The organism is Bradyrhizobium sp. MV1.5 (assembly GCF_055807615.1).
In genome coordinates this window covers 83512-141182 of record NZ_JBVVPL010000002.1, presented here as the reverse complement: position 1 = coordinate 141182, position 57671 = coordinate 83512, and the positions used below count along the sequence as shown (strand labels likewise).

General features: G+C 64.4%; 48 protein-coding genes (1 of these 48 running past the window's edge). 21 read left to right on the top strand and 27 right to left on the bottom strand.

The features are described 5' to 3' along the window. The 6 genes from rsmA to lptF all read right to left on the bottom strand — a co-directional run. A protein-coding gene (gene rsmA / locus AC0L2J_RS02705; protein ID WP_473387042.1) for a 16S rRNA (adenine(1518)-N(6)/adenine(1519)-N(6))-dimethyltransferase RsmA crosses the window boundary here: on the bottom strand, positions 1-50 show its beginning. It extends 811 nt beyond the left edge of the window; 50 of the gene's 861 nt are visible here — the first part of the coding sequence; its start codon is at positions 48-50; its stop codon lies beyond the left edge, outside the window. Continuing rightward, positions 47-1063 (bottom strand): 4-hydroxythreonine-4-phosphate dehydrogenase PdxA, encoded by a 1017-nt coding sequence (gene pdxA, locus AC0L2J_RS02700; protein ID WP_473250762.1) that lies wholly within the window; start codon positions 1061-1063, stop codon positions 47-49. The genes rsmA and pdxA overlap by 4 nt, the downstream gene beginning before the upstream one ends. Continuing rightward, entirely contained in the window at positions 1063-1989 is a 927-nt protein-coding gene (locus AC0L2J_RS02695; RefSeq protein WP_473387040.1) for a peptidylprolyl isomerase, read from the bottom strand. The genes pdxA and AC0L2J_RS02695 overlap by 1 nt, the downstream gene beginning before the upstream one ends. A gap of 69 nt (positions 1990-2058) precedes the next feature. Then, positions 2059-4548 (bottom strand): LPS-assembly protein LptD, encoded by a 2490-nt coding sequence (locus AC0L2J_RS02690; protein ID WP_473387038.1) that lies wholly within the window; start codon positions 4546-4548, stop codon positions 2059-2061. Beyond that, positions 4548-5645 carry an LPS export ABC transporter permease LptG gene (gene lptG / locus AC0L2J_RS02685; RefSeq protein WP_473387035.1) on the bottom strand — a complete coding sequence of 366 codons (1098 nt, stop codon included), beginning with the start codon at positions 5643-5645 and terminating at the stop codon, positions 4548-4550. Before lptG ends, AC0L2J_RS02690 begins: the two co-directional genes overlap by 1 nt. Continuing rightward, the gene (gene lptF / locus AC0L2J_RS02680; RefSeq protein WP_473387032.1) at positions 5642-6811 is read right to left on the bottom strand and encodes an LPS export ABC transporter permease LptF; all 1170 of its coding nucleotides are present in this window, start codon (positions 6809-6811) and stop codon (positions 5642-5644) included. Before lptF ends, lptG begins: the two co-directional genes overlap by 4 nt. A 339-nt stretch (positions 6812-7150) precedes the next feature. Here lptF and AC0L2J_RS02675 point away from each other — a divergent pair, with 339 nt between their 5' ends. From AC0L2J_RS02675 to AC0L2J_RS02650, 6 genes are all read left to right on the top strand, one after another. After that, positions 7151-8650: a leucyl aminopeptidase gene (locus tag AC0L2J_RS02675; protein WP_473250760.1), complete on the top strand. Its 1500-nt coding sequence runs from the start codon at positions 7151-7153 to the stop codon at positions 8648-8650. Positions 8651-8656: 6 nt separating this feature from the next. Next, a complete protein-coding gene (locus AC0L2J_RS02670; RefSeq protein ID WP_007609353.1) occupies positions 8657-9109 on the top strand; it encodes a DNA polymerase III subunit chi in 453 nt (150 codons plus the stop codon). A 166-nt stretch (positions 9110-9275) separates the two neighbouring features. Continuing rightward, positions 9276-9770 (top strand): hypothetical protein, encoded by a 495-nt coding sequence (locus tag AC0L2J_RS02665; protein WP_473250758.1) that lies wholly within the window; start codon positions 9276-9278, stop codon positions 9768-9770. A 435-nt stretch (positions 9771-10205) separates the two neighbouring features. Beyond that, complete coding sequence (locus AC0L2J_RS02660; protein WP_473387029.1) at positions 10206-13052, top strand: beta strand repeat-containing protein; 2847 nt, start codon at positions 10206-10208, stop codon at positions 13050-13052. A 280-nt stretch (positions 13053-13332) separates the two neighbouring features. Continuing rightward, positions 13333-15465, top strand: coding sequence for a type I secretion system permease/ATPase (locus tag AC0L2J_RS02655; RefSeq protein WP_473387026.1), 2133 nt, complete (start codon positions 13333-13335; stop codon positions 15463-15465). Then, the gene (locus tag AC0L2J_RS02650; protein ID WP_473387022.1) at positions 15452-16906 is read left to right on the top strand and encodes an HlyD family type I secretion periplasmic adaptor subunit; all 1455 of its coding nucleotides are present in this window, start codon (positions 15452-15454) and stop codon (positions 16904-16906) included. The genes AC0L2J_RS02655 and AC0L2J_RS02650 overlap by 14 nt, the downstream gene beginning before the upstream one ends. Positions 16907-17046: 140 nt before the next feature. On the opposite strand, the gene AC0L2J_RS02645 is transcribed toward AC0L2J_RS02650, so the two are convergent. From AC0L2J_RS02645 to AC0L2J_RS02635, 3 genes are all read right to left on the bottom strand, one after another. Continuing rightward, a complete protein-coding gene (locus AC0L2J_RS02645; RefSeq protein ID WP_473387019.1) occupies positions 17047-18909 on the bottom strand; it encodes an ABC-F family ATP-binding cassette domain-containing protein in 1863 nt (620 codons plus the stop codon). 71 nt (positions 18910-18980) lie between these two features. Beyond that, positions 18981-19154 carry a hypothetical protein gene (locus tag AC0L2J_RS02640; protein WP_007609361.1) on the bottom strand — a complete coding sequence of 58 codons (174 nt, stop codon included), beginning with the start codon at positions 19152-19154 and terminating at the stop codon, positions 18981-18983. A 249-nt stretch (positions 19155-19403) separates the two neighbouring features. Continuing rightward, the gene (locus AC0L2J_RS02635; protein ID WP_473387017.1) at positions 19404-19649 is read right to left on the bottom strand and encodes a sulfur globule protein precursor; all 246 of its coding nucleotides are present in this window, start codon (positions 19647-19649) and stop codon (positions 19404-19406) included. 310 nt (positions 19650-19959) lie between these two features. On the opposite strand from AC0L2J_RS02635, the gene ndk reads away from it, so the two are divergent. Beyond that, positions 19960-20382: a nucleoside-diphosphate kinase gene (ndk, locus tag AC0L2J_RS02630; RefSeq protein WP_007591953.1), complete on the top strand. Its 423-nt coding sequence runs from the start codon at positions 19960-19962 to the stop codon at positions 20380-20382. Positions 20383-20426: 44 nt separating this feature from the next. Further along, entirely contained in the window at positions 20427-21287 is an 861-nt protein-coding gene (locus tag AC0L2J_RS02625) for a TerC family protein (RefSeq protein WP_473387014.1), read from the top strand. Between the two features lie 6 nt (positions 21288-21293). Here AC0L2J_RS02625 and AC0L2J_RS02620 read toward each other — a convergent pair whose 3' ends face one another. The 5 genes from AC0L2J_RS02620 to AC0L2J_RS02600 form a co-directional block, all read right to left on the bottom strand. Then, entirely contained in the window at positions 21294-21605 is a 312-nt protein-coding gene (locus AC0L2J_RS02620) for a DUF3240 family protein (protein ID WP_063992684.1), read from the bottom strand. Next, the gene (locus tag AC0L2J_RS02615; RefSeq protein ID WP_473387012.1) at positions 21605-24673 is read right to left on the bottom strand and encodes an efflux RND transporter permease subunit; all 3069 of its coding nucleotides are present in this window, start codon (positions 24671-24673) and stop codon (positions 21605-21607) included. The genes AC0L2J_RS02620 and AC0L2J_RS02615 overlap by 1 nt, the downstream gene beginning before the upstream one ends. Next, entirely contained in the window at positions 24674-25708 is a 1035-nt protein-coding gene (locus tag AC0L2J_RS02610) for an efflux RND transporter periplasmic adaptor subunit (RefSeq protein WP_473387230.1), read from the bottom strand. A gap of 331 nt (positions 25709-26039) precedes the next feature. Continuing rightward, positions 26040-26603, bottom strand: coding sequence for a cytochrome b/b6 domain-containing protein (locus AC0L2J_RS02605; protein WP_473387010.1), 564 nt, complete (start codon positions 26601-26603; stop codon positions 26040-26042). Between the two features lie 11 nt (positions 26604-26614). Next, positions 26615-26890, bottom strand: a complete 276-nt coding sequence (locus AC0L2J_RS02600) for a PepSY domain-containing protein (protein WP_007609377.1) — start codon at positions 26888-26890, stop codon at positions 26615-26617. A 275-nt stretch (positions 26891-27165) separates the two neighbouring features. Between AC0L2J_RS02600 and AC0L2J_RS02595 the strand changes: the two genes are divergently transcribed. Genes AC0L2J_RS02595 through AC0L2J_RS02585 form a run of 3 tightly spaced genes read left to right on the top strand, consistent with a single transcriptional unit; the run spans position 27166 to position 29515 of the window. After that, positions 27166-27453, top strand: coding sequence for a PepSY domain-containing protein (locus tag AC0L2J_RS02595; RefSeq protein ID WP_473387008.1), 288 nt, complete (start codon positions 27166-27168; stop codon positions 27451-27453). Beyond that, the gene (locus tag AC0L2J_RS02590) at positions 27453-28118 is read left to right on the top strand and encodes a response regulator transcription factor (RefSeq protein WP_063992680.1); all 666 of its coding nucleotides are present in this window, start codon (positions 27453-27455) and stop codon (positions 28116-28118) included. Before AC0L2J_RS02595 ends, AC0L2J_RS02590 begins: the two co-directional genes overlap by 1 nt. Beyond that, positions 28115-29515, top strand: a complete 1401-nt coding sequence (locus AC0L2J_RS02585) for a sensor histidine kinase (protein WP_473387006.1) — start codon at positions 28115-28117, stop codon at positions 29513-29515. The genes AC0L2J_RS02590 and AC0L2J_RS02585 overlap by 4 nt, the downstream gene beginning before the upstream one ends. A gap of 121 nt (positions 29516-29636) precedes the next feature. On the opposite strand, the gene ppx is transcribed toward AC0L2J_RS02585, so the two are convergent. From ppx to AC0L2J_RS02565, 4 genes are all read right to left on the bottom strand, one after another. Beyond that, complete coding sequence (gene ppx, locus AC0L2J_RS02580; protein WP_007609385.1) at positions 29637-31139, bottom strand: exopolyphosphatase; 1503 nt, start codon at positions 31137-31139, stop codon at positions 29637-29639. Between the two features lie 15 nt (positions 31140-31154). Then, positions 31155-33347: an RNA degradosome polyphosphate kinase gene (locus tag AC0L2J_RS02575; protein WP_473387228.1), complete on the bottom strand. Its 2193-nt coding sequence runs from the start codon at positions 33345-33347 to the stop codon at positions 31155-31157. A gap of 128 nt (positions 33348-33475) precedes the next feature. Then, a complete protein-coding gene (locus AC0L2J_RS02570) occupies positions 33476-34153 on the bottom strand; it encodes a P-loop NTPase family protein (protein WP_473387004.1) in 678 nt (225 codons plus the stop codon). A 93-nt stretch (positions 34154-34246) separates the two neighbouring features. Then, on the bottom strand, positions 34247-34789 hold the full coding sequence (locus tag AC0L2J_RS02565; protein ID WP_026233129.1) for a CDP-alcohol phosphatidyltransferase family protein: 543 nt from the start codon (positions 34787-34789) through the stop codon (positions 34247-34249). A gap of 155 nt (positions 34790-34944) precedes the next feature. Between AC0L2J_RS02565 and purM the strand changes: the two genes are divergently transcribed. After that, complete coding sequence (gene purM, locus AC0L2J_RS02560; protein WP_473387001.1) at positions 34945-36018, top strand: phosphoribosylformylglycinamidine cyclo-ligase; 1074 nt, start codon at positions 34945-34947, stop codon at positions 36016-36018. A 14-nt stretch (positions 36019-36032) separates the two neighbouring features. Then, a complete protein-coding gene (purN, locus tag AC0L2J_RS02555) occupies positions 36033-36686 on the top strand; it encodes a phosphoribosylglycinamide formyltransferase (RefSeq protein ID WP_473386998.1) in 654 nt (217 codons plus the stop codon). A 96-nt stretch (positions 36687-36782) separates the two neighbouring features. Here purN and AC0L2J_RS02550 read toward each other — a convergent pair whose 3' ends face one another. Continuing rightward, positions 36783-36989 (bottom strand): cold-shock protein, encoded by a 207-nt coding sequence (locus tag AC0L2J_RS02550; RefSeq protein ID WP_007591938.1) that lies wholly within the window; start codon positions 36987-36989, stop codon positions 36783-36785. Between the two features lie 378 nt (positions 36990-37367). On the opposite strand from AC0L2J_RS02550, the gene AC0L2J_RS02545 reads away from it, so the two are divergent. After that, entirely contained in the window at positions 37368-38516 is a 1149-nt protein-coding gene (locus AC0L2J_RS02545; protein WP_473386996.1) for an autotransporter outer membrane beta-barrel domain-containing protein, read from the top strand. 79 nt (positions 38517-38595) lie between these two features. Here the strand turns inward: AC0L2J_RS02545 and AC0L2J_RS02540 are convergent, their stop codons facing one another. Then, positions 38596-39636, bottom strand: a complete 1041-nt coding sequence (locus tag AC0L2J_RS02540; RefSeq protein WP_473386995.1) for a LysR family transcriptional regulator — start codon at positions 39634-39636, stop codon at positions 38596-38598. 71 nt (positions 39637-39707) lie between these two features. Here AC0L2J_RS02540 and AC0L2J_RS02535 point away from each other — a divergent pair, with 71 nt between their 5' ends. From AC0L2J_RS02535 to AC0L2J_RS02515, 5 genes are all read left to right on the top strand, one after another. Next, positions 39708-40325, top strand: a complete 618-nt coding sequence (locus AC0L2J_RS02535) for a hypothetical protein (protein WP_007609400.1) — start codon at positions 39708-39710, stop codon at positions 40323-40325. After that, positions 40312-40932, top strand: coding sequence for a GNAT family N-acetyltransferase (locus tag AC0L2J_RS02530; protein ID WP_007591919.1), 621 nt, complete (start codon positions 40312-40314; stop codon positions 40930-40932). The genes AC0L2J_RS02535 and AC0L2J_RS02530 overlap by 14 nt, the downstream gene beginning before the upstream one ends. 25 nt (positions 40933-40957) lie before the next feature. After that, positions 40958-41521 (top strand): isochorismatase family protein, encoded by a 564-nt coding sequence (locus AC0L2J_RS02525; protein WP_007609401.1) that lies wholly within the window; start codon positions 40958-40960, stop codon positions 41519-41521. 30 nt (positions 41522-41551) lie between these two features. Next, positions 41552-41722 carry a hypothetical protein gene (locus AC0L2J_RS02520; RefSeq protein ID WP_007609402.1) on the top strand — a complete coding sequence of 57 codons (171 nt, stop codon included), beginning with the start codon at positions 41552-41554 and terminating at the stop codon, positions 41720-41722. A gap of 158 nt (positions 41723-41880) precedes the next feature. Continuing rightward, positions 41881-43263: an aspartate aminotransferase family protein gene (locus AC0L2J_RS02515; RefSeq protein ID WP_473386993.1), complete on the top strand. Its 1383-nt coding sequence runs from the start codon at positions 41881-41883 to the stop codon at positions 43261-43263. A 134-nt stretch (positions 43264-43397) separates the two neighbouring features. Here AC0L2J_RS02515 and rnd read toward each other — a convergent pair whose 3' ends face one another. The 6 genes from rnd to AC0L2J_RS02485 form a co-directional block, all read right to left on the bottom strand. Beyond that, a complete protein-coding gene (gene rnd, locus AC0L2J_RS02510; RefSeq protein ID WP_007609405.1) occupies positions 43398-44549 on the bottom strand; it encodes a ribonuclease D in 1152 nt (383 codons plus the stop codon). Positions 44550-44959: 410 nt separating this feature from the next. Next, positions 44960-46291 carry an ABC transporter substrate-binding protein gene (locus tag AC0L2J_RS02505; protein WP_473386992.1) on the bottom strand — a complete coding sequence of 444 codons (1332 nt, stop codon included), beginning with the start codon at positions 46289-46291 and terminating at the stop codon, positions 44960-44962. A gap of 11 nt (positions 46292-46302) precedes the next feature. Next, positions 46303-47172 carry a carbohydrate ABC transporter permease gene (locus AC0L2J_RS02500; protein WP_473386990.1) on the bottom strand — a complete coding sequence of 290 codons (870 nt, stop codon included), beginning with the start codon at positions 47170-47172 and terminating at the stop codon, positions 46303-46305. Beyond that, positions 47169-48119 carry a carbohydrate ABC transporter permease gene (locus AC0L2J_RS02495; RefSeq protein WP_473386988.1) on the bottom strand — a complete coding sequence of 317 codons (951 nt, stop codon included), beginning with the start codon at positions 48117-48119 and terminating at the stop codon, positions 47169-47171. The genes AC0L2J_RS02500 and AC0L2J_RS02495 overlap by 4 nt, the downstream gene beginning before the upstream one ends. A gap of 1 nt (position 48120) precedes the next feature. Beyond that, complete coding sequence (locus tag AC0L2J_RS02490; protein WP_473386987.1) at positions 48121-48972, bottom strand: phosphodiesterase; 852 nt, start codon at positions 48970-48972, stop codon at positions 48121-48123. A gap of 371 nt (positions 48973-49343) precedes the next feature. Next, positions 49344-50819, bottom strand: a complete 1476-nt coding sequence (locus tag AC0L2J_RS02485) for a protein adenylyltransferase SelO (RefSeq protein ID WP_473386985.1) — start codon at positions 50817-50819, stop codon at positions 49344-49346. 195 nt (positions 50820-51014) lie between these two features. Here AC0L2J_RS02485 and aspS point away from each other — a divergent pair, with 195 nt between their 5' ends. Then, positions 51015-52787, top strand: coding sequence for an aspartate--tRNA ligase (gene aspS, locus AC0L2J_RS02480; RefSeq protein ID WP_473386984.1), 1773 nt, complete (start codon positions 51015-51017; stop codon positions 52785-52787). A 128-nt stretch (positions 52788-52915) separates the two neighbouring features. Here the strand turns inward: aspS and AC0L2J_RS02475 are convergent, their stop codons facing one another. Continuing rightward, positions 52916-54892, bottom strand: coding sequence for a hypothetical protein (locus tag AC0L2J_RS02475; protein ID WP_473386982.1), 1977 nt, complete (start codon positions 54890-54892; stop codon positions 52916-52918). A gap of 245 nt (positions 54893-55137) precedes the next feature. Between AC0L2J_RS02475 and AC0L2J_RS02470 the strand changes: the two genes are divergently transcribed. Continuing rightward, positions 55138-57447, top strand: coding sequence for an NADP-dependent malic enzyme (locus AC0L2J_RS02470; RefSeq protein WP_007609425.1), 2310 nt, complete (start codon positions 55138-55140; stop codon positions 57445-57447). Positions 57448-57671 lie beyond the last annotated feature (224 nt).

Genomic DNA, 57671 nt, shown 5'->3' with positions numbered 1-57671 from the left:
TGCTGGCGAATGACCTCGCGAAGCGGCGGGAGGTCGTCGATCGCGCTCATCGGGTTTTCGCAGCCGCCATCCGGCTCGCGAGCCTCAACGCGGCGATCAGGCTTGCCGGATTGGCCTTGCCCGTGCCGGCGATGTCGAAGGCGGTGCCGTGGTCGGGTGAGGTGCGGATGAAGGGCAGGCCGAGCGTGACGTTGACCGCGTCGTCGAAGGCGACCGTCTTGATCGGGATCAGCGCCTGGTCGTGGTACATGCAGACGGCGCAGTCATAGCTGTTTCGCGCGGCTTCGTGGAACATGGTGTCGGCGGGGAGCGGTCCCTTCGCCTCGATGCCGCCGCTGCGCAACGTCTTGATCGCCGGCGTGATCACGGTCTGCTCCTCGTGGCCGAGCGAGCCGTCCTCACCCGCATGCGGATTGAGGCCGGAAATCGCGATGCGCGGATTCGCGATGCCGAAGCGGGATTTGAGTTCGGTCGCGACGATGCGCACGGTCGAGACGATCAGCTCGCTGGTGAGCTGGGCCAGTGCATCGCGCAAGGAGACGTGGATGGTCACGGGCACGACGGCGAGCCGCGGCGACCACAGCATCATCACCGGCTGCGGCGCGCGGCCGTCTTCCGCGGCGAGCTCGGCGAGGAATTCGGTATGACCGGGATGGCGGAAACCGGCGCGATAGAGCACGCTCTTGGCGATCGGATTGGTGACGACGGCGCCGGCGCGGCCCTCGCGGACATCAGTGACCGCCTGGCGGATCGAGGCAAGGGCGGCGGGCGCGCTCGATGCGTCGGGCTTGCCGGGCTCGGCGCTTGCGTGCTCGCCGGTCGCAACCACTGGCAAGGCCTCGGGGAAGGCGGCCTCGGCCTCGCCGGCGCTTACCGAAGCGATCCTGACGTCGGCGCCGAGCGCCTTGGCGCGGCGGGCGATCAGCGCCTCGTCGCCGAGCAGATAAAAGGCGGGCAGGTCCAGTTCGCGGCGCTTGAGCCAGGCTGCGATTGTGATGTCGGGGCCGATGCCGGCAGGTTCTCCCAGCGTCAGGGCGAGAGGCTTGGCAGGCTGCTGGGCCATCAGCGGTTGCGATACTCGATCATCGCCGCCTTGCGGAGCTCCTCGAGATAGGTCTTCTGGGTCTTCTCGTACTTCTCCTGATACATCTTCTCGCGGACCTCGCGCTTCTTCGGCGTGTCGATCATGGTCGGCTTGCGCGAGCACAGCACCACCATCTCGATGCCCGCCTTGGTCATCTCGGGCGCGGTCAGGTGGCCGATCGGCGTGTCGTCGAGGACCTTGCGCAGCGCCTCGGGCAATTCCGCGGTGGTCTTGGTAACGATGTCGCGGATGGTGGCGTTCGGCGTCGAGCGGAACAACGAATTGGCTTCTTCGCAGCTTCCGATGCGCGAGCGATATTGCTCGGCTTCCTTATGCCGCGTCTCCAGGAACGCCTGCGAGGAGCCGCGCGGCACGATCAGCACGATCGGCTGCATCTTGTATTCGGTGCCCTCGATCTGCAGCTTGTCGCCGGTCTGGGCCTGGACGGCCTGCGCGACGTCCTTCTCGCCGACCAACAGCTTCTCCTTGAAGCGGCCGCGCACGAGGCTGGTCCAGACCATCTCGGCCTTCATGCGGCTCTTCAGGGTTTCGGGGCGGACGCCCTTGACCTCGAGCGACTTGGTGAGCTGGTCCGGCGAGATGCGCATGCGCTGCGCCATGCCCTCATAGGACTGGTTGATGTCGGAGACGCCGGGGTCGACACCGTATTTCTTGCCTTCCTTTAGCTTCACCCGCTCGTCGATCAGCGTGTTGATGACCTCCTGACGGGCCGGTGTCTTCTGCGTCGTCAGCTGGTCGAGCTTGGAGCGCTGCTCGATGTCGAAGTCGGTGATGGGATCGCCGTTGACCATCACGACGATGTTCTGCGCGCGCGACGGCGTGCCGGCCAGGAGCAGGGCGCCGAGGACGAGGAAGAGGCGGAAGACAGGCAATGGGATCATCATATTTGTCGCTCGCATGTCAGCCGCGGTGAACCTGCGATCGGGAACACGCGGCCGGCACCTTCAAACCGTTCACTGGAGGCCGCCGCCGGAACTGCTGGTCGTCGCCGTGTTCGCCAGCGTGCGCAGGCCGATCTGGAACATGATCGCGTGGTTCAGCACGGGCGGCGTCGAGCCCGCGGAATAGCTATACGCAGTTACATAGTTCAAGCCGAGCACAAAACAATCGTCGACGTAGCCGGCACCGAGCACATACTGGTTGATCTTGTTGGCTTCCAGGTCCCAGCGCGCCGAGCCCGTGACCACCCAATTGGCCGCGACCTTGATCGAGCCCGACGTCAGGATGCCCTCGCGGCGGGTCAGATAGCCGAGTTCCGGCTGTGCGGCGTAATTGCCGTACAGCATGCTGACGGACCAGCGGTTGAAGTTGGCGCGGCCTTCCGCCTCGAAGCGCTGGATGTTCCATGTCTGCTCGTCCATGCGCGAGCGAACGCTGAACGTATAGGTGCTGTTGGGCGAATAGGCAGCGCTCGCCACATAGTCGGAGCGCGGCCTCTGCAGACCGGAATCCACGCCGGTGTTGATGGAGTCCTGGACCGCGAAGGAGTTCATGCCGAACAGCTGGTAGGACTGGCCGAACAGCACCTTGACGGCGCCACCCTTGTCGAACTGCGTGGTGGACTGCACGCCGACATTGGCGCGGCCGCCGCCCTCGACGCGGTCGTAGCCGGAGAACTTGTCGACGCTGAACAGGTTCGAGGCGTCGAACACCATGCTCTGCGCGTCCTCGTTCGGGAGCTTGCCGGCATAGGTCTCGTTCGGCCGAATGATGATCTGCGCGATCGGCTCGATGGTGGTCGAACCCCATGGCTGAACGTTGATGAAGGGGTAGCGGTATTCGAGCCCCACGGTCGGCATCAGGCGGAACGCCTGGGTGTCGCCGACAGGAAGATAGTTCGACACGCCCGGCTGGTTGGAGACCGAGGAGTTGATCGCATCGGCGCGGAGAATGGCGAACGGCGTCCAGATTTCACCGAACGGATCGGTGAAGGACTTGCGCCACTGCGCTTCGGCCGTCAGGCGGGTGTAGGTGCCCGGGAAGCCGCGCAGCAGGCACTGCGACGGCGTGCGCGCGAGCGGATCGGCCGACGCCGTCGTGCACAGGCTGTTGGTGTTGGCGAGCGTCGTGATCGGATCGAACACGGCGGTGTCACGCGACAGGTTCACGAAATTGGTCTTGTAGCTGAACTCGCCGCCAAAAACCGGATAGTTCAGCACGTTCGAATAGTCGATCACGGGGTAGACGACCGGCACCTGGCTCTGGTTGCCCGAGTAACTCAGCCAGTACATCGTGCGCGCGTCGAAGAAGCTGCGATTGCCGACACCGGTCAGGTAAAGCTGCGAGAGCGCATCCGTCGGCAGATACAGGAACGAGCCGAGCGGATCGCGATATTGCGACAACCGATAGTCCGAGAAGAAATAGTAGTCGGACATCAGGACGCCGTCCCAACCCCAGACCCATTTGTCGTTCAGCGCGAACTGCCCCTTGGTGTCGACGGCGCCGCGGAACTGCTTGTCGCCGGGCTGGCCGGCGAGCGCGCTGCGGTCGAGCTGGTCGATGCCGTAGACGCGGATCTGATAGGCGCCGTCCATCAGGCGCTGGCGGAATTCGGCCTGGAACAGCACGCCCTGCTTGGACGTGATGCGCGGGTTGAAAGTCGCGTCCATGTCGGGCGCGATCGCCCAGTAGAACGGAACCTCGACGCCGTAGCCGAACGGCGTGTTCGACGTGAAGCCCGGCATCAGGAAGCCGGTCTTGCGCTTCACCGTCGGGTCGGGCGTCGAGAAATAGGGCATATAGGCGATCGGCACGCCGAAGAATTCGAGCTGCGCCGTTTCGAAATACAGCATCTTCTCCTGCTGGTCGTGGATGATGCGCGCACCCTTGACCTGCCACAGCGGCGGCTTCTTCGGATCGTCCTTGCACGGCGCGCAGGCCGTGTAGACGCCGTTCTCGAACACCGTGTAGTTGCCGCTGGAGCGATCGGAGCGGCTCGCCGCCATGCGGGTCTGGTCGGCCGTGTCGACGCGCAGCGAATCGACGAAGCCGTCACGGTAGTCGTCGGAAAGATCCAGGATCTCGGCATAGGTGATCTTGCCGTCGGCATCCGTCATGCGGATGTTGCCTTCGGCATGGAGCCGCTTGGTCTTCTGGTCGTAGATGACCTTGTCGGCCTCGACGCTGGTGCCGTTGTAGAACAGCTGGACGTTACCGACCGCGGAGACGCGCGAATTGTTGTAGTCGTAGTCGACCTCGGTCGCCTGAACCAGCATCTGGTTGTCGTTGACGGCCTTCGGCGGCTTCGCACGTGGCGGCAGCGGATTGTAGGTGAAGCTCTGGGCGGAGGCCGGTGCCACGGCGGCGACGTCCATCAGGCCACCGAACGATGCCACGGCGGCGACAGCAAGCAGGAACCTGCGAATGGACAAGCCACACCCGTTCGCGCGCACCAGTGTGCGCCGCGTCAAACGAGACACGGGCCCTCGGTGGACGGCCGTCACTATCCGTCCTCCTGATACAGCAAGGCCAAAAAGCCGGTGAGGCCGCCCACCACCACGGGCAACCACGCCGCAGCGATCGGATGCATCAACTCAGCCTTGCTCAAATCTTCAGTCACTTTCGACAGAACGTAGAGCAGAAAGCCTGCGCCCACGCCACTCAAAACCATCCTCTGCACGCCGCCCATCCGGAAGAAGCGCAACGACACGGAGGCCGCGAGCATCACCATTGCAGCTAGCAAAAACGGCTGCGCCAGGAGCTTCTGATACTGGAGTCGGTATCCGGCTGTCGCGAAGCCCGAGCTTTCGGACGAGCGGATGTAGCTCGGTAGTTGCCAAAAGGACACAGTCTCGGGTGTGGAAAAGCTGTTGCGGACCTGCGCCTCGGTCAGCGTCGTCGGAATCTCCAGGCTGGCCTGATCGACCGGCGGCGAATCCAGCGAGAAGCGGCGGACGCCCTTGAACAGCCAACGGCCGGCCTCAAGCGTCGCCTCGCGCGCCTCGACCCGCTCCTTGAAGTGCTGCTCTGTGTCAAACCGGAACAGCGTGAGTCCGGTGAGCCGGATACCCTGCTGCTCGCTGCGCGCCGCATTGATGATCGTCTCGCCGTCGCTGGTCTTCTGGTTGAGCCAGAAGCCCGAGGCGTCCTGAATGCCGCCGCCCGGCGCCGAGCCGAACAGCTCGGCTTCCATGCGCTTGGAGAGTTCGCGCAGATTGGCCGACATCGGATTGTAGGCGACGGTGGCGATCACGCCGATCAGGAGCGCGCTGCCGAGCGCCGGCGAGATGAATTGCCATGCGGAGACACCGGCGGCGCGCGCGACCACGAGCTCGAGCCGGCGGGAGAGGGCGAGATAGCAGGTCATGGCGCCGATCAGCATGCAGAACGGCGTCAGCTTCTCCAGCAGCTGCGGCACGCGGAACAGCGAGGTCTCGGCCACCATGACCGCGGAGGCGGATGCGAGGCCCGAAGTCTTGCGCACCATCTCGATGTAATCGACCAGCACCAGCAACAGGAAAATGCCGGCGAACACGCCGAGCGCCGCGACCACGAAGCGGCCGGCGAAGTAGCGCCCGAGTGTGTTGGTGAGCATGCTCATGCGGTGGCCGGCCGTCCGAACAGCCGCGCGATGCGCGCGTTCGACCTGTTGATGGCCTCCAGGAGGCGCGGCGGCGGTTCGACCACAAGGCCGCCAATGATGATCGCCAGCCCGATGCCGATGGCGCCAATGACCATCGCATATTGGACCAGCACCGCGCCCGGCGATTTCACCGCCATCACCGAGCAGGCGAAGCCGGCCATGCGCAGGCCGAACACGGCGAGGATCGATGAGCCGATCGAGAAGTTGCGGCTTTGGCGCGTGGTGCGAGGCGCACCCAGAAACGCGAAGGTCAGCACGGCAAAGGCGAAGGGATAGATCGGCGCCAACAGGCTGTCATGCAGGGCCGAGCGGAACTGGCCGGGGATCTGCTTGTAGACGGGATCGTCCTCGGACGGCGAGAGCAGCTCCCAGAGATAACGCTCGCGGATTCCGAGGGTGACGTCGCGGCCCTGGCCCGAGAACTTCGACATGTCGAAGCCGTAGCGGCCGAACGCCACCAGCGCGGGATCGCGCTTGCCGGCCTCGAAGCGCTGGAGATTGCCGGTCTCGAGCACCAGGAACGATCCGTTGTCGTTCTTCACGACTTCGCCGTGCTCGGCGACGATCGAGACCCGCTCGTTCGGATCGCGGCGGTCGTCGATGAAGATGCCGGCGAGAATGCCGCCGGGCTGGCGTTCGCGAATCCGGATCGTCAGGTTCTTGTCGAGCTGGGCGAAGCGGCCGGGCTGCAGGATGTTGGTGAGCACGTCGGCGGTGATCTCGGCGTCCCACTGCTTGATCCGCCGCATGCCGTCGGGAGCGAGATAGGCCGCGATGAAGGCGACCAGCAGCGCCACGACGCAGGTGGCGTAGAAGAACGGATAGAACAGCCGGAACGGCGAGAAGCCGGCGGCATTCATCACGATGATCTCGGAATCGGTCGCGAGCTTGTTCAGCGTATGCGAGATCGCGATCATCAGTGCGATCGGCGAGATGATCAGGACCAGCGCGGGCACGACGAGGCTGGTGATGCCGAGGAAGGTCAGGATGGTCTGACCCTGGCTCGTCATCAGGTCGATGCCGCGCAACGCCTGCGTAATCCAGATCACGCCCGTGAGGCTGACCAGGACCAGCGCAAACGACGCGAGCGTCGTGCGGAAGATATACCTATCGATTGACCCCATGCGCTACCGCACGAATCCCACCAAGTCCCCAATGCCGGCCGGAATTCCGGCTGTCCAACCAATCCCCGCAAGGGGATCCCCAAGGTCGGCCAACCATCTCATCCGCCGGCTTACTCTCTCAGTACCATCCCTTTGATCCGTCAACAAAATGGCTGCCCCGTGGCACCCTCAATATATGGTTAATATTTCCCTCGTTGTGGCCCCTCGGCCACGGGGGTGCTTGGCATCTGCCGGGCCGGTGGCCCATAGTGCGGCACGCTCAGTGAATCGCCGTTCAGCTCCGGCCGGTGGCCGGGGCCGCCGATCGGTAAAAAGCCCTGTCTTTTTGAGGAGTTACTCATGTCCGATGCCATCAAGGTCGGCTTCGTTCCCTTGTCTGCCGCCGTCCGTGGCATCATGGTCGTGTTCTGCGACGACGCTCTGAAGCTCGGCCCGGCGACCGCCAAGGCGCTCGGTGGGGCCACCGAACTCGTGAAGCGGGCGGCCACCGCCGCCGCCTTCAAGGGCAAGAGCGGCGCTGCGCTCGACATCCTTGCGCCGGAGGGCGTGAAGGCCACCCGCCTGATCGTGATCGGCGCCGGCAAGGCGGCCGGCCTGAAGGCTAACGACTTCCTCAAATTCGGCGGCGTGGCGGCGAGCAAGCTTCCGGCCGGCGCGGCGGCCATGACCATCATGGCGGAACTGCCCAATGGCGCCATGACCAGCGAGCAGGCGGTCGCGATCGCCTCGGGCCTGCGGCTGCGCACCTACAAGTTCGACCGCTACAAGACCAAGAAGAAGGACGGCGAGGAGGGCGGCTCGCGCGCCGACGTCTCGTTTGCTGTCGGCGATGTCGTGGCCGCGAAGAAGGCGTTTGCATCGGCAGCCGCGATCGTCGACGGCGTGATCATTGCGCGCGACCTCGTCAACGAGCCGCCGAACGTGCTTTTTCCCGAGGAGTTCGCGCGCCGCGCAGGCCTGCTCCGCAAACTCGGCGTCAAGATCGAGGTGCTCGACGTCAAGGCGATGGACAAGCTCGGCATGGGCGCGCTGCTCGGCGTCGGCCAGGGCTCGGCGCGGCCGAGCCGCACCGTGATCATGCGTTGGGACGGCGGCAAGAAAGGTGAGGCGCCGGTTGCCTTCGTCGGCAAGGGCGTCTGCTTCGACACCGGCGGCATTTCGATCAAGCCGGCCGGCAGCATGGAGGACATGAAGGGCGACATGGGAGGCGCGGCCTGCGTCGTCGGCCTGATGCATGCGCTCGCAGCACGCAAGGCCAAGGTCAACGTCGTCGGTGCCATCGGCCTCGTCGAGAACATGCCGGACGGCAACGCGCAGCGCCCTGGCGACATCGTCACCTCGATGTCGGGCCAGACCATCGAGATCATCAACACCGACGCGGAAGGCCGCCTGGTGCTTGCCGATGTGCTCTGGTACGTCGCCAAGAAAACCAAGCCGAAATTCATGGTGGATCTGGCGACGTTGACCGGCGCCATCGTGGTCGCGCTCGGCACCGAGCATGCCGGCATGTTTTCCAACAATGACGAGCTTGCCGAGCGGCTGCTGGCGGCCGGCATCGAGAGCGGCGAGAAGGTCTGGCGCCTGCCGCTTGGCCCTGAATACGACAAGCTGATCGATTCCCAGTTCGCCGACATGAAGAACACCGGCGGCCGCCATGGCGGCTCGATCACCGCGGCGCAGTTCCTCCAGCGCTTCGTGGACGGCACGCCCTGGGCGCATCTCGACATCGCCGGCACCGCCATGGGGGCGCCGAAGACCGACATCAACCAGAGCTGGGGAAGCGGCTATGGCGTTCGCTTGCTCGACCGTCTGGTCGCCGACCATTACGAACGCAAATGACCCGAGATGACTGAAGTCCTGTTCTACCATCTGCAAAACATGACGGTGGAGAACGTGTTGCCGCCGCTTCTCGAGAAATCGCTCGAGCGCGGCTGGCGCGTCGTGGTGCAGTCGACTTCGCCGGAGCGCGCCGATGCGCTCGACGCCCATTTGTGGACCTATCGCGACGATTCCTTCCTGCCCCACGCGACATGGCGGGTGAGCGACGCCGCCGATCAGCCGATCGTGCTTGCGGTCGAGGAGGACAATCCGAACGGTGCCAATGTCCGCTTCCTCGTCGACAACGCTGCGCTGCCGCAGGACGCCCAGGGCTATGAGCGCATGGTGCTGCTGTTCGACGGGGACGATCCGGACGCGCTTGCGTTTGCCCGGAGCGCCTGGACGGATTGCAAGGCGCGGGGATTTGATGTCACCTATTGGCAGGCCGACGAGCGGGGCCGGTGGCAGAAGCGGAGTTAGCGGTCGCTCGCAATTAATGATAATTTGCACTTTTCGGGGGATGATGGCTTTTGTCACCTTCGTGCCGCAAAGTGGTGTTGGTACAATTGCTTAGGGCCGATCCTTCACTCGGGGAATTTAGTTTATCGTGCGACATCAAAAGCTTCCCAGCTCGCTCATAGTTGCGTTGGCGGCCGTAGCCCCGCTGGTCGCGGGCTGTTCGGGCGGGACCGATCTGTTGTCCAGGGATGCCCAGTGGTTCAACACGCCCAGCCGCCTGTTCATCAAAAGCATCTCGATCGAGTCGCCGCCGCTGACCCCCGACAAGCCGGTTGGGGCCGAGGATCTGGTCAGTGCCGACGGGGCTTGTGCTGGCATGGCGCCGCCGCCCGGGCCGGCTGATGCGAATGCGTCGACGACCGCGCCGGCTCCCATGGGCGGCACCGTCGCGCTCGGCCACACCGAATGCGATGTGGTGCGCGGCATCGGCGCGCCCTCGAGCGTCAACCTCTCCGGTGATGCCGCCGGCAGGCGCGTTGCGGTCGTGACCTGGACGACCGGTCCGCGCGCCGGCATCTACACCTTCACGGCCGGTCGCCTGTCCTCGATCGAGGGCACGCCGGAAGCTCCGGTCATGCCGAAGGCGACCAAGCCGAAGCCGAAGAAGAAGTCGGCGGCGTAACGGGTTGGCCTTTTGCCCTGATGCTGGTTGCAGCTGTCGCTGCAATCGGCCGCGTATGCTTGCCCCCAACCTCAAGCGATTTTGCATCCATTGATTGCGATGGGCGGGCGTGAACCGTGATCTCTCCGTTCGCGCTCGCCGGCGATCTTGTTCGCGAGTTTCGACATCGCGGATGCCGACCTTCGCCAAAGCGCCTTCATTGCCTCGAGCCGCGTTCTTCCGCGCGCGTTGAAAATCACGGGGGCGTTACGCGTGATCCGTGATCACGCGATTCGTGATGAGAGAGCCTTCGCATCCGCTTTCGAAAACTGCCCCGAAGCAAAACTGGAGGAAATCTCCAGAATAATCACGCGCGTCTCAAGCAACGGTTCAAGAATGTCATGTGCGCGAATGCTACGCACCGAGGGGAGGGGCTAGGTCGGAAGGATCATTTGGATGTCCATTACCTCTGTGTTTTCCCCGGTTACGGGGCAGCTCACCATTTTTGGCGACAGCGCGAATAACGGCCTCGTGATAAGTCGCGACAAGTCCGGCCGCATCCTGGTCAATAACGGGCACGTGAAAACGGTTGGTGGCGAACCCACCGTCGACAACACCACCGCGATCGACATCTTCGGTCAAGGCGGTGACGACACGATCAGCGTCGACGAATGCCACGGCCCGATGCCGGCGGTGCACATCTTCGGTGGCGACGGCAATGACAGGATCACGGGCGGCTCGGGAGCCGACCTCCTGTTTGGTCAGGCCGGCAACGATTTGATCAAGGGCGGCGGCGGCAATGATCTGCTGTTCGGCGGAGCGGGTAACGATGTCCTCGACGGCGGCAGCGGCGACAACCAGCTGTTCGGCGAGGCCGGCGACGATGTCATGATTTGGAATCCCGGCGGCGGCACCAACCTGTTCGAGGGTGGTGAGGGCAACGATACGGCTCAGGTCAACGGAAGCGACGCCGCCGAGACGTTCACGATCACGGCGAACGGCACCCGTGTGCGGCTCGACGGGACGGGCGCGGCGCCGTTCTCGCTGGACATCGGCACGACGGAAAATCTGGTCTTGCACGGTGGCGGCGGCGACGATGTCATCACCGCGGGCAACGGGCTCGGCACCCTGATCTCGCTGACGCTCGATGGCGGCGCCGGCAACGACAGGATCATCGGCGGCGACGGCAACGACCTCATCATCGGCGGCAGCGGGGACGACATCGTCAATGGCGGACGCGGCAACGACGTCGCCCAGCTCGGGAGTGGCGACGACACTTTCATCTGGAATCCCGGTGACGGCAGCGACACGGTCGAAGGCGGATCGGGCAGCGACAAGCTGCATTTCAATGGCGCCAACATCAACGAGACCATCGACATCTCGGCCAATGGCGGCCGGGTGCGCTTCACCCGCGATGTTGCCAACATCACGATGGATCTCAACAGCGTAGAGCAGATCGAATTCGATGCGCGGGGCGGGGCGGATAACATCACCGTCGGCGACCTCACCGGGACCGGCGTCAAGCAGGTGCTGGTCGATCTCGGAGCCGTTCCGGGAGGGACGCAGGGCGACGGCGCAGCTGATACGGTGACCGTCAACGGCAGCAACGGCAATCAGCACATCGATGTCACGGCCACGGGCACAACGGTCACGGTCACGGGGCTGCCGGAGCTCGTGACGATCGCAAATGCAGAGGCCGGCAACGACCGGCTGATCGTGCAGGCGCTCGGCGGCAACGACGTGATCGATGCATCTACGCTCGGCGCGGTGATCGGGCTGACCATCGACGGCGGTGCGGGCAACGACACCATCACCGGCAGCCAGGGAGCCGACACCCTGATCGGCGGCGACGGCAACGACAAGGTCATCGGCGGCCGCGGCAATGACGTCGCGCTTCTCGGCGCGGGCGACGACATCTTCACGTGGAATCCCGGTGACGGCAGCGACGTTGTCGAAGGCGGCGCGGGAACCGATACGCTGGTGTTCAACGGCGCCAACGTGGCTGAGAACATGTCCGTCTCGGCGAACGGAAGCCGTGCGCTACTTACCCGTGACGTCGGCGCTATCGTCATGGACCTCGCTGGCGTCGAGCACGTGCAGATCGCGGCAGCAGGCGATGCCGACAACATCACCGTCAACGATCTGACCGGGACTGGAATCACGCAGGTTGCCATCGACCTCAGTGCCGGCCCCGGCAGCCAGAGCGGCGATGGAGCGGCGGACCGCGTGACCGTGAACGGCACGACCGGTGACGACAACATATCGGTCGTGACCTCCGGCGGATCGATCGTGGTCAACGGCCTCGCTGCGCAGGTGACGATTGCACACGCGGACGCCGGTGATGTACTCGGCATCAACGGCGGACAAGGCAATGACGTCATCGATGCGTCTTCCATCAAGGCGGGACAGTCGTTCATCCTCAACATCAACGGCGGCGACGGCAACGACACCATCACCGGCAGTGCCGGCAATGACTTGGTGAACGGGGGACGCGGCAACGATTTCGCCAATCTCGGTGCGGGCGACGACACCTTCGTCTGGAACCCCGGCGACGGCAGCGATACCGTCGAAGGCGGGAAGGGCACCGACACGCTGGCATTCAACGGCGCCAATATCAGCGAGACCATCAACATCTCGGCCAATGGCGGCCGGGTGCTGTTCACGCGAGATGTTGCCGCCATTGCGATGGACCTGAACGGGGTCGAACATGTCGAGTTCAATGCGCTCGGCGGTGCCGACAACATTACCGTCGGCGACCTCTCCGGCACCGGCGTCAGCCAGGTCGACCTCGATCTTGGCGCCAATGACGGCGCCGCGGATACCGTGACCATCAACGCAACCGGCGGCAACGACGTCATCACGGTGACCGAGCACGATGGCATCATCACGGTGTCGGGCCTTGGCCAGGACATCAACATCACCAACGCCGGCGCGGGCGACAGGATCGTCATCAACGGCCTCGATGGCGACGACGTCATCACGGCTTCCGGCCTGCAGGGCGGCATCCAGCTCGTCGCCAACGGCGGCAACGGCGACGACGTGCTGATCGGCGGCCCCGGCAACGACACGCTGGCGGGTGGTGCGGGTGATGACGTGCTGATCGGCGGCGGCGGTCTCGACATCCTGGACGGCGGCACCGGCAACAACGTCGTCATCCAGGGCGGAGCGTTTGCGGCTGCGATGCTGCTCAACCAGGCCATGGCGGCCAGCTTCGTTCCAGCAGGTGACGGGAACGGCGAGATGCCGCTGCCCGATCCGCACGCGACGCAGAGCCAGGTGCTCGCACCGCCGCAGCACGCCTGACAGTAAGGCCTGATGGGATGAGCCTCACTAGTGCTCCGACGGAGGTGCGTTCCCTCCCCCCTTGTGGGGGAGGGTTAGGGAGAGGGGTAGCCCAGGAAAAGGTGCCGATGGTTGAAGATGCGGTGTTAGCGACCGAACGACGGAAAGAATCCCCGTGGGGCACCCCCCTCCCTGTCCCTCCCCCACAAGAGGGGAGGGAACGGATAGAGCGCTGCTGCTGGCCAAGCTCGATTCGACTTCACGCCATGGCGTTCTCGCTGCATCGGCCCGGAGAACGCTGATGACGACGAACGCGGTCTCCACAGACACGGGGCTCGATGCGCTGCTGACGCTGCTGCATTTGCAAGGTGTTGCGGCCGATCGCGCGCAGCTCAGGCACCGGCTCGGCGCGGCAAGCTTCGGCGCAGCGGATATCGTCCGCTGCGCCAGGTCTCTCGGACTTAAAGCGCGAACCTATCGAACGCAGTGGAGCCGTCTGTCGGACACTCCGCTGCCTGCGATCGCAATGCTGCGGGACGGCGGCTTCATGGTGATCGCAAAGGCCTCCGCCGACAAGGTGCTGGTGCAGTCCCCGGAGGCGCAGCGGCCGGTGCTGATGGATCGCGACGAGCTGAGCGCGATCTGGGACGGCGGCTTGATCCTGATGGTCCGGCGCGCCGGCCTGTCTGACCTCGGGCGGCACTTCGATATCACCTGGTTCATCGGCGCGATCGGCAAATACCGGCGGCTGCTGAGCGAAGTGCTGGCGGCTTCGTTCTTCCTCCAGCTTTTTGCGCTGGTCTCGCCGCTGTTCTTCCAGGTCGTCATCGACAAGGTGCTGGTGCACCGCTCGCTGTCCACGCTCGACGTCCTCGTCATCGGCCTCGTCGTCGTCTCCCTGTTCGACACCGTGCTCGGGATCCTGCGCAATTACCTGTTTGCGCACACGACCAACCGCATCGACGTCGAGCTCGGGGCCCGCCTGTTCCACCATCTGCTAGCGCTGCCGATGGCGTGGTTTCAGGCCAGGCGCGTCGGAGATTCCGTGGCCCGAGTCCGTGAGCTCGAGAACATCCGCAATTTCATCACCAGCTCGTCGCTGACGCTTCTCATCGACCTGGTCTTCACCTCGGTGTTCCTGGCGGTGATGTTCGCCTATTCGGCGCAGATGAGCTTCATCGTGCTGGCGTCGTTCCCGTTCTACATTGCGATCTCGGCTGTGGCGACGCCGCTGTTTCGCCGCAGGCTGGACGAGAAATTCCGCCGTGGCGCCGAGAACCAGGCCTTCCTGGTCGAGAGCGTCAGCGGCATCGAAACGCTGAAGGCGATGGCGGTCGAGCCGCAGATGCAGCGCCGCTGGGAAGAGCAGCTCGCCGGTTATGTCTCGGCGAGCTTCGGGGTCACCAGCCTCGGCAACACGGCAAGCCAGCTCGTGCAGCTCGTCAGCAAGGTCGTTACCGCCGCCATTCTCTATGTCGGCGCCAGACTCGTGATCGGTGACGCCTTGACCGTCGGCGAGCTCGTGGCCTTCAACATCTTCGCGGGGCGGGTGTCGGCCCCGGTGCTGCGGCTCGCGCAGGTCTGGCAGGATTTTCATCAAGCGCGGCTGTCGATCGCGCGGCTCGGCGACATCCTCAACAGCGCCGCGGAGCCGGCTTACTCCGCCGCCCGCGCGGGGCTGCCGCCGATCCGGGGCAACATCCGCTTCGAGCACGTGTCTTTCCGCTACCGGCTTGATGGGCCCGAGATCCTGCACGATGTCTCATTCGATATTCCAGCCGGACAAACCGTCGGCATCGTCGGATCGTCCGGCTCGGGCAAAAGCACCTTCGCCAAGCTGGTGCAGCGGCTCTACGTTCCGCAAAGCGGCCGCGTGCTGGTCGACGGAATGGATCTGATGACGACCGACCCGGCCGGGCTCCGTCGGCAGATCGGAATCGTGCTCCAGGATAACATGCTGTTCAACCGGTCGGTGCGCGACAACATCGCGCTGGCCGATCCGAGCTTGTCGATGGATCGCATCATCGACGCGGCAAAGCTGGCGGGCGCACATGATTTCATTCTGGAGCTCCCCGAGGGCTACGATACGGTGGTCGGCGAGCGCGGCTCGACGCTCTCGGGCGGGCAGCGCCAGCGCATCGCGATCGCCCGCGCGCTGGTGAGCAATCCCCGGATCCTGATCTTCGACGAAGCCACCAGTGCGCTCGACTATGAAAGCGAGCGGATCATCCATGACAACATGAAGGAGATCGCGAAAGGCCGCACCGTCCTGATCATCGCGCACCGTCTGTCCACCGTCCGCGGCGCCGATCGCATCTTCACCCTCGAACGCGGCCGTCTGGTCGAGGACGGCACGCATGATGCGCTGATCAAGACCGGCGGCCGCTATGCCGCCCTGCATCGTCTCCAGGGAGGCATTTATGAGGTCGGCTAGCACTGTGCCGGCCGCTCGGCCGGAGCAGACTGTGATCCCGTTCCGGAATGGAAAGGGCCGCCGCGCCGATGAAGTCGCCTTCCTGCCGGCGGCGCTGGAAATCACGGAAACACCGCCATCGCCGATCGGCCGCGCCATCGCCCTGGCGCTGATGCTGCTTGTCTGCGCGGCGCTGGCCTGGTCGGCCTGGGGCACGATCGACATCGTGGCCTCCGCAACCGGCAAGGTCGTGTCGAGCGGGCGAAGCAAGGTGGTCCAGCCGTTCGAGACCGGGGTGGTGCGCGCCATTCACGTGCAGGACGGGCAACCGGTCAAATCTGGCGACCTGCTGATCGAGCTTGATCCGACCGTGAACGCCGCAGAGCGCGATCGTTTGCACGACGATCTCATGGCCGAGCGGCTCAACGTCGCGCGCCTCCGCGCCGCATTGGCGGGCAGCGAAGATGTGTCCGTCGATCTCGTCGTACCAGAGGACGCCGATCCCATGCTGGTCGCGACGCAACGGCAGCTCCTCGCCAATCAGGTCAGCGAGAACAGGGCCAAGCTCGCGGCGCTGGCACGTCAGGAAGCGCAGAAGGAGGCCGAACATCAGACCATTGCGGCGACGATTCACAAGCTTGATGCGTTGCTGCCGGTCACCCAGCAGCGTGTCGAGATCCGCAAGACGCTGATGGAGAAGGAGATCGGCTCGAAGCTGACCTACTATGAGACCCTCCAGCTCCAGATCGAGCAGCAGGAGGAGCTTCGCGTCCAGAGCAGCCGCTTGAAGGAGGCCGAGGCGGCCGTCGCAGCGATCCGGGAGACCCGCATCCAGGCCCTGGCCGAGCACAGGAAAAGTCTCTCCGACGAGCTTGCCAAGAGCGAACAGAAAGCCAATGGCATCGCGCGCGATCTGATCAAGGCGCAGCAGAGGACGAGGCTTCAGCAACTGACGTCCCCGGTCGACGGCGTCGTGCAGCAGCTCGCGGTCCACACCGTAGGCGGCGTGGTCACGCCCGCACAGTCGCTGCTGGTGATCGTGCCGACCGATACGCGGCTCGAGATCGAGGCGATGATCTCCAATCGTGACATCGGATTTGTCGAGGCCGGGCAGGGCGCCGCCATCAAGATCGATACCTTCAATTTCACCCGTTACGGGCTTCTCGCAGGCCGGGTCGTGAGCGTCTCGCAGGACGCCATCGTCCGCGATCGGCCCCAGGAGCGCGGGAGCGACCGTGCGCCCGGGACGCAACGCGACAGCAGCGAGCCCAGCGGGCAGGAGTTGAGCTACAGCGCCCGCATCTCGCTCGATCGCAGCCAAATGCAGGTGGACGACCGCCTCGTCAATCTCTCCCCGGGGATGGCGGTGACCGTCGAGATCAGGACCGGTTCGCGCACCATCCTGAGCTACCTGCTATCGCCGCTGCAGCGCTACCGGCACGAGATCATGCGGGAGCGCTAGTTCCCGCCTGTTGCCGACGAAGCTTCGCCAGACGGGCCGGCAAAGAACACGTTATTCAACGACTAATTACCGGGTAGCACAATACCGGTACTGTGCATGGGGTTGTTTTTCGGATTTTAATGTCGGCCCTTGTAGGGGCGTCAACCCGCCGCCTCGTCGAATTGCGTGCTTGCCTCGAGCCACTGCTCCTCGGCGCGCGCCAGCGCGTCGGCCGCATTGGCGCGGGCTTTCGACAGTTGCGCGGCCTGCTTGGGATCGCGGGTGAAGATGTCGGGCAGGGCGAGCGCAGTGTCGATCTTGCTGATGATCTCGCTGACGCGGGCGATCTCGGATTCGGCTTCCGCGATGCGTTTTTTCAGCGAGCCGCGATTGTCCGATCTCGGACGCTGCGGCTTCTCGCTCGCCGCGCTGCGCTCGCGCGGGGCGGGCTCGCCATTGCGCGCGGACAGCACCAGGCGGCGATATTCGTCGAGATCGCCGTCGTAATTGGTCACGGTGCGGTCGGCGACGATCCAGAGTTGATCGGCGCAGGACTCGATCAGATAGCGATCATGCGAAACCATGATGACGGCGCCGGGGAATTCGTTGATGGCTTCCGCAAGCGCGGCGCGGCTGTCGATGTCGAGATGGTTGGTCGGCTCGTCCAGGATGATCATGTTGGGGCCGAAAAAGGTCGCAAGGCCCAGCAGGAGCCGCGCCTTCTCGCCACCCGACAATTTTCCGACCTTGGTGTCGGCCGCCTTGCCGGAAAAGCCGATCGCGCCGGCGCGGGCGCGTACTTTCGCTTCGGGCGCCTCGCCCATCAGCTTGCGGACGTGGTCGTAGGTCGAGGCATCCTCGTTCAATTCGTCGAGCTGGTGCTGGGCGAAATAGGCAATCGAGAGCTTGTCGGCGCGGGTCACCTTGCCCGAGAACGGCGCGAGGCGGCCGGCGAGCAGTTTCACAAGGGTCGACTTGCCGTTGCCGTTGGAACCAAGCAGCGCGATGCGGTCGTCATTGTCGACGCGCAAGGTGACGCGGTTCAGCACGGGCGTGTTCGGATCGTAGCCGACCACGACGTTGTCGGCGGCGATGATCGGCGGCGACAGGATCTTCTCGGGCGCCGGAAAGCTGATCTCGCGTACGTCCTGGGTGACCAGCGCCGTGATCGGCTTCAGCCGCTCCAGCATTTTCACACGGGACTGCGCCTGGCGGGCTTTCGAGGCCTTGGCCTTGAAGCGATCGACGAAGGCTTGCAGGCGGGCGCGTTCGGCTTCCTGGCGCTTGACCGCTTTGGCATCGAGCATCTCGCGCATGGCGCGCTGCTCCTCGAAGGAGGAGTAGGTGCCCTTGTAAAGCGTGAGCTTGCTGCGATCCAGATGCAGGATCTGGTCGACGGAGCTTTCCAGCAGGTCGCGGTCATGGCTGATCACGATCACGGTGCGCGGATAATGCGCGAGGTGATCCTCCAGCCACAGCGTGCCTTCGAGGTCGAGATAGTTGGTGGGCTCGTCGAGCAGCAACAGGTCGGGAGCCGCGAACAGCGTGGCGGCGAGCGCGACACGCATGCGCCAGCCGCCGGAGAATTCGGCGCAGGGGCGGAGCTGGTCGGTGGCGGAGAAGCCGAGGCCGGAGAGGATCGCTGCGGCGCGGCTCGGCGCCGAATGGGCGTCGATGTCGACCAGCCGGGTCTGGATCTCGGCGATCCGGTGCGGATCGGTTGCGCTCTCGGCCTCGGTGAGCAGCGCGTCGCGTTCGAGGTCGGCCTTGAGCACGACCGAGATCAGGCTCTCGGGGCCGTTCGGCGCTTCCTGCGCGAGGCTGCCGACACGCCAACGGGGCGGCAGGGTCACCGTGCCGTGCTCGGCCGCGAGCTCGCCGCGGATCACCTTGAACAGGGTCGATTTGCCGGTGCCATTGCGACCGACCATGCCCACGCGGGATCCGGGCGTGATCTGCACGGAACTCTGGTCAATCAGAAGGCGTCCGGCCAGGCGGATGGAGAGGTCGCTGATGGAGAGCATGCGGCCTTGTCACCGCACCGGCGATCAAACGCAACCCGTTTTTCCGTGTCTGCAAGCCGGTGCTCGTCAACTCAGTGCGAATCGCGCTCGCGCTGCTTCAGCTCATTGAGGAGTTGCTCGAGGTGCGTCGGCAGCCTGGCTTCGGGCCGCAGGCTCTGCTGGAGCCGTTCGCCCACCGCATCGCGGATCGAGCGGCTGGTGCGCCGGTCGATTTGCTCGCTGTCATCGGCGAAAAGACTAACCATCGCAGGGTTCCGTGTTCTCAAAGAAGCGACACGGTACCAAGTCCTTGGTCCCCAAATGGTTTCGCCACTCGCGGCGATTGCGAGGCATTCTAGCAAAAATTGTGTGAAGCCACGCAATATCCCCCTGCGAATACAAAGCCCCGGCGCTGGGGACGCCGGGGCTTCGCTTGGAAGGTACCTTGGGGGCTCAGGTACCCTTGGGGTCAGGTATCCTTGGGGTCAGGTATCCTTGGAAAGGTGCTGTCGGGCTCAGTAGCAGCGGTTGATCGTCCGCCAGCGGGGTCCCCAGGGGGTCGGGACCAGCCGGCGCACATAGCAGCCGCCGTAGCCGTAGGAGACGGGGGCATAGAAGCGCGGGCCACCCCAGCCATGATGCCAGCCACCGCCGCCGCCGTGACCCCAGCCGCCATGCCAATGAGCGGACGCGGAGGTCGGTGCCAGCGCGGCACCAAGCGCAACCGCGGCGATGGCGGCGAGCGAAAGTTTCCTCAACATGGTGATCTCCTCAAATCTGTCGGCGCGGGGCTATCGCGTCGATGGAAAGGCCGCCGAAACGGTCCGCCTCGGGCAGAGGCTTTGGTTTCGATGGACCTGAGGTTATCCGAACGAGGCTGAACCAAACCCTGACGAGGCCTTCAGATTGGGTTCATTTGGGTGAAATCGTTGTAATCCATCTTGGAATTCCGGCCCCTGGGCTGCGGCGAAGCGTCCCCGAGTCGGTTTTGGCGGTCGCTTGCCGTATTGCGAAGGCGCCGATATAAGCCCGGCAACTCCGAACCACCGTTTTCTCTTCAAGGACAACATCATGGCCATCGAACGCACCTTCTCGATCATCAAGCCCGACGCCACCGCGCGTAACCTCACCGGTGCGGTTAACGCCGTGATCGAGAAGGCGGGCCTGCGTATCGTCGCGCAGAAGCGCATCCGCATGACCAAGGAACAGGCCGAGACCTTCTATGCGGTCCACAAGGCGCGCCCCTTCTTCGGTGAGCTCGTGGACTTCATGACGTCCGGCCCCGTGGTGGTCCAGGTGCTGGAAGGCGAGGGTGCCGTCTCCAAGTATCGCGACGTGATGGGCGCGACCGATCCGTCCAAGGCGGCTGACGGCACCATCCGCAAGCTCTACGCAAAGTCGATCGGCGAGAACTCCGCGCACGGTTCGGATGCGCCGGAAACCGCTGCGATCGAGATCGCGCAGTTCTTCTCGGGCAACGAGATCGTCGGCTGATCCGTCAGCCGATCAGGTAACGAGACGCGGCGAAAGGACGTAGTGTGAACTGGCTCTGGCAGATCTTCGATCCCGCTACGATCGGGGCATTCTTCACCCAGTTCCGCGTTGAGATGGCCGAACCGACTTTCTGGGTCGCGGTCGGCAAGATCATCTGGATCAACATCCTCTTGTCCGGCGACAATGCGCTGGTGATTGCGCTCGCCTGCCGCGGCCTCAAGCCGCGGCATCGGCTGTGGGGCATGATCCTGGGTGCCGGCGCCGCGGTGCTGCTGCGGATCATCTTCACGGGCATCGTCGCGAGCCTGATGGAGCTGCCGTACCTCAAGCTGGTCGGCGGTCTTGCGCTGATCGTGATTGCGGCAAAGCTGCTGGTGCCGGAACAGGAGGACGAGGACGGCGTCGAGTCGGCCTCGCATCTGTGGCAGGCCGTGCAGATCGTCGTCGTCGCCGACATCGTCATGAGCCTGGACAACGTCATTGCGGTGGCCGCGGCCGCCAATGGCAGCGCGCCCTTGCTGGTGCTCGGTCTTGCCATCAGCGTGCCCTTGATCGTCGCCGGCGCGGCGCTGATCATGGCGCTGCTCGCAAGGCTGCCGGTGCTGGTGTGGGCCGGCGCGGCGCTGCTCGGCTGGATCGCGGGCGAAGTGATCGCGACCGATCCCGGCATCGCGCCGAGGCTGCACACGCTGTTCGACGGTCCGTTCGGCGCCTCGCTGGACAACATGCTCGGCGCCTTGCGCATCCCACCGCAATTCGCGCATGGCGGCGGAGGCGGCGAATATCTCTGCGCAGCTCTCGGCGCCGTCGTCGTGCTGGTCGTCGGATACGTCTGGCGCCGGCGCAGCATGAGCGCGGCCGCGCTGGAATCCTCCGAGCGCCACGCCAAGGCCTCGGCGGAATAGGCTGCTTCAGTCGATCGCGCCGAACTCCGTCACGGGCGTCGTCCAGTAGACGATCTTGGCTCCGGCGAACGGAACTCGCAGTCGGTCGAGCAAGCGGCCAGCATCGCTCCTCGCCATGATGATCTGCACGATGGCCTGATCGGCGTTGCCCTTCACGCGTTCGGCCGCCGTGTGCAATCGGACTTCGGCGCCGTGACCAGCCCCGTGCAATGCGGTGAACCCCGAAACAAGATCGGTCTGCTCGGTAAGATAGTCGAACACCTCGTCGCAGAGTTGGCGAGACAAGATCAGCGTGAGGCAGACCGGCTGGTCGATCATCAGGTCACCTTCGGCGTCCCGCCATAGCGGCGATACAGGATCGGCAAGAGAATCAAAGTGAGCAGGGTGGACGACAGGAGCCCTCCGATCACGACAACGGCGAGCGGTCGCTGGACTTCGGATCCTGGACCGGAGGCAAACAGCAGCGGGATCAAGCCGAACGCCGTAATGCTCGCGGTCATCAGCACTGGCCGAAGCCTGCGCATGGCGCCTTCGACGACGATACGATCCTCGCTCAGGCCGCGGGCCCGCAGCTGATTGAAATGAGAGACCAGGACAACGCCATTCAGAACGGCGATGCCGAGCAGTGCGATGAAGCCGACAGAGGCTGGCACTGAAAGATATTCGCCCGTCAGAACCAGTGCGAAGACGCCCCCGATCAAGGCAAAGGGAATGTTGACGAGGACCAGCAAGGCCTGTCGTATGGCGCCGAATGTGGTGAAGAGCAGCAGGAAGATCAGACCGATCGCAACCGGCACCACGACGGACAGACGTGCGGCGGCACGTTGCTGGTTCTCGAATTGCCCGCCCCAGGTCAGCCGGTAGCCTTCCGGGAGCGGGAGTTCGGCGGCTTTCTGGCGCGCCGCTTCGACGAAGCCCACCATGTCGCGGCCCCGGACGTTGGCGCGGACCACGCTCATCCGCGAGCCGTCTTCGCGGTCGATTTTCACGGGGCCGTCCACTCGTTGGATTCGGGCGACCTGCGACAGCGCCACATGCTGTCCGGAAGCGAGCGTCATTGGCAGGCTCGCCAACAGCGTCGGCGTCTCCCTGGTCGACTTGCTCCCGCGGATGAGGATCGGCATGCGGCGTCCCCCCTCAAGCGCGGTCCCGATCGTTCGGCCCTCGATTTGCGTGCGGAGTGAGTTCGCTATGGAGTCCACCGTCAGGCCGAGGCGACCGGTCTCCATTCGATTGACGGCCACCGTGTAATATTCAGCGCCTTCGTTGAGCGTGGTGTAGACGTCCTCGGCACCGTCTATGCCGGACAGGATGCCCGACAGCTTTGCCGCGATTTCGTTCAGTCTGCCGATGTCGGGGCCGAAGATCTTCACTGCGACGTCGCCGCGCACGCCGCTGATCATCTCCTGCACGCGCATGTCGATCGGTTGGGTGAAGCTGAGCGAGATACCGGGAAAGCCGTTCAGAACCTCACGAAGCTTCTGCAGCAGGGTCTCGCGACTGTCGGTCTGTCTCTCGGCGGCCGGCTTGAGCACGAGGAACGTGTCGGTCTGGTTGGGGCCCATGGGATCGAGGCCGAGCTCGTCCGACCCGGTCCGTGCGACGATACCGGCAATATCCGGTACGGCCAGAAGTGCGGTCTGGAGCCTTGCATTTATAGCCAATGACTCGTCGAGGTTGACGGAAGGAAGCGTCTCTACACTGACGATGATGTCGCCTTCGTCCATCGTCGGCATGAAGGTCTTGCCGAGCTTTGAATAACCGAAGCCCGCAGCGAGCAGGCCGATCAGCGCTGCAGCAATCACCTTGCGCTCGTTGTCCAAGGCCCAGTCCAGCGCCGGTGCGTAGATCCGCTGTGCCGCACGAATCAGCAGGGGATCGCGATGTGACGCGGACTTCAGCAGATAGGAGGTTGCGACCGGGATCACGGTCAGCGCCAGCAGCAACGAGCTGGCGAGCGCGAAAATGATTGCCAGTGCGACTGGGATGAATAGCTTCCCTTCCAATCCCTGCAGGGTCAGCAGCGGTACGAACACGATCATGATGATGAGGACGCCCGAGGCGACGGGTTCCAGGACTTCGCAAACCGACCGGTACACCAGGTGGATCAGCGGAGTCGCCTTGCTCGGTTCGTGCTTGCCGAGGTTGCCGACGATGTTCTCGACGACGACAACCAGCGCGTCGATCAACATGCCGATCGCGATCGCAAGTCCACCCAGGCTCATCAGGTTGGCCGACATTCCCACGACGCGCATGACGATGAGCGCCATGAGAATGGCCAGCGGCAGGCTGAGAGCGATCACCAGCGAGGCGCGCCAGTTGCCGAGGAAAAGCAGCAGAAGAACGATGACGAGGACGGTGGCCTCGCCGAGCGCCCGAATCACCGTGCCCACCGCGCGGTTGACCAAGCGGCTGCGGTCATAAAACACGTTGATCGAAACGCTCTTCGGCAGCGAGGGCTGCAACTCGGCAAGTCGGGCACGTACGTCTCGGACGAGCTGCCCCGCATTGGCGCCGCGCAAGCCGAGGACCAGCCCCTCGACGGTTTCGCCGTGCCCGTCCGACGTAACTGCGCCATAGCGGGTCAGCGTCCCGACCTGGACGTTCGCGACGTCCTTGACCAGGATCGGCACTCCCTCGCGCGCGTCAACGACTATGGCCTTGATATCCTCTGTCGACCGGATGCTGCCTTCAACCCGAACCAAGGTGCTGTCCTCGCCCTGGTTCACCCGTCCGGCGCCATCGTTGCGACTGTTGGCTTCGATCGCCCGACGGAACAGGTCATACGATATGCCGCGGGCGGCAAGTGCATCGCTGCGCGGCACGATCTCGAAGGCGCGCACATAACCGCCGAGCGCATTGACGTCGGCAACACCGGCGACAGTACGCAGGGCGGGACGGATCACCCAATCGAGCAGGCCCCGGCGTTCGGCGAGCGAGAGTTCGGGACTATCGATCGTGAACATGAACATTTCGCCCAGGGGACTCGTGATCGGCGCAAGACCGCCGCTCACCCCGTCAGGGAAATCACGCGAGATGCTCGATAGTCGTTCCGACACCTGGTTGCGCGCCCAGTAGATGTCAGTGCCGTCTTCGAAATCGACGGTGATATCAGCCAATGCATACTTCGTGGTTGAACGAAGGACTTTCTTGTTAGGCAATCCAAGCAGTTCAAGCTCGATAGGGACCGTGATGCGCTGCTCGACCTCTTCCGGGGTGAGGCCCGCCGCCTTCATGATGATCTTCACCTGGACCGGGGAGACGTCGGGAAACGCGTCGATCGGCAGGCCGGGCAGGAGGACGACGCCGGCGGCGACCAACAGCACCACCCCCAGCATAACGAACAATCGCTGGGAAAGCGCGAACGCGATCAGTCGCCGGAGCATCTACTGTCCCAGTCCCGAGAGAATGCCGCGAAGCGCCGAGACGCCCCCGATTGCGATCTCGTCCTGCTCTGTCACGGGGCCCGACACGACGACATGGTCCTGATCTTCCGCAACCAGCTTGACCGAGACCAGCCGAAAACCGCCGTCGAACGCGACAAAGACCGACGTTTGTTCGCCCCGCCGCACCAGCCCGCTATAGGGAATCTCCCAGGCGCTTTCATCGGCGGAGAGAAAGCCGATGCGGGCTGCGGTCGTCTGACCAGGATGCAGCTCTCCGTCGTTGGGCACTTCCGCGCGAACCAGAATGGTTTGGGTGCCAGGGTCGATGGTCTCGGAGACCAGTATGACCTTGCCGGGCGTTGAATAATTCTCAAACTCGACACTTGCACCGGTGCGGATCGCTCGGATATTGGCGGCAGGAACCGCGATTTCGGCCCATAGCGGCGAGAGCCGCGCAAGCTTGATGAGCGGCGTGGATTGTTCGACCCGTTGTCCTGGCGATACCATGACATCGACCACCGATGCAGGCTGCGGCGCATTGACCGTGAGCGTCCCGCTGATAGCCGCTTCCTGGGCCAGCCGCGAAATTACCTCATCGGACATCCCGCTCAGATGCAGCATCTGCCGCCGCTCGGCGACGACGAGAGTAGCCTGACGCGCCTCGGCCTGGCTGGTTTCCAACACGCGTTGCGGTACAGCCTTGCCTTCGAACAGATCGACGTTACGCTTGAGCTGCTGGGCGGCGAGAAGCTCCTGTGCGATCGCGTGCAGGTAGTCGCGCTGTTGAGAGACGAAACTTGGACTTTCCAGGGTGACCAGCGGCTGGCCGGCCGAGATGCGGTCGCCGCGCCCGGCCCGGAGATTGGCGACCATGCCGGACACCGGTGCGCTGACCACCCACAATTGCGGCGTCGGGATCACGATTTGGACAGGATAGGGCAGCGTCAGGTCGGTCCGGCTCGCGATCGGATGGGTCACGCGCACACCTAGATTCCGCGCCTGCGCATCGCTCAGCTTCACATCGTCCCGCGCCATCGACACGGAAGGTAACAAGCTCAGTGCAACCGCGAAGAGCGTACGAACGAATGCGCCCCCAGAAGAGGTGAGAAGGAGAGTTCCGCGTCTGACTCGCATGAGGAAGATCCCACACCCACGGGCGAGAGAAGCGCCAATCGGCTGCAGGTCTCGATTACTCCACCAGCGCGCTGGTGAGTTGATTTGCCTCAAGCGCGCCAGCCATTGTGGGAGGCTGCTCGCTCTTGGTGGAGCGTTTCGGCCGACCTCAGTCAATTCGGTCATCGCCAATGGAAGCCAAGCTGCCGTCCCACCTCTCGGAGAGGCAGCAGTAAGGCCAACCAATCTAAGCTCATGTTGGACGCTTCCTCCCGGTGATCATCGCTTTCACCAGGCTCTCGCGGTGCTCGAAGCTCGCCAGCAGGACGCCAAACACGTGGACGACGACGAGACCGATCGTGAGGTTGGCGAACGCCTCATGCACCTCCTCCACCCATTTTGCTCCCCAAAAGCTGCCGGTCGTCATCATGTAACCGGTGAGGCAGGTGCCGAGCAGCGTGACGATCAGCGCCATCACCATCGCGCCACCGGCTGGATTGTGGCCGAGATAGCGTGGCGCCCTCAGCAGCGCCACGTCGCGCATGTAGGCGAGCACTGCACGCGGGGAACGCACGAAGTCGCGAAAGCGCGCATGGCGCGGCCCCACGAAGCCCCACACGATCCGTAGCGCGAGCAACCCGGCAATAATATAGCCGGCGGCGATATGGACATTTTCGATCTCGTCACCGGTCGCATAAGCGAGCAGAAACAGCCCGGCAAGCGACAAATGGAAAACGCGCACGAAGGGGTCCCAGACCTTGACCTTGGCCGGCGGCTTCTCGCCGCCGGCCTGGGTCGCGTCGTGAATGGCGCTCATGGTGCTGACCCTTACAGCTGACCGACGATCTGGCCGCTGGTCGGATCGACAAACAACTCGACCCGGCTGCCGGACTTGTCGATGGTGTAGAGTTCACCACAGGCATTCTTGAGCTTGGCCTTCTGAACTTTGTAGCCTTGGGCTTCGACCTTGGCCTGCAATTGTTCGAGCGACAGCCAGCTTGTTTGTGGCGCTGCAGTGCAGGGACGCCCGAGGCTGCCGGCGTGAGCGGTCGCGGCGGCTGCGAGCAAGGCGGCGATGGCGGTGAACATGGTGATCTTGCGCATGGTTCTCTCCGGCTTGTGGCGCCCGGCCGCGTCATGCGGCGAGGCGTTGAGCGGAAATTGGCAGAAGAGCCCTGACGGCCACCTGTTGGGTGGTGTCAGTGAATTGTCAGCCAAGCGACCAATGAGCGGCAACGCTCCAGGCCCGGAAGCCGGCGGTAACCGGGGTCCGCTGCCCGGCCGGGCCCCTATTGATCCACGTCAGCGTTTCGTCAGGTCGATTGGGGCATTCTTTGTCCATGCAATCAGCTGGTCTTATGCGATTCCTCGCAGTGCCAATGCTGGCGGGCGTCGTGCTCGCGTCAGGGCCCGCGGCTGCAGGCGACCACGATAATGGCGCGCCCGACGCGGTTCGCCGTGCAGTCGAGGCGGGCGAGATCAAGTCACTCGCCGATATCCTCGCATCCGTCCGAGGCAAGCTGCCGGGCGAGGTCGCTGGCGTCGAAATAGAGCGTCAGCGCGGCCGCTGGATCTATGAGCTCCGCATCGTCGGCGAAAAGGGCCACCTCTACGAAGCGTATGTGGACGCGCGCAGCGGCGAGATTGAACGCATCAAGGAGAAGTGATGCGCCTGCTGCTCGTGGAGGACGACCGACGGATCGCGGCCGACGTGGAGACGGCCTTGCGCGCGGGCGGCTATGTGGTCGAAACCGTCCGCAACGGCGAGGAAGCCTGGTTTCGCGGTGACACCGAGGACTACGGCGCCGTCGTCCTCGATCTCGGCTTGCCCGGCATGGACGGCCTCGCCGTCCTCAAGCGGTGGCGCGCGAACGGACGGTCCATGCCGGTGCTGATCCTGACGGCGCGTGGCAGCTGGGCCGAGCGCGTCGATGGTATCGACGCGGGCGCCGACGACTACCTGCCCAAGCCCTTCCGCATGGAGGAATTGCTGGCGCGGCTGCGCTCGATCGTGCGCCGCGCGGCGGGGCATGCCTCCCCAAAGATTGTCGCCGGCGAGGTCGAACTCGACGAGCGCCAGATGAAGGTGACGCTGCGCGGCGTGCCCGTCGCGTTGTCGCCGTTGGAATACCGTCTGATCGCCTTTCTCTTGCACCACCGAGGCCGCGTGGTGTCGCAGCATGAGCTCGACGAAAACGTCTATGGTCACGGCGAAGACCATGAGTCGAACGCGCTCGAGGTGCTGGTCGGCCGCGTGCGCAAGAAGCTCGGTGCCGATCTGATCGAGACCAGGCGCGGCTTCGGCTATCTGGTACCGGAGAGGACGCCGTGAGCCGGGGCTCGCTGCGGCTGCGACTGATCGCTGGCGGATTCGTAGCTATCCTGATCGCGCTGACCATTGCCGGCGCCGGGCTGACGCTGTTGTTCGAGCGCCACGTCACGCGCACCATCGGCGACGACCTCGACGTCTATCTCAAGCAACTCCTCGCAGGTATCGACGTCGATGCGCAGGGCAAGCTGATGGTGGGCCGCCCGCCGGCCGACCCGCGGTTTGCAGACCCGCTTTCGGGTTTGTACTGGCAGGTATCAGACGACGACGGCCAGGTGCTGCGTTCACGTTCGCTGTGGGACACGGCGCTGGACTTGCCGCAGGATGAGCCGTCGCCTGGCGAATTGCACCGTCACGTCATCCTTGGCCCCGCGAACGCGCGGCTCCTGGTCAGTGAACGCCGCGTGCTGCTTACCGTGAGCGACCGCCGTGCGCCGGTGCGCGTCGCGGTGGCCGGCGATCTCGCCCGCGCGTCGGCCGCCGCCGCGCAATTCGCCAAGGATCTGGTGCTGGCGCTCGGCCTGCTGAGCCTGGTGCTGGCGGTGGCCACCTCGATCCAAGTCGGACTAGGCTTACGCCCGCTCGACGCGCTTCGCCGCGGTGTCGCGGACGTCCGCTCCGGCCAGCGCAAGCATCTCCCCGTCGACGTCCCTGCCGAAGTGAAGCCTCTGGTGGAAGAGGTCAACAGCCTGATCGATGCCCAGGAGCGCGAGATCGAGCGTTCGCGCAGCCGCGCCGCTGACCTGGCGCACGGATTGAAGACGCCGCTTGCCGCACTCGCGGCCGATGTCGCGCTTTTGCGTCGGCGAGGTGAGCAGGACGTCGCCCAGGCAATCGAATCCGTCGGCGACGCGATGAGCCGTCACGTCGACCGCGAGCTGGCGCGTGCCCGGGCGCGGGGGACGGCACGACAGCGCGGCCATGTTTCCACGCCACTCAGACCGCTTGTCGAGTCCCTGATGCTGACGCTGGCGCGCACGCCCACTGCGCAGCGGCTTGAATTCAGGACCTGCATAACGGGCGAGCCGAGCGTGCCGCTCGATCGCACTGATCTGGCCGAGGTGCTGGGCAATCTCCTGGAAAATGCCGCCCGTCACGCCAAGAGCCAAGTGCGCATCGGCGCGGATGCCACCGCGAATCCGGCGATCACGGTCGAGGACGACGGCCCGGGCATCGCGTCCGCCGAACGCGGCCGCGTGCTCGAACGCGGTGCAAGGCTGGACGAGCGCGGCGAGGGTACCGGCCTTGGCCTCGCCATCGTTCAGGACGTGCTCAGTGCCTATCGTTGGCAGCTTGTTCTCACGGACTCGGAGCTCGGCGGACTGAAAGCCATCGTCACGCCGGAGGGCAGCCGCGATCGAATGGCTGCTCCTGGTCAAAAACCCGGATCGCCCGCATAGGAGGGGCGCCGTGGCTGGGAACAGCCGCTCCGATAGAATGTTCCGCTTCGTGGCTTTACCAGCCTGTTCATTGAGCGCCCGTTGGCCCAGGCAGCGTTGCCTTGCGCGCCGCTTCTGTTTGTCACCGCCGCACGATCGAGCCGGCGCGGTTGATCAGGCGGGCGAGTGCGCGGAAGCGGCTGCCGACGCGATCCGCGACGAGATCGCCGAGGCGGTGCTCGAACACCAGCAACAGCTTGCGGCCCACGCTGCGGAAGTGCGTCGCGGGCAAGACGCCCGGACGAGCCGCCGAGATCAGATGCGCGACGCGGAAGGCCGCGCCCAGCAGGCGGGCGCGTTCGAGCTGCGCCGGCGTCAGCAGCTCCTGCATGGCGACCGGCGGCTGGTTCTCCTCGCTGAGCCCCGCATAGCGATAGAACACGGACAGGCCGACGAAGGCGCGCTCGGTGTGGGTGATCGCGCCGAAATTGCCGTTGACGACGAGGCTCAGCGTCTGCTCGCCGCGATGGTCGGGATGCACGCGCCAGCCGATGTCGGACAGCAGGCACGCGGCGTGGCGCAGGCGGCGGTCCTCCTCGGTCTCGCGCAGCTTCACCACGCGCGCGAGGCGATCGGTCCAGGCGATCAGCTCGCGCGCGTGCCTTGCCGAACGCGACAGCAGCTGGTTAAGCTCCTCGGCCGCGCAGATCAGTCCGTCCTTGTTGCGTTCGGAGTCCGGCAGCTTCTCGTGCAACAGGCCCTCGCGCACGCCGAAGGTCGAGAACACGATGGTCTTCGGCTTCGCCACCCGGATGATGTGCTCGAGCACCAGCGCCGCATAGGTGAGGAGCGGACGCCGGGCATCGGCGACGATCTCGATGTCGGCGAGCATGCCGGCGGCCGCAAGCCGGCGGAGACGACGTGAGAAATCGAGTGCCTCGGCAGCCGAAATCGAATAGCCATGCATCACCTGGAGCGGATAGCCGCTCTGGATGATGTGGATGCGCGCAAGCGCGCGCCAGGTGCCGCCGACAGCGTAGAAGCTGCGGCCGCTCCCTGCCTTGAGCTGCGGCACCCCGTCGAGCGCTTCGCGCACAATGCGGTCGGCGCGTTTCAGGGATTTATGCGCGAGGTCCTGCAGCGCGAGCCCGCCGAGCGGCAGCGTCACGCCGCTGCGCACAGTGTTTTTGCGCACGTCGATCAGTTCGAGCGAGCCGCCGCCGAGGTCACCGACGATGCCGTCGGGATGATGGATGCCGGAGATCACGCCAAGCGCCGACAGCCGCGCCTCGCGCGGGCCCGACAGGATCTCGATTTTCACCGCGCAGATGCGCTCGGCTTTGGCGATGAAGTCGGGGCCGTTGGAGGCGTCGCGGCAGGCGGCGGTCGCAATCGCAAACACCCGTCCGACCTGCATCACCCGGCACAACGCACGGAAGCGTTTGAGCGAGGTCAGCGCCTTGTCGACGGCGTCGGGCGCAAGCAGTCCCGTGCTCTGCACCTCGCGCCCGAGGCCGCACAGCGTCTTCTCGTTGAAGATCGGAATGAGGCTCCGCGTCAGTCCCTCGTAGACGACGAGCCGGACCGAGTTGGAGCCGATGTCGATGACCGCGACGCTCGAGCCGCGCTTGCGCGGCCGCTTCACGTCGACGATCCCGGATCAGGATTGATGACGTTCATTACGGCGCGTGAGGCGGCGCGGCGAGGATTCCTTGAGCGACTTACCACGGCCAGACAGACTCGGATTTGTCATGAAGTAGTTGTGGACGTTGAAAGGCTCCTCGCCCTTCGCGGTCTTCATACGCGTTGAAGACCCGTCCGGCAACAATTGCCAGCTCTGTTCATTGTCCTTGAGATTCGCGACCATGATCTGTTCGAGAACCTGCTGATGCACCGTGGGATTTTGCAGCGGACACAGCACCTCGACGCGGCGGTCGAGGTTGCGCGGCATCATGTCGGCCGAGGAGATATACACAGCCGCTTTCGCGCTCGGCAGGCCCTGGCCCATGCCGAAGCAGTAGATTCGGCCGTGCTCCAGGAAGCGTCCGATGATCGACTTGACGCGAATGTTCTCCGACAGCCCGGGAATGCCGGGCCGCAGGCAGCAGATACCGCGCACCACGAGCTCGACCTGCACGCCGGCCTGTGAGGCCTCGTAGAGCGCGTCGATGATGTCGGGGTCGACCAGCGCGTTCATCTTCATCCAGACCGCACCGGGCCGGCCGTGCCGCGCATGCGCGGTCTCGCCCTGGATGTGCTCGATGATGCGCTTGCGCAAGGTCAGCGGCGAGACCGCCATCTTTTCCAGATCGCTCGGCGCGGCATAGCCGGTGATGAAGTTGAACACGCGGGCAGCGTCGCGGCCGATGGTCGGGTCCGAGGTGAAGTAGGAGAGGTCGGTGTAGATGCGCGCTGTCACCGGATGATAATTGCCGGTGCCGGTGTGGACGTAGGTCGTGAGGCTGCCGCCTTCACGGCGCACCACCATCGACAATTTCGCGTGGGTCTTCAGTTCAAGGAAGCCATAGACGACCTGCACGCCGGCGCGCTCGAGGTCGCGCGCCCAGCGAATGTTGGCCTCTTCGTCGAATCGCGCCTTCAGCTCGATCAGCGCGGTGACGGATTTGCCGGCTTCGGCGGCTTCCACGAGCGCGCGCACGATCGGCGAGTTGCTCGAGGTGCGGTAGAGCGTCTGCTTGATGGCGACGACGTCGGGGTCGCGCGTCGCCTGCTGGAGAAACTGCACCACGACGTCGAAGGATTCGTAGGGGTGATGAACGACGAGATCCTTCTGCCGGATCGCAGCGAAGATGTCGCCGCCTTGCTCGCGTACGCGCTCGGGATGGCGGGGCACGTAAGGGGTGAATTCCAGGTCGGGCCGGTCGAGGCGGGTGAGTTGCGAGAGCTCGTTCATGGCGAGCACGCCATCGACCAGGAACACCTCGTCGTCGGCGGTCGACAGCGCGTGTTGTACGAAGCTGCGCAGCTGCTCCGGCATCTTGGCATCGATCTCGAGCCGGATCACCGAGCCGCGGCGGCGGCGCTTCAGCGCGGTCTCGAACAAGCGGACGAGATCCTCGGCCTCTTCCTCGATTTCGAGTTCGGAGTCGCGGATGACACGGAAGGCGCCCTGGCCGTGAAGATTGTAGCCGGGAAACAGGCGGTTGATGAATAGCGCAGTGGCCTGCTCCAGCGAGATCAGCCGGACGACCTTGCCGTCAGCCGGCAGGCGGATGAAGCGGTCGATCTTGCCGGGCATGCGGATCAGCGCGTTCATCTGCTTGCCGTCGGCGGCGCGCGTGAGCTGGAGCGCGATGGTGAAGCCGAGGCTCGGAATGAACGGGAAGGGGTGGGCCGGGTCGATCGCAAGCGGCGTCAGCAGCGGGAACACGTTGCTGAGGAAGTAGTCCTCGATCCAGGTTCGTTCCGCCTTGGTGACCTCCTTGCCCTCGACCAGCACGATGCCCTCGTCGGCGAGCGTGCCGCGCAGGTCGCGCCAGATCGCCTGCTGGTCGGAGGCAAGCTGCGAGACGGTCCGGTTGATGAGCGCGAGCTGCTCGGATGGTGTCAGACCGTCGGGGCTGCGCTCGGCAATGCCCTCGCGCACCTGGGCCTTGATGCCGGCGACGCGGACCATGAAGAACTCGTCGAGGTTATTCGCTGAAATCGACAGGAATCGTACCCGCTCCAGCATGGGGTGGCTGGGATTGACCGATTCCTCCAGGACGCGGCGGTTGAAGTGCAGCCAGGAGAGCTCGCGATTGATGAACCGCTCGGGGTTCGACGCGATCGCCGGCGGGCCTTCGGCTTCCGGGGCTTTCTCTTTAACTTCAACAGCTTGCGCAGAGTCCATCAGAAGTCGATCCATCCAGTTCGCCCCAATTTGCGACTTAGCCGCAAAACCCGCGGGAGCATGTGTTAGAGCGATGACGTTTCGATGACATTGATGTTCCGCCGCCCGGCCGCGTCAAGCCGCCTTGGTCAGACATCCCGAAGCAGCTCGGCCGCCAGGGCCCGGGTGACGGGGCGGCCGAGGCGCAGGGCCTCGCTGTCCAGCAGGTCCACAGCCCGTCGTGCGGCGGCCGAGGACCGCTCCAGGCGAGTGGCGAGGTAGCTGACCACGCTCTCGTCCACCGCGAGCTGGCGGTCGGCGCAGAATTTGACGATCAGGCCGCGGAAGAGCTGGTCGTCAGGCGGCAGCAGCGAGACAACGGGGACGGCGCGGAGCCGCGAGCGCAGGTCGGCGAGTTCGATCTCGAGAGAAGCGGGCGCCTCGCGTCCGGTGAAGAGGACGTAGGCGCCGTCCTCGCGGGCCAGATTCATCAGATGGAACAGGGCGCGCTCGTCGAATTCCCCGGCCTTGGGATCCTCGACCACCAGCGCGCCGGTGACGAGCGCAGCCGGGACGGCTTCGGCGGTCAGCCCATTGGCCGTGGTCGAGCGGGCGCCTGAAGCCTCTGCCCAGATCGCGGCGAGATGGCTCTTGCCGCTTCCTTCCGGGCCGGCCAGCCACATGATCCGGCTCGGCCATTCCGGCCAGGCGTCGATGAGGGCTAGACCGGCGGCGTTGACGGGGCCTTCGAGGAAATTGTCCCGGCTCAGGCTCTCCGCATGCGGAAGCGAAAACGCCAATTGTCGGGGATGAACGCGGCCTGGCACGCTTGCTTTGCTCCGTGCCGGCGTGCCGGCTTCGTTTGACGAGATGCGACTTAATCGAGCGGGAGTTGGCCTTTTACGGGGCTGCTTCCCAACTCACTTGGCCTCGATCGTGCTCATGTGCCGCAACCATTCGACAAGATAGAGCGACACGGAGGAGAGCGTGAAGACCGTGACGAGGCCCATCAGGATTATATCATACGGACCGGGTTTGAAGCCGAAGGCGAGGGCGGCCAGCACCAGCGCCGCGAACGCCACCTGGGCCACAGTGTTGAGCTTGGATACCTTCGAGGGCTTCATCTCCACAGGCCGGTCGAACAGCCACGATATGATCACGGCAGCGACGATCATGATGTCGCGCGAGACCACCAGGATGACGATCCAGCGCGGAATCGCGCCCCAGATGCCCAGCGCCATGTAGATCGAGACCAGCAGCGCCTTGTCGGCGAGCGGGTCGAGCAACGCGCCGAGCTCGCTCGTCATGTTGAAGCGCTTGGCAAGGAAGCCGTCGACCGCGTCGCTGATACCGGCGATCAGGAAGACGGCGAACGCCACCTCCATTTGGCTCGACACGATGGCCCAGACGATGATCGGGACCAGCATGATGCGGCCCAAAGTAATGATGTTCGGTATACTCACACGGCGCTTCCCGGCACCCGGCCTGACCTCGAATTCGGCCCTTTGGAGGCTGAACCGGTTGATATCTCTACATAGTATACGGCGGCGCGCCATGCGAGCCATTGCGCGTCCCCGGAATTCGACGTAACCAGCCGCAAACCCACTGGAAATCGGGCATGACCGACCGCAAAAACGGCCTCACTTACGCCGATTCAGGCGTCGATATCGACGCGGGCAACCGCTTGGTCGACCTGATCAAGCCGATGGTGCGCGCCACCGCACGGCCCGGCGCCGACGCCGAAATCGGCGGATTCGGCGGCCTGTTCGATCTCAAGGCGGCCGGTTTCAAGGATCCCATCCTGGTGGCCGCGACCGATGGCGTCGGCACCAAGGTCAAGATCGCGATCGAGACCGGCCTGCATGGCGGGATCGGCATCGACCTCGTCGCCATGAGCGTCAACGACCTCGTGGTACAGGGCGCCGAGCCGCTGTTCTTCCTCGACTATTTTGCCTGCGGCAAGCTCGATCCGGAGGCGACCGCGTCGATCGTGGCCGGTGTCGCCGAAGGCTGTCGCGAATCCGGCTGCGCCCTGATCGGCGGCGAGACGGCCGAGATGCCCGGCCTCTACAAGGACGGTGACTACGACCTCGGCGGCTTTGCCGTCGGCGCCGCGGAGCGGGGCGCGCTCTTGCCGCGCAAGGACATTGCTGCCGGCGATGCCGTGATCGGGCTCGCCTCGTCGGGCGTGCACTCCAACGGTTTCTCGCTGGTGCGCAAGATCGTGGAACAATCCGGCCTCGGCTTCGGGGCGCAGGCGCCGTTTGCGCCCGTCATGACGCTCGGCGGCGCGTTGCTGACGCCGACGCGTCTCTACGTCAAATCCTGCCTGCGCGCGATCCGCGAGACCGGCGCGGTGAAGGGGCTTGCCCACATCACCGGGGGCGGCTTCACCGACAACATTCCGCGCGTGCTGCCGAAGCATCTCGGCGTCGGTATCGATCTGGCGCGGCTGCCAGTGCTGCCGGTGTTCAAATGGCTGGCCGCGCAGGCCGGCATTGCCGAGCTCGAAATGCTGCGGACCTTCAATTGCGGGATCGGCATGATCGCGATCGTCGAGCCGGACAAGGTCGAAGAGGTCGTCGAGGTCTTCGCCGATGCCGGTGAGACCGTGGCACAGCTCGGCACCGTGATCCCGGCCGAGGGCGAGCACCGCGTCGTCTATAACGGCCATCTCGATATGGCGCTGTAGTGACCGGCGCTGTGATGAAACGCCGCGTCGCCATCCTGATTTCCGGCCGTGGCTCCAACATGGCTGCGCTGATCAAGGGCGCGGCCGCGCCGGATTTTCCGGCGGAGATTTCGCTCGTCATCTCGAACAAGGCCGATGCGCTAGGGCTGGAAAGGGCCAAAGCGAGTGGCGTGAAGACGCTGGTGATCGAAAGCAAGCCGTTCGGCAAGGACCGCGCCGGCTTCGAGAAGGTGCTGCAAGCAGCGCTCGATCGGCACGGCATCGAGCTGATTTGCCTCGGCGGCTTCATGCGCCTGTTCACGGCCGAATTCACCAAGGCCTGGTACGGGCGGATGCTCAACATCCATCCCTCACTGCTGCCGTCCTTCCCCGGTCTCGACCCGCACGGCCAGGCTTTGCGCGCCGGCGTCAAGCTGTCCGGCGCGACGGTGCACTTCGTGATCCCCGAGACCGATGCCGGCCCTATCGTGATGCAGGGCGCGGTTCCCGTCAGCGACCACGACACGGCGGACACGCTGTCGGAGCGTATCCTCGAAGTCGAGCACCGCATCTATCCCGCAGCACTGAGCCTGCTCGCGACCGGCAAGGTCCGGATCGAGGGCGATGTGTGCAAAACCGCGGGCAGCGAGCCGTCGGAGAATTTTCTGGTTGCGCCGTTGGTGCGGTGAAGCGCCGTCGCACTCGGAATACTTCTCATCCCAAACAAAAACCCCCGGCAGAGCCGGGGGCAACGTCATGATCTCTTGCGCAGACCGCGAGAGAAATCAGGAAACCTTGAGGTTCTCCGCGGATGCCTTGCCGCGGTTCTCCACGAGGTCGTATTCAACCACCTGATTTTCATTGAGGGTCGAGAGTCCGGCGCGCTCGACGGCGGAGATGTGGACGAAGACGTCCTTGTCACTGCCGTTCGGCTTGATGAACCCATAGCCCTTGGTCGGGTTGAACCATTTGACGGTGCCCTTTTGCGGCATCCTCAGTCTCCTCCGCTAGATACAAAAACGACGCGGCCGCTTTTCGCGTGCCACGCCACAAACGGGCTTCCGGTAGTCTGTTCGAGTCTTGAGTCTCAATATCGCGAAACGCACAGTCGAGCGGCCAATTCCGATTGTGTCCGATATTGCAACATGAAAATCGCCCGTTAGCAAGCCGCGCGCGAATTTCAAGAGCCCGACCGGAGTACCCGACCGCAATTTGCGACCTGTGGCCGCGGAACCACAATCGGAAGCAATGCCTTTGCCTGGACGCGCCAGCCGGTTGACCCTCAGTAACAGTTCGGCACAAATCGCGGCACGCGTGCGCCGCTTCTGTTGCATTTTTGGGCGCCGCCCTTTGCTTCGGGATTTGTCGCCATGTGCTGCATTTCGCAGCCCTCAGAGACACGGCAGGCGATCAGGCTGAACCGCGTCCGTTGGATCGCGGCTTCCGTGGCGTTTGCGCTCATTGTGGTACTCTCGACGACATCAGGCTTTGCGCAAAGTCCGACGCCCACGCCGACCCCGACTCCCACGCCGTCACCGACGCCGATTCCGATGCCGACAGCGACCAATTACGACCAGTCGGCCGGCAACAGCGCGCTCAATCTCGGCTCGAATTTCCTGGAGCGGCTCGGCAACCAGGCATCTGGCGGCATCAACCGGGCGTTTCGGACCAATCCCGGCGGCGGCGGCGCATCGGCGGGCGCGGAAGATCCGCGCTACCGCACCTGGTTCGAGGGCTACGGCATCTCGGTCCGGACAGATGCGCAAGGAGACTTTGTCGGCGACAAGCGCAAGACGTTTGGCGGTGTCGCAGGCTTCGGCGCGCGGCTCGCGCCGGGTGTCAATCTCGGCTTCTCCGTCGACCAGAGCCACACCGACATCGACGTGCCGCTCGCACTTCAGTCTGCGACGCTGGACCTGACGCAACTCGGCTTCAGCGGCTCCGTCGACAAGGGCCCATGGACCTGGGCTTTCGCCCTGGTGCACGGCTTCGGCAAGGTCCGCTCGAGCCGGGATACGGGTCTGGGACTTGCGACCGCGGGTTATCGCGCCGCAGTCGACGGCGCCCTGACCGAGATCAGTTATTACTGGACCAAGGACCAGATGCGCGTCGTACCGAAGGGCGCACTGGAATATGTCCGCGCCACCAGCGTCGCGTTCCAGGAGGTTGGCGGCCTCGATCCACTCAATGTCGGCTCGACGGCGCTCTCGCGCGGGCGGGTCATGATCGGAGCCGAGATCGGGCGCTACTTCATCTTCGACCAGAAGATCCTGGACCTGTCCGCCTATGGCAAGTTCGTCGACAATTTCCATCAGAACCTGGGATCGGTGCAGGTCAGCCTCGGGACCCAGAGCATCGTCGTGCCCGGCATCGGCGAGAGCCGCTACGGCATGGATGCCGGCGCCTCGGCCTCGCTCAGCCTGACCAACACGGCGCGGCTCTACGTCAATTACGACGGCAAGTTCCGCAACGAGCTGACGTCGCACCAGGGCACGGTCGGCTTCGAACATCGGTGGTGAGGCGAAGCCTGCCCGCGTCGGCCCAGAGGAGGATCCGGAAAACTGCGACGCGGTTTTACGAAAGGATCATGCTCGAGTTTTAAGTCGGCATTGCCGCGACATATCCCGCCAATCCAAAACCCTCGCGCGCGGCCGTCATCATCGGCGCCAGCGCGTCCGGGTGGATGAACTCGTCGCGGAAACAGGGATGGATCTTGGGGTCGAAGATTTTCTTCAGCCAATCGACCACGATCTTGTGGCGCTCGGAGGCGCGGAATTCCTTGTGATAGGTGAGCCAGAGATCGGCGTGGTGGCTGACGCCGAGATCGACGGCAACAAGCGGGGCGCCGAGCGCGATCGAAACCGTCGGCAGGAATCCGATGCCGGCGCCGCGCTCCACCGCATAGAGCACGCCGACCGAGGAATTGGTCTTGATCCCGACGATGCCCTCGAGCGACTCAAGTCCGAGCACGCGGGCATAAGCGCCGTCGTCGACCTGCGGGGCGCTCTGCTTGATGATGCGGTGGTTCTTCAGCTCGGCCAGGCTCGCCGGCACGCCGTAGAGGTTTTCGTACTCCTTGGACACGAAGGGATAGATGTGCAGCCGGCCGAGCTTGGCGACGATCAGATCGGGATTGGTCGGCGGCTCGAGCTGGATCGCGATATCGGATTCGAGCCGCGCGACGTCGGCCTGTTCCATCGCGCAGCGCAGGTCGACGGTGATCTTGCGATAGGTCTTCTGGAAGTCGATCAGTCGCGGCAGGATCCAGAAATTGCCGGGGCCTTCCGTCACCGCGACGCGCACGGTGCCTGACATATCGTTCGACGATCGCGAAGCACGCCGGAACACGTTGAAGGCATGACGCTCCATGTGCGCGACGTCGGCGATCATCGCGCTGCCTTCGTCGCTGAGCGTGAGCCCGCTCTGGTCGCGCAGGAACAGCTTGCAGTCGATGCTCTCTTCGAGCCGGTCGATCCTGCGCATCAGGGTGGTGGAGGTGAGCCCGAGCTCCTCGGCGGCGTTGCGGAAACTTTTATATTTTGCGCAAGCTAAAAACAGTTTCAAATCGTCCCAGGACATATCCAGGGCTTCTTCACGGTGCTGCATCACCGCAGCACCCCGGTGCAATAACTGTTGCATACGCCTGATCCCCAGCCGCTAAGCTCTTGGTCATAGCGGGGCACGAAAGCCGCAAACGATAGAGGGGTGACATGGGTATGGAAAGGGGCTCGTTTGCCGCAAGGCATGATTTCGACGCGCTGCCGCTCAGTCCGGATGTCGACGTACGTCGCGCCCAATTTTCCGAAATCGCCGCGCTTTCGCAGCTGGCGCACCGGCTGGTGCCGGGCGTTCGGATCGGGGCGACTGAGCTTGCAAAATATTTCGCCTACGATCCCGAGAGCATCCTGACTTTCAGCCGGAAGGGCAACCTCGTCGGGGGCATGGCTTTCCTGTTTCTCAACGATCGCGGGCACGATGCGCTGCTGCTCGACGAGATCTGCCTCACCGCGCCGGAGACGCGCCATCTCGCGTCCGCGAAGGAGGACGTTTCCGCCATCTACATCTGGGCGATCGCTGCGACGGGGCGCGGCGTCGCCGGTCTCGGCAAGGCCGCGGCTCATCTGAGACAGCTAAGGTTTCGCAACGCGGATTGCTATGCGCAGCCGTCAACCGTGGCCGGCCGCGACATCATGAAGGCGACAGGCTTCGAGCCTGTTCCAAGCTTCCAACCCGACCTGTGGTGCTACGAGCGGCCCTGGCATCGGCAGCCGATGCGCATGCCGGGCGCGATCATTCAAGCAAGGAGTTTTGCAGATGCACGGTACTAGGATTCCGCTCGCGAAGCCCGATTCCCGCGCCATCACCATTCGCCTCGCGCGCGATCTCAGCGATCTCATGCTGGTCACCTCGATCCGCTCAGCCGTCTATCTCGCCGAGCAGGATTGCCCGTTCGACGAGGAGTTCGACGGCAACGACATGGTCGCTGCGCATTTCATCGGCTATGTCGGCAACGAGCCTGCGGGCTGTCTGCGGGTGCGGTTCTTCGGCGATTTCGCCAAGGTGGAACGGCTTGCGGTGCGGCACCAATATCGGCGCTCGCGTGTCTCGTTCAAGCTGGTACAAGCGAGCGTCGACTATGTGAAGCGCAAGGGCTTTCGCAAGATTTACGGCCAGGCGCAGGACCGCCTGGTCGATTTCTGGGCCCATTTCGGCGCCAAGCCGCTTGGTCACAATCGCAAGATCACCTTTTCCGACTTCTCCTACACGGAAATGCTGCTGGAGATCGAACCGGGCCCGGATGCCATTACGCTGGACAGCGATCCGTACGTGATCATCCGCCCCGAGGGCGATTGGGACCGGCCGGGCGTGCTCGACGCCTCGGCAGGACGGGCCGTGACGTCGCCGCTGCGGGACGTCGCGCTCGCTGGCCGTTGAAACTGGTGCAGCTGCGCGCAAAACCATGCTGGTTTCCATCACCGACGATCCGCCGATCCTGGTCTGCGCGGATCTCCAGGTCGAATACCTGACCCCCGGACGTCGCCACGTCATCCTCGACGGCGATGCCGCGACCGCGCGCTGCGTGGAACTGCTGACGTTCTGGCGCGACAATCTCTGGCCGGTGATGCATCTGAAGCGCATCGCGCAGGCGGCCTGGTTCAATCCGGCATCCAAGCTGACCGATTGGATCGCGGAGGCGAAGCCGCGGCCGGGAGAGATGACGTTCGAGCACCCGCTGCCGTCGGCCTACAGTTCGGCGCGTTTTGTGGACTACATGTCCAATATCCGCAATGTCCGTTGCGTGCTCGCGGGCTTTTCCCTGGACGAAACTGTCCTGGCCACCGCTATCGACGGGTTTCACCGCAGTCATCGCTACCAGGTGGTGGCCGACGCCGTCGCCTGCCGGCAGCCGGGAACAGGCGATGCCGCCGCCTACAAGCATGCGGTAGTGAATGTGATCGGGAATTTTGCTACAATCCAGTCCAGCGCCGAACTGATCAGAACCAGCGGCGCCGTTGCGGTGTAGGCGGCCGCAATCGACGGATGGAGTGGGACATTGTCACGGGGAGATCAGCTCGAGGAGCTGGCAAGCGACCTGTCGCGTGCCGCCGAGGCGGCGCGCCGTCTTGGTCTGCCCACGACGGTGTATCTGCTCTCGATGGCGCTGGTGGAGGTGCGGGAAGCCGCCGCCGCCGACAGCGACGGGAATGACGACGGCGCGGCGTGACAGCTGCCCGATGTGCGGCTTTGTGCAACGCTGCTGAGCGCTTGCTGCCGACGAATTGACGTTGCAAGTTTTGCGCGGTGGCAATAGCCAAGGAGCTGGATCATCGAGTGATGACGCTGGCCGCGCCGGCGACGTGACGCTTTCAAGGATGCCTGCAAATGTCCATGCTGCCCAATTCGCAAGAGGCCCGGGATGTGGCCTACCAGCTCCATCCTTACACCAACGCGCGCGCCCATCAGCAGGCCGGTCCCCTGGTGATCGAACGCGGCGAGGGCCCTTACGTGTTCGACGCCTCGGGCAAGCGCTATTTCGAGGCGATGGCAGGCCTGTGGAGCGTCGGGCTCGGCTTCAACGAGAAGCGGCTGGTCGAGGCTGCGCACAAGCAGATGCAGGCGCTGCCGTTCTATCACACGTTCTCCGCCAAATCGCACGGGCCCTCGATCGATCTTGCCGAGAAGCTGGTCGCGCTCGCGCCTGTTCCGATGAGCAAGGTGTTCTTCACCAATTCCGGCTCGGAGGCCAACGACACCGTTCTGAAGTTGATCGCCTATCGCTCCAATGCGCTCGGCCAGCCACAGCGCAAGAAGGTGATCAGCCGGATGCGCGCCTATCACGGCGTCACCATCGCGTCCGCCAGCCTCACCGGCCTGCCGAACAACCACCGCTCTTTCGACTTGCCGCTCCCGAACATCCTGCACACGGGCTCGCCGCATTTCTACAAGGACGGCGCGCCCGGGGAGAGCGAGGAAGCCTTCGCGACGCGGCGAGCCGAGGAGCTCGATGCGATGATCCAGAAGGAAGGCCCGGACACGATCGCGGCGTTCTTCGGTGAGCCGGTGATGGGCGCGGGCGGCGTCATCGTGCCGCCGGCGACCTATTGGGACAAGATCCAGAAGGTTTTGAACAAGTACGACATCCTGTTGGTCGCCGACGAGGTCATCTGCGGCTTCGGCCGCACCGGCAAGATGTTCGGCTGCGAAACCTACGGCATCAAGCCCGACGCGATCGTGGTCTCCAAGCAGATCACATCGAGCTATTTCCCGCTGTCGGCCATCATGATGAACGATCGCATGTTCGAACCGATCGCCGATGAGAGCAACAAGATCGGCGTGCTCGGCCACGGTTTCACCGCGGGCGGCCATCCGGTGGGTTCGGCGATCGCGCTGGAGAATTTGAAAATCATCGAGGAGCGGGGCCTCGTTGCGCATGCCGCCGAGCTCGGTGGCTACATGCAAGGCAAGCTGCGTGAACTCACCAGCCATCCGCTGGTCGGCGAGGTCCGCGGTGTCGGCATGATCGCAGCGATCGAGCTGGTGCTGGACAAGGCGCGCAAGACCGCGGCGGCAACACCGGGCGCCGTCGGCGGCATGGCCAGCCGCATGCTGCAGGAGCGCGGCGTGATCTCGCGCAACATGCTCGACGCCATCGCCATCTGCCCGCCGCTGATCGTCACCAAGGCCCAGATCGACGAGCTGGTCGCGGCGATATCGGGCGTGCTGGACGACATGAAGCCGGAAGTGGCGAAGCTGACGCCGGCGTAGGGGGAAGCTTTCAGCTTTTGCCTCGTCATTGCGAGGAGCGAAGCGACGAAGCAATCCAGACTGACTCCGAGGAAAGATTCTGGATTGCTTCGCTGCGCTCGCAATGACGATGTGGCGAAAGCGAGGCATCGGGCCTATTCCGCCCGCTGAACCCCGATCACGCGGCCTTTCTCGACCGCCAGCGCCAGCTCGCCGCGCTTCAGTTTCAGTGCGGCCTCGCCGAACAGCTCGCGGCGCCAGCCGCGTAGCGCCGGCACGTCGGCCTCGTCGTCGGCCGCAATCTCCTCGAGATCGTCGACGGTCGCAATCACCTTGCTGGCGACCGCATGGCGCTCCGCGGTCATGCGCAGCAGCACCTTCAACAGCTCGACGATCGCGGCGCCATTGTTATTGTTGCGCGGCTTTTCCAGCTTCGGCAGCGTGGCGTGATCGCGCGCCAGCCCGCGCTCGACGGCGGCGACGATGTCGGCGCCCCATTTGGATTTCTCAAAACCCTTCGGCACGGAGCGCAGGTTTGCGAGCTTCTCGATCGTATTCGGCGCGTGGGTCGCGATGTCGCTGACGGCCTCGTCGCGCAGCACGCGGCCGCGCGGCACATCGCGGCTCTGCGCCTCCTGCTCGCGCCAGGCGGCGACCTCCATCAGGACCGCGAGGTCCTTGGGCTTGCGCACCCGCGTCTTGAGCCGTTCCCAGGCGCGCTCGGGGTGGAAGTCGTAGGTCTTGGGCGAGGTCAGGACCTCCATCTCGATCGAGACCCATTCGCTGCGCCGGCGCTTCTTGAGGTCGGCATCGAGCGCTGCGAACACGTCGCGCAGATGCGTGACGTCGGACACGGCGTAATGCATCTGCTCCTTGGTCAGCGGCCGGCGCGACCAATCGGTGAAGCGGTGGGTTTTGTCCGGGCGGTGTCCGGTGACCTTCTCGACCAGCGCGTCGTAGGCGATGCTGTCGCCGTAGCCGAGCACCATGGCCGCGACCTGGGTGTCGAACACCGGGTGCGGAATGATGTTGGCCTGGTGCCAGATGATCTCGATGTCCTGGCGGGCGGCGTGGAAGACCTTCAGCACAGCCTCATTGGCCATCAGCTCGAAGAACGGCTTGAGGTCGATGCCCGCGGCCAGGGTGTCGATGACGATCGCTTCCTCGGCGCTGGCCATCTGCACCACGCACAGCAGCGGGTAATAGGTGGTCTCGCGCAGGAACTCGGTATCGACGGTAATGACGGGGTGCTTGGCCAACCGGCTGCAGGCAGCCGCAAGGTCAGCGGTGGTGGTAATCAAATCCATGAACGGCCCATGACAAGTCCATCAGCCGTTCTGCCGAAAGCGCTGTGATGTCAAGGGGCTCGAAGCGAATTCGAGCCTTGCATTTGGGCCGGAATCGCATTTTCCGACGAAAATCCTATTCGTAGCGGACCCGCCGGGAGGGTTTGCGCGCGCAAGGCAGTGCCACCACGACCACGCACATGGCGACCAGCGCCAGCCCCAGGAACTCGAAAACCAATAGATCCACGGCAAAACCCCTCAGAAACATTGCTAAACTTGTCTGGGGCGAATTGAGGGTCTGTTAATTCTCGTGGTTACCGGCGGCGGGCCGGGCCGGATGGTGGACGCGGGGTTAACGGGGGCGACCGTCCAAAACGAAATCGGCGCCCCGCAGGACGGGCGCCGACGTTGGTTTTACGTTGCAGCAGGCCTTACGGCAGCTTCAGCGACGTCTCCGCGTTGTACGGCTTGAGCGTCTCGTCGGCGGCCTTCTGGGCGGCGACGAGGGCTTCCTTCGGCTGCTTCTTGCCGTTGAGGACCAGCATCACCTCGTCCTCCAGTGTCTTGCGGACGGGCACGGTCTTGTAGGTCGCGAACCAGGGCTTGGCGACGTCGAGCTGCTCGACGGCGGTCTTGGCGTCCGGGTTCTTGTTCAGGAATTCGACCATGTCAGGCGTCTTGTAGGCGGCCATGTTGGGCGCGAAATAGCCGGTGGCGCGGCTCCACCAGCCGCTCTTCTCGGGCGAGGTCATCCACTTGATCAGGGTCCAGGCGGCCTTCTGCTTGTCGGCTTCCTGGCCCGCGGGAACGATCAGCGAGGCACCGCCGATCGGCACCGCGTTGCGGACGTTGCGCGGGATGAAGGCGACCTTGTAGGCGAACTTGGCGTTGTCACGCACATAGGTCAGCGAGCCGGTCGAGAGCATCATCATCGCGGCGTTGCCGGAGATGAAGGAGGTGCTGACGGCGGGGCCAGGCGTCGCGCCCAGCGGGTGAACCTTGTGCTTGGTGACGAGGTCGTTCCACCAGGTCAGCGCGCCCAGCATCGAGGGCGTGTCGTAATAGACCTCGCCGCCGAACTCCTCGTTGTAGTAGCGCCCGCCATTGGTCATGGTGAGCGTTTCCATCATCCACCCGCAATAGTCGTAGGCGCAGGGGATCGCGATGCCCCATTGGGTCACCTTGTCACCCTCGCGCTTCGTGAGCTTCTTGGCCCAGTCGGTCAATTCGGCCCAGGTCTGCGGCGGCTTGCTCGGATCGAGGCCTGCTTCCTTCGCCTTGTCGGCGTTGATGTAGAGCAGCGGCGTCGAGTTATGGAATGGCACGCCATAGACCGAGCGATTGATCACCGCGTTACCCTGTAGCGCTGGAAAGAACTGGCCCAGAAACTGCTCCTTGGTGGTGCCGTCGGCGGCGATCAGGGGATCGAGGTTTGTGAGCTCGTTCTCGATCTGCATATCGAGCAGAAAGTTCGCCGACATGATCACGGCAGCCGGCGGCTTGCCGGCCTTGATCGAGGCGCGCGTCTTGATCAGCGTGTCGTCATAGGAACCGGTGTAGACCGCGGTCGCCTTGATCGCAGGATGTCCCTCGTTGAATTCCTTGATCAGGGTGCCCATGTCGCGGGCGAGCTTGCCGTCGACGGGGACGGGGAAGAACAGGTCGATCTCGGTCGGGCCTTCGGCCAGCGCCGGGAAGGTGAGGGCGCTTGCCAAAGTGCCTGCAATGGCAAAACCAAGCATGAGCCTGCGGGAAAACAGCATCGAGAAATCTCCTATTTGATGCCTGAGGTGACGAAAGAGCTGATGAAGCGTTTCTGGAAGATCAGGAAGGTGACGAGCAGCGGCGCGATCACCATCAGCGTGCCCGCGGCAATGGTGCCCCAGGCCTGCGTGCCTTCCGCGGTCGCGGTGAACACGGAGAGCCCGACCGTGAGCGGCCGCTTGTCCGGCGAATTGATCACCATCAGCGGCCACAGGAAGTCGTTCCAATGGCTGGTCACGGAGATGATGGCAAAGGCCGAGAAGCTCGGCATCGACAGCGGCACGTAGATGTGGCGGATGCGCTGGAGCAGGCTGGCGCCGTCGATCAGGGCAGCGTCTTCCAGCTCGGTCGGTATCGCCTCGAACGCTTGCCGCATCAGGAAGGTGCCGAAGGCGGAAGCGAAGAACGGCATCATCACGCCGGTGAGCGTGTCGTAGAGGCCGAGCTGCGCCACCAGGCTCAAATTGGGCACGATCAGCAGCACCGGCACCAGCATCAGCTGCATCAGGAACAGATAGAAGATCAGCGATTTTCCGGCGAAGTCGAGCCGCGCAAAGGCAAAGCCCGCCAGTGTGATCGTGAAGACCTGCACCAGGAGAATGCCGGTGCAGATGATGATGGTGTTGAGGGTGTAGCGCGGGAAATCGCCGATCTCCCAGGCGTCCCTGACGTTGTCGAGCGTCGGCTTCAGGCTCGGCATCAGCTCGGCCATGAGATTGATGCCGTCGGATGCCGGGCGCAGCGTCGCCACACCCATCCACAGGAACGGGATCAGCCAGACCACCGCGAGCAGCACGGTCAGCGCAAAGCCGAGCTTTGGCGTGATCTCGCGGCGGGTGGCGAGCGGGACGTCCCTGAACAGACGGTCGAACAGCCTCATGACCTGCCCCCGCGGTTTGCCATCGTCCGGAAGGAGAGCGCGGTGAGGCCCATCAGCGCCGCAAGCGTCAGCAGTGTCGCTGCCGAAGCCTTGCCGATGTCGTAGTGCTCGACCGCCTGTTGGTAGATGTAGAACAGCACGAGATTGGTCGCGTTGGACGGCCCGCCCTTGGTCATGACGAAGACGTGGTCGACCTGCGTGACCGCGTTGAGTGTGGCGATGACCGTGACGAACAGGAAGGTGGGTTTGAGCTCCGGCAGGATGATATGGCGCAGCCGCTGGTACGGCCCGGCGCCGTCGAGATGCGCGGCTTCCATGACGTCTTCCGGCACGGCCTGAAGGCCGGCCAGGAAGAACAGCATGTAGTAGCCGGCGTTCTTCCAGATCGTGATGACCATGATCGCATAAAGCGCGATGTCGGAATCGCCGAGCCAGTTCGGCAGCACCGGAAGCAGGCTGCCGATGTAATAGTCGAGCAGCCCGACATTGGGCAGGAAGATGAACAGGAATAGCGCGGAGGCCGCGACCATCGGAATCAGCACCGGCAAAAACAGCGCGGCGCGCAGCGCGCTGGTCACGGCATTGGTGCGCGCCAGCGCCAGCGCGAACAGCAATGCGAGGGCGATGCTCGGGACCGCGGTGCCGACGGCATAGACGAGATTGTTGACGACCGCGCCGGTGAAGGCGGGATCCGCAAGCACCGCTGCGATGTTGTCGAGACCGACGAAACGGACCGGCGCCCTAGGCGTGGCGCGCTGGTACAGCGCGTCGATGAGCACGCGGCCCATCGCACCATAGGTGAACAGCGCGAGGAAGACGAGCGAGGGCAGCAGCAGGAGATAGGCCGGCAGCGAGGTCTTGAAGCGGTGAGAGAACCGCTTCAGGGCACGCAGGCGCGGCGCCGCCGAGGCCGCGACCGGGAGAGCCGCGGGTTCTGCGAAGCTCATCTCATCGCGCCGGGAAATTGAGCGCATAGTCGCGGCCGTCCACTCCCGCCGGTGGTTCGAAGGGAAAGCGCAGACTGCTGTCGAGGAAGTCGTGGCTGTGCACGACCAGGTTCTCGCCGTCGATCAGCACCACGCCGTAGGCCGGCGGCTCATGGCTGGCGAGATGCTCGGCCGCGGCAGCGTCGAGCTCGAACCAGACCTGGTGGTTGGTGCCGCGAAGCGTCGAGAACGGGATCTTGCCGTAGCTGCCGAAGATCGGCCGGTGCACGTGGCCGAAGAAGAGGTGGCGGATGCGTGAGCGATAGGGCGCGATCACCTCGGCGAACTCGGCGCTCTGTGCCAGCGAAATCTCGTCCATCGCATGGACGCCGACCGGGAACGGCGGATGATGCATAAAGACCACGAACGGCATCTCCGCCGGCGCCGCAGCCAGCGTGCTTGCGAGCCAGCCCAGGCGCTTGGCGCACATCTCGCCGGCGTGGCTGGTTTCGTCCAGCGTGTCCAGAAACACGAACAGACCGTGCTCGGTGGTGCGCGTGCCCTGCACGAAACCGTTCGGATCGCGCGGGGCGGACCTCAAGCCGTCCAGACAGGCGACACGGCGGTCGTGATTGCCGACCATGGCGATGTAGGGGATTTTCAACGCCGCCATTGCGTCGGCGAAATTGGCGTAGGATTCAGCCTCGCCCCAATGGGTGAGGTCGCCGGTCACCACCGCGAAGGCGGCATCGACGTGATGCTCGTTGATGTCGGCAATCGCAGCGTCCAGTCGGGCGCGCGGGTCGAGGCCATACAGCTTCAGCCCGGGGTTCGCGAGATGCGTGTCGGTGATGTGGATGAACTTGAAGGGCATGGCGCTTGTCAGGACCGTTGGAGGATGGGCGCCTCCGGCAAGACAGCCCTGACAGGCCGTTAGAGCGCGAGTGTTTCAGTTTGATGACAGCGGTTCCCGAGGCGCGAGGCGTCCACAAGCTCGGCTCGGTAGGGTCGATTAGCCGAAGGCGTAATCCACAACTGTGAGCCAACTTCAAGTTGTGCTATTGCTGCTCTAACGGGTGGCAATCTCAACATGACAGGCGAGTTCGGTGAGCGGGCTTGATGATCGCGGCCGCGTCAGTCGTAGGGTGGATTAGCGAAGCGTAATCCACCTCTTCACTTTCCGCTTGTTGAGAGAGAGGGTGGATTACGCCTTCGGCTAATCCACCCTACGCACCGAGTTCGTAGCTACGTCCCGCAGAACGTCTGCAGCACTCGCTGCTCTGGCAGCGGGGGATCGGCGTAGGCGGCGTAGTCCGGCTGGTCCTCGAACGGCTTGGCCAGTACCTTCACCAATTCCTCGAACGGCGTGTAATCGTCGTTGTTGACCGCCGCCTGGATCACGGCCTCGACGCGGTGGTTGCGCGGGATGAACATCGGGTTGACGGCGTGCATGGTGGCTTGCCGTTCGGCTGCGGTTTGCGGCTCAAGCGCCGTGCGCTCGCGCCAGCGCCTGGCCCATTCATCGAACGCCCCGGGGTCCATGAACTGGGCACGTGCATCGTCGGCAGCCGGATCGCCAGCGGCGTCACCGAGTTTGCGGAAGGTGAGGGTGAACTCGGCCTGGTTCTTCGCCATGGCGTCGAGCAGGTCCTGGATCAGCGCATCGTCGCCATCGCGTTCCGTGAACAGGCCGACCTTCTTGCGCAGGCCCGCCTGATAGGCGTCGCTGAACGTCTCGGAGAAGGCGCCGAGAATGTCCTGGGCTTCCGCGACCGCCTTTTCCTGATCGTCGGAGAACAGCGGCAGCAGGCATTCGGCCAGCCGCGTCAGATTCCACAGCGCGATGCGCGGCTGGTTGGCATAGGCGTAGCGGCCCATCTCGTCGATCGAGGAAAACACCTGCGCCGGATTATAGGAATCCATGAATGCGCACGGACCGTAATCGATGGTCTCGCCTGATATCGATGAGTTGTCGGTGTTCATCACGCCGTGGATGAAGCCGACCAGCAGCCAGCGTGCGACGAGATCGGCCTGGCGCGCGACGACGCCGGACAGCAGCGCGTGATAGGGCCGCTCGGCGCCGAGGAGTTCCGGATAGTGGCGGGCGATCACATGGTCGGCGAGCCTCCGGATCGCATCGGTGTCGCGGCGGACCGCGAAGAACTGGAAGGTGCCGACGCGGATGTGGCTCGAGGCGACGCGGGTCAGCACCGCGCCGGGCAGCGCGGTTTCGCGGATGACGTGCTCGCCGGTGACGACGGCGGCGAGCGAGCGCGTCGTCGGGATGCCCAGCGCGAACATCGCCTCGCTCACGATATATTCGCGCAGCACCGGCCCGAGCGCGGCACGGCCGTCGCCGCGGCGGGAGAACGGAGTGGGTCCCGAGCCCTTGAGCTGAATGTCGCGGCGGATGCCGTCCTTGTCGATGACTTCGCCGAGTAGCACCGCCCGTCCGTCGCCCAGCTGGGGCACGAACTGTCCGAACTGGTGGCCGGCGTAGGCCATGGCGATGGGATCGGCGCCGGCGGGAACCGTTTTGCCGGCCAGAATTTCGGCCCCCTCAGGGGTCTCCAGCACATCAGGATCGAGCCCGAGCTGGACCGCCAGCGGCCGGTTCAGCTTGATCAGCCGGGGCGCCGCCACCGGCGTCGGTGCGACCCGGGCGAAAAAGCTGTCCGGCAGCGCCGAATAGGAGTTCTGGAACGGGAAATGGACTGTCATGGCCTCAAGATAGGCGTGGAACGCCTGATGGCAAAGGCTTGAGCCCGGATTGGGCAAAAATGGGCACTTCCAGCCGAAAACGGGCCGTTCCCTTGGTTGCCGCCCTCCGCCTCGTCGGGTAAACCCTGCCGCAACTTTCGCATAGGGCCATTCGCCCTATCGATTCGATCCTCCGACATTGAATTTGGGACGACCATGCATCGCTACCGGTCACATACATGCGGCGCGCTCCGCGAGAGCAACATCGGCGAGACGGTCCGCCTTTCAGGCTGGGTCCATCGCGTTCGCGACCATGGCGGCGTGCTGTTCATCGACCTCCGCGACCATTACGGCCTGACCCAGTGCGTGGTCGATCCGGACTCGCCGGCGTTCTCGCAGGCCGAGAAGCTGCGTTCGGAATTCGTGGTCAAGATGGACGGCAAGGTCCGCCGCCGCCCCGAAGGCACCGACAATGACGATTTGCCGACCGGCAAGATCGAGATCTATGTCAGCGACATCGAAGTGCTGGGCCCGGCCGGTGATTTGCCACTGCCGGTGTTCGGCGACCAGGAATATCCCGAGGACATCCGCCTGAAGTACCGCTTCCTCGACCTGCGCCGCGAGAAGCTGCACCAGAACATCATGACGCGCGTCGAAATCATCAAGTCGATGCGCCGGCGCATGGAGGGGCAGGGCTTCTTCGAGTTCAACACGCCGATCCTGACCGCGTCCTCGCCGGAGGGCGCGCGCGACTTCCTGGTGCCGTCGCGCATCCATCCCGGCAAGTTCTACGCGCTGCCGCAGGCGCCGCAGCAGTATAAGCAGCTGTTGATGATGTCGGGCTTTGATCGCTACTTCCAGATCGCGCCCTGCTTCCGCGACGAGGACCCGCGCGCGGATCGTCTGCCGGGCGAATTCTACCAGCTCGACGTCGAAATGAGTTTTGTGACTCAAGAGGACGTCTTCTCGGCTATGGAGCCTGTCATCACCGGCGTGTTCGAGGAGTTCGCCAAGGGCAAGCCGGTGACCAAGGGCTGGCGCCGGATTCCGTTCGCGGAAGCCTTGCGCAAGTACGGCTCCGACAAGCCGGACCTGCGCAATCCGATCGAGATGCAGGACGTCTCCGAACACTTCCGCGGCTCCGGCTTCAAGGTGTTCGCGCGCATGTTGGAGGACCCCAAGAACCAGGTGTGGGCGATCCCGGCGCCGGGCGGCGGTTCTCGCGCCTTCTGCGACCGCATGAATTCCTGGGCGCAGGGCGAGGGACAGCCGGGCCTTGGCTACATCATGTGGCGCGAGGGCGGCGAAGGTGCCGGTCCGCTTGCCAACAACATCGGTGCTGAGCGCACCGCCGCGATCCGCGCGCAGATCGGCGTGAAGGAAGGCGATGCCGCGTTCTTCGTCGCCGGCGATCCCGACAAGTTCTGGAAGTTCTCAGGCTTGGCCCGCAACAAGGTCGGCGAGGAGTTGAACCTCACCGACAAGGAGCGGTTTGAGCTGGCCTGGATCGTCGACTTCCCGATGTACGAGTACAACGAAGAGGACAAGAAGGTCGACTTCTCGCACAACCCGTTCTCGATGCCGCAGGGTGGCCTCGATGCCTTGAAGGGCCAGGACCCGCTGACCATCAAGGCGTTCCAGTACGACATCACCTGCAACGGCTACGAGATCGCCTCGGGCGGAATCCGCAACCACGTGCCGGAAGCGATGGTGAAGGCGTTCGAGATCGCCGGCTATGGTGAGCAGGAAGTCGTCGATCGCTTCGGCGGCATGTACCGCGCCTTCCAGTACGGCGCGCCGCCGCATGGCGGCATGGCCGCCGGCGTTGACCGCATCGTCATGCTGTTGTGCGGCACCAACAATCTGCGCGAGATCTCGCTGTTCCCGATGAACCAGCAGGCCATGGACCTCCTGATGGGCGCGCCGTCGGAGCCCACCCCCAAGCAGCTCCGCGAGCTGCACGTGAAGGTGAATTTGCCGCAGAAGTGAGCGGGTGCCCCGGACGCAGCGCAGCACGTAGTGATGCGCTGCTGAGCCGGGGCCCAGTCTCAGCGATCAGCAAGCTTCTGGATCCCGCGTCATTGCATGCCGCGACGCGTCCGGGACACGAAATCCAACTACAGCCCCGTCGACGCCTCGATCCTGAACTGCGCAAGCGCGCTCTGTGGGTCGGTTTGCAAGAGCTGCATCAATTGCATCAGTGGTGCCTTGGCGCGTGGGGACAGCTTAATGGAAAGCGTCTGGCCCGGCGTCTCGACGAAGCGGGCGATCGCGTCCACGGCCGCGTTCGCATCCGGATTGACGGAAGCAACTTGCTCCCGTTTAGCCTTGATGCTCTCGACGAGCGCCTGGCGTGCGGTATCGCGGCTGACATTCTGCATGCGCGCGAACTGCGCCGCCACGAGATCGACAACGCCGCTATCGCGCAATGAGAATTCGAGCGTGCCCGCCTCGATCCGGGCCGCCTGGCCCATGAGCTGGGCGGGATCGGCCGAAAACACCTCGCGTGGTACGTTGCCGAGCGCGATACGCAGTTGCGCTCTTGCGATCCCTCCGATGTCGAGGGTCGCGGGCGTCAGAGCGAAGCTGTTGGACTGTTCGGTCCAGGCAGCGCCGAGATCGAGATCGATCGCGAGCTTGTCGATCCCGCTGGCAATCAATGGAATCTGTTTTGGGTCGGATGGATCGGCCGGCGTGACAAATTGGGCAACCACATGCACCTTGCTCGGGATCGAGCCGACCAGCTGCCCCCAGTCCAGGCTCAGTGTGTCGATCATGACCAGCTTCTTGGTGGTCTTGAACGGCGCTGTCACGCCCTTGATCTCCGCGCCTGCGAGCACGCCGAACAGCCCGAGCATCTGATCCGGCGAGGGGGGCTGTCCGGGATGGGTGAGGCCTGCTGCCCAGCGCATCAAATTCGCCGTGCTGAAGGATTTCAGCGCGAAGCGCTCCATCTTGAACTGTCCTTGCGGAGACGGCGTGTCGACGCCTTCGACCGCGAACTCGCCGTCGCGATATCGGATGGCATTAACCGTGGCTGTTCCTTGCGGCGTGCCGACCGACATCTTGCCGATTTCGGCCTTACCGATGCGAAGACCCTCATAGACCCCGGCGAGCTTCTCCAGCAACTCGCGTGACTGTGCCGGTGTCGGCGGGGCCGATTGATCCCGTGGCAGCGCGGCAAATATCTCGGCCAGCCGGAATTTCGACGGCTGCACGGCGATGTCATCGATGGCGAAGCCGTCGATCTGGAGGCGCACGCCATCGAGGATGACGATGTAAGGCCCTGACGAAATCTGTCGGTAGATCTGATGATAGCTGCCGTCATTTGCCTTCTCCGGATCGAGCGTGGCGAGCATGCCGCCTGCATCGAAATCGTTCATGACGAAATTCGACATTTCTACCGTGACCTTGTCGGACTTGCGCGGCTGGGGCAGCTTGAACGTGGAGGTGAACAGATCCGCTTTGGTCGCCTCGACCTTGCCGCGTCTCAGGTTTTTCATCACCAGACCGGAATAGGCGAAATCGCCGCCGCCTGGATTGGCCGTACCGGGCTTGCCGTTGACGGTGACGGTGATCGTCGGTACCTCGATCGACGACGCCGTGACGCCGCTGAACTGTTCGAGGCCAAATCGATACAGCTCGGTGATGGCGTTCGAGGCCGGCAGGCGCTGGGCACGAATCGCCCCGGCGTAGTCCCTTATGGTGGCCTGCGGGATCTTGTAGGCGGTCTTGACTTGCGAGGAGCCGACCGAACTGTCGATTGCGAATTCGATCCCCGAGACCTCGATGGCATCGGCCGAGAAGGTCACGTCGTCGATCTGGCGCACGCCGATCGCCTTGACGCCGGCAATCCTGGCCGGCAGTTGCGACGGCTGGCTCGGCTCAACGACGACGTCCTCTATCGTGAGGGTGCGCGTGGGCAGATCGAAGGCGACCTTGCCGTGGCTGGCCTTGCCACCTTGCACGCGGATCTGCTCGAAGGCCGCCTCGATCTCGGCGGTGACGCGATGCTTTGCGTAGAGATTGAAGCCGAACCATCCGCCGACGGCCACCGCGGCCACCACGATCAGGCCGATCAGGATTCGCTTCATTCCCAGCTCCAGTTGCTCGCGTTGCACGACGCAACCTGCCATATTCGCAAAGCAACGCGCGGTCCAGGGAAAGTGAACGCTATCAGATATTTGACGGCGCGCCCTGTTGATGGGGCCGCAATCGGATGTTGCCACCGGGGCGCCCGGCGTGCTTCATCCCGTTTCCATGACCCGGAAATACCACCGGAAGGCGGGCCGGTCAGGACAACGTAGTTTGAGGCCGGTAACGCGAGGCGAGACACCGCATGTCGTCTTATTCCGATGATCTCCACCAGGCGGCGCTGGCCTATCACCGTCTGCCGCGCCCCGGAAAGCTCGAGATTCAGGCGAGCAAGCCGCTCGCCAACCAGCGTGACCTCGCGCTGGCCTATTCTCCCGGCGTCGCCGCCGCCTGCATGGAGATCGCCAAGAATCCGGCGGAAGCGGCGACGCTGACGATCCGCTCCAATCTGGTCGCCGTGGTTTCGAACGGCACCGCCGTGCTCGGCCTCGGCAATATCGGTCCGCTGGCCTCGAAGCCGGTGATGGAGGGCAAGGCGGTCCTGTTCAAGAAATTTGCCGGTATCGACGTGTTCGACATCGAGATCGCGGCCGATACCATCGAGCGCGTGGTCGAGACGGTGGCCGCGCTCGAGCCGACCTTCGGCGGCATCAATCTCGAGGACATCCGCGGACCGGAATGCTTCGAGATCGAGGCGCAGCTCAAGGAGCGCATGAAGATCCCGGTCTTCCACGACGACCAGCACGGCACCGCGATCATCGTCGCCGCCGCGATCACCAATGGCCTGCGCCTGAACGGCAAGAACCTGTCGGACGTCAAGATCGTGGCATCGGGAGCAGGGGCCGCAGCGCTCGCGACACTGAACCTGCTGGTGTCGATGGGCGCGCAGCGCAAGAACATCTGGGTCTGCGACATCGACGGCCTCGTTCACGAAGGTCGCAACACCACGATGGACCGTTGGAAGGCGGTCTATGCGCAGAAGACCGACAAGCGCACGCTCGCCGACGTCATCGGCGGCGCCGACATCTTCATCGGCCTCTCCGCACCGGGCGTGCTCAAGCCCGAGATGGCCAAGGCGATGGGCGACAAGCCGCTCATCATGGCGCTCGCGAATCCGACGCCGGAGATCATGCCGGAGGAGGCGCGCAAGGTGCGTCCCGATGCCATGATCTGCACCGGCCGCTCCGATTTTCCGAACCAGGTCAACAACGTCCTGTGCTTTCCCTTCATCTTCCGCGGCGCGCTCGATGTCGGCGCCAGCGCCATCAACGAGGAGATGAAGCACGCCGCCGTCGAGGCCATCGCGCAGCTCGCGCGCGAGGCGCCGTCCGATGCGGTCGCGCAAGGCTTCGATACCGGCGAGACGCAAGGGTTTGGCCCGGGCTCGCTGATCCCGAGTCCTTTTGATCCGAGGTTGATCCTGCGCATCGCGCCGGCGGTGGCGAAGGCGGCGATGGAATCGGGCGTTGCGACCCGGCCCATCACCAATTTCGACGAGTACACCGCGCTGCTCGAGCGCTTCGCGTTCCGCTCCGGCCTCGTCATGAAGCCGATGTTCGCGAAGGCCAAGACCCAGCCGGTGCGCGTGATCTACGCCGAAGGCGAGGACGAGCGCGTGCTGCGCGCGACCCAGGTGGTGCTGGAAGAAAAGCTGGCGACGCCGATTCTGGTTGGACGACCGTCCGTGGTCGAGGCGCGCATCAAGCGCTTCGGCCTGTCGATCAAGGCCGGCAAGGATTTCGACCTCGTCAATCCCGAGGACGATCCGCGCTACCGCTCCTACGTGCAATCCTATGTCGAGGTCGCCGGCCGCCGCGGCGTGACGCCGGATGCGGCGCGCACGGTGGTGCGCACCAACAACACCGTCATCGCGGCGCTCGCGGTGGTGCGCGGCGAGGCGGACGCCATGCTCTGCGGCGTCGAGGGCCGCTACATGAGCCATCTGCGCCATGTCCGCGAGATCGTCGGGTTCACGCCGGGGATCAGCGACTACGCGGCGCTGGCGCTGCTGATCACGAGCAAGGGCGCCTTCTTCATCGCCGACACCCAGGTGCGGCCCAATCCGAGCGCCGAAGAGCTCGCCGAGATCGCCTCGCTCGCGGCGGTCCACGTCCAACGCTTCAACATCAAGCCGAAGATCGCCTTCGTCTCGCATTCGGATTTCGGCAGCTACGACACGGAATCCTCGCGCAAGATGCGCCGGGCGACCCAGCTCCTGAAGGAGAAGCATCCGGAGCTCGAGGCCGACGGTGAGATGCAAGGCGACACCGCGCTCTCGGCCGCTGCGCGCAAAATGGTGCTGCCGCACTCCAACCTCGAGGGCGAGGCCAACATCATGATCATGCCAAGCCTCGACACCGCCAACGTCGCCTACCAGATGATCAAGTCGCTGGCGGACGCGCTGCCCGTCGGTCCGATCCTGATCGGCCCGGCGCGCCCGGCCCACATTCTCACCCCGTCGGTGACGGCGCGAGGCATCCTCAACATGACCGCGGTCGCTGTGGTGGAAGCGCAGGAGCGCGCGTCGCGGCAGCAGCCGACGCTGTTTACGTAGGGGCGGCCGCGCGAGAGGTGCAATCCCTTCTCCCCTTGGGAGAAGGTGGCGCGAAGCGCCGGATGAGGGGTTCTCTCCGCGCGACGAATCTCGAGAGTTGTCCCTGCCGATAGAAACCCCTCACCCGTGGCGGCCGCGGGGGGGGGGCCCCCCCCCCCCCCACCGGGGGGGGGGGGGCCCCCCCGGGGGGGGGTTTTTTTTATTAATATAATAGGCGGTTTACA

What these genes read in the sequence shown, in the direction of transcription:
- pdxA (WP_473250762.1), bottom strand. Translation starts at nt 1,063, where the DNA reads ATGGCCCAGCAGCCTGCCAAGCCTCTCGCCCTGACGCTGGGAGAACCT.
- AC0L2J_RS02695 (WP_473387040.1), bottom strand. Translation starts at nt 1,989, where the DNA reads ATGATGATCCCATTGCCTGTCTTCCGCCTCTTCCTCGTCCTCGGCGCC.
- lptG (WP_473387035.1), bottom strand. Translation starts at nt 5,645, where the DNA reads ATGAGCATGCTCACCAACACACTCGGGCGCTACTTCGCCGGCCGCTTC.
- lptF (WP_473387032.1), bottom strand. Translation starts at nt 6,811, where the DNA reads ATGGGGTCAATCGATAGGTATATCTTCCGCACGACGCTCGCGTCGTTT.
- AC0L2J_RS02675 (WP_473250760.1), top strand. Translation starts at nt 7,151, where the DNA reads ATGTCCGATGCCATCAAGGTCGGCTTCGTTCCCTTGTCTGCCGCCGTC.
- AC0L2J_RS02670 (WP_007609353.1), top strand. Translation starts at nt 8,657, where the DNA reads ATGACTGAAGTCCTGTTCTACCATCTGCAAAACATGACGGTGGAGAAC.
- AC0L2J_RS02660 (WP_473387029.1), top strand. Translation starts at nt 10,206, where the DNA reads ATGTCCATTACCTCTGTGTTTTCCCCGGTTACGGGGCAGCTCACCATT.
- AC0L2J_RS02655 (WP_473387026.1), top strand. Translation starts at nt 13,333, where the DNA reads ATGACGACGAACGCGGTCTCCACAGACACGGGGCTCGATGCGCTGCTG.
- AC0L2J_RS02650 (WP_473387022.1), top strand. Translation starts at nt 15,452, where the DNA reads ATGAGGTCGGCTAGCACTGTGCCGGCCGCTCGGCCGGAGCAGACTGTG.
- AC0L2J_RS02645 (WP_473387019.1), bottom strand. Translation starts at nt 18,909, where the DNA reads ATGCTCTCCATCAGCGACCTCTCCATCCGCCTGGCCGGACGCCTTCTG.
- AC0L2J_RS02640 (WP_007609361.1), bottom strand. Translation starts at nt 19,154, where the DNA reads ATGGTTAGTCTTTTCGCCGATGACAGCGAGCAAATCGACCGGCGCACC.
- AC0L2J_RS02635 (WP_473387017.1), bottom strand. Translation starts at nt 19,649, where the DNA reads ATGTTGAGGAAACTTTCGCTCGCCGCCATCGCCGCGGTTGCGCTTGGT.
- ndk (WP_007591953.1), top strand. Translation starts at nt 19,960, where the DNA reads ATGGCCATCGAACGCACCTTCTCGATCATCAAGCCCGACGCCACCGCG.
- AC0L2J_RS02620 (WP_063992684.1), bottom strand. Translation starts at nt 21,605, where the DNA reads ATGATCGACCAGCCGGTCTGCCTCACGCTGATCTTGTCTCGCCAACTC.
- AC0L2J_RS02615 (WP_473387012.1), bottom strand. Translation starts at nt 24,673, where the DNA reads ATGCTCCGGCGACTGATCGCGTTCGCGCTTTCCCAGCGATTGTTCGTT.
- AC0L2J_RS02610 (WP_473387230.1), bottom strand. Translation starts at nt 25,708, where the DNA reads ATGGCGCGGGACGATGTGAAGCTGAGCGATGCGCAGGCGCGGAATCTA.
- AC0L2J_RS02605 (WP_473387010.1), bottom strand. Translation starts at nt 26,603, where the DNA reads ATGAGCGCCATTCACGACGCGACCCAGGCCGGCGGCGAGAAGCCGCCG.
- AC0L2J_RS02600 (WP_007609377.1), bottom strand. Translation starts at nt 26,890, where the DNA reads ATGCGCAAGATCACCATGTTCACCGCCATCGCCGCCTTGCTCGCAGCC.
- AC0L2J_RS02595 (WP_473387008.1), top strand. Translation starts at nt 27,166, where the DNA reads ATGCTGGCGGGCGTCGTGCTCGCGTCAGGGCCCGCGGCTGCAGGCGAC.
- AC0L2J_RS02590 (WP_063992680.1), top strand. Translation starts at nt 27,453, where the DNA reads ATGCGCCTGCTGCTCGTGGAGGACGACCGACGGATCGCGGCCGACGTG.
- AC0L2J_RS02575 (WP_473387228.1), bottom strand. Translation starts at nt 33,347, where the DNA reads ATGGACTCTGCGCAAGCTGTTGAAGTTAAAGAGAAAGCCCCGGAAGCC.
- purM (WP_473387001.1), top strand. Translation starts at nt 34,945, where the DNA reads ATGACCGACCGCAAAAACGGCCTCACTTACGCCGATTCAGGCGTCGAT.
- purN (WP_473386998.1), top strand. Translation starts at nt 36,033, where the DNA reads ATGAAACGCCGCGTCGCCATCCTGATTTCCGGCCGTGGCTCCAACATG.
- AC0L2J_RS02550 (WP_007591938.1), bottom strand. Translation starts at nt 36,989, where the DNA reads ATGCCGCAAAAGGGCACCGTCAAATGGTTCAACCCGACCAAGGGCTAT.
- AC0L2J_RS02545 (WP_473386996.1), top strand. Translation starts at nt 37,368, where the DNA reads ATGTGCTGCATTTCGCAGCCCTCAGAGACACGGCAGGCGATCAGGCTG.
- AC0L2J_RS02540 (WP_473386995.1), bottom strand. Translation starts at nt 39,636, where the DNA reads ATGCAACAGTTATTGCACCGGGGTGCTGCGGTGATGCAGCACCGTGAA.
- AC0L2J_RS02535 (WP_007609400.1), top strand. Translation starts at nt 39,708, where the DNA reads ATGGGTATGGAAAGGGGCTCGTTTGCCGCAAGGCATGATTTCGACGCG.
- AC0L2J_RS02530 (WP_007591919.1), top strand. Translation starts at nt 40,312, where the DNA reads ATGCACGGTACTAGGATTCCGCTCGCGAAGCCCGATTCCCGCGCCATC.
- AC0L2J_RS02525 (WP_007609401.1), top strand. Translation starts at nt 40,958, where the DNA reads ATGCTGGTTTCCATCACCGACGATCCGCCGATCCTGGTCTGCGCGGAT.
- AC0L2J_RS02515 (WP_473386993.1), top strand. Translation starts at nt 41,881, where the DNA reads ATGTCCATGCTGCCCAATTCGCAAGAGGCCCGGGATGTGGCCTACCAG.
- rnd (WP_007609405.1), bottom strand. Translation starts at nt 44,549, where the DNA reads ATGGATTTGATTACCACCACCGCTGACCTTGCGGCTGCCTGCAGCCGG.
- AC0L2J_RS02505 (WP_473386992.1), bottom strand. Translation starts at nt 46,291, where the DNA reads ATGCTGTTTTCCCGCAGGCTCATGCTTGGTTTTGCCATTGCAGGCACT.
- AC0L2J_RS02500 (WP_473386990.1), bottom strand. Translation starts at nt 47,172, where the DNA reads ATGAGGCTGTTCGACCGTCTGTTCAGGGACGTCCCGCTCGCCACCCGC.
- AC0L2J_RS02495 (WP_473386988.1), bottom strand. Translation starts at nt 48,119, where the DNA reads ATGAGCTTCGCAGAACCCGCGGCTCTCCCGGTCGCGGCCTCGGCGGCG.
- AC0L2J_RS02490 (WP_473386987.1), bottom strand. Translation starts at nt 48,972, where the DNA reads ATGCCCTTCAAGTTCATCCACATCACCGACACGCATCTCGCGAACCCC.
- AC0L2J_RS02485 (WP_473386985.1), bottom strand. Translation starts at nt 50,819, where the DNA reads ATGACAGTCCATTTCCCGTTCCAGAACTCCTATTCGGCGCTGCCGGAC.
- aspS (WP_473386984.1), top strand. Translation starts at nt 51,015, where the DNA reads ATGCATCGCTACCGGTCACATACATGCGGCGCGCTCCGCGAGAGCAAC.
- AC0L2J_RS02475 (WP_473386982.1), bottom strand. Translation starts at nt 54,892, where the DNA reads ATGAAGCGAATCCTGATCGGCCTGATCGTGGTGGCCGCGGTGGCCGTC.
- AC0L2J_RS02470 (WP_007609425.1), top strand. Translation starts at nt 55,138, where the DNA reads ATGTCGTCTTATTCCGATGATCTCCACCAGGCGGCGCTGGCCTATCAC.